Annotated in this window: 50 protein-coding genes and 1 tRNA gene (1 of these 51 running past the window's edge); 33 read left to right on the top strand and 18 right to left on the bottom strand. The window is 43.0% G+C overall.

Features of this window, described 5'->3' with window-relative positions; translation table 11 throughout:
• Positions 1–8 precede the first annotated feature (8 nt).
• A complete protein-coding gene (rluF, locus tag VEZ01S_RS10430) occupies positions 9–1,031 on the bottom strand; it encodes a 23S rRNA pseudouridine(2604) synthase RluF (protein WP_021714007.1) in 1,023 nt (340 codons plus the stop codon).
• Between the two features lie 17 nt (positions 1,032–1,048).
• Entirely contained in the window at positions 1,049–1,639 is a 591-nt protein-coding gene (gene smrA / locus VEZ01S_RS10435; protein ID WP_021714008.1) for a DNA endonuclease SmrA, read from the bottom strand.
• Positions 1,640–2,047: 408 nt separating this feature from the next.
• On the opposite strand from smrA, the gene VEZ01S_RS10440 reads away from it, so the two are divergent.
• Both VEZ01S_RS10440 and VEZ01S_RS10445 read left to right on the top strand, forming a co-directional pair.
• A tRNA-Pro gene (locus tag VEZ01S_RS10440) sits at positions 2,048–2,124 on the top strand.
• Positions 2,125–2,376: 252 nt separating this feature from the next.
• Entirely contained in the window at positions 2,377–3,372 is a 996-nt protein-coding gene (locus VEZ01S_RS10445) for a transporter (RefSeq protein ID WP_021714009.1), read from the top strand.
• A 165-nt stretch (positions 3,373–3,537) separates the two neighbouring features.
• On the opposite strand, the gene VEZ01S_RS10450 is transcribed toward VEZ01S_RS10445, so the two are convergent.
• Genes VEZ01S_RS10450 through VEZ01S_RS10465 form a run of 4 tightly spaced genes read right to left on the bottom strand, consistent with a single transcriptional unit; the run spans position 3,538 to position 5,599 of the window.
• Positions 3,538–4,080, bottom strand: coding sequence for a hypothetical protein (locus tag VEZ01S_RS10450; RefSeq protein WP_021714010.1), 543 nt, complete (start codon positions 4,078–4,080; stop codon positions 3,538–3,540).
• 8 nt (positions 4,081–4,088) lie between these two features.
• Positions 4,089–4,760 carry a C39 family peptidase gene (locus VEZ01S_RS10455; RefSeq protein ID WP_040890733.1) on the bottom strand — a complete coding sequence of 224 codons (672 nt, stop codon included), beginning with the start codon at positions 4,758–4,760 and terminating at the stop codon, positions 4,089–4,091.
• 21 nt (positions 4,761–4,781) lie between these two features.
• The gene (locus VEZ01S_RS10460; protein WP_021714012.1) at positions 4,782–5,105 is read right to left on the bottom strand and encodes a hypothetical protein; all 324 of its coding nucleotides are present in this window, start codon (positions 5,103–5,105) and stop codon (positions 4,782–4,784) included.
• A gap of 23 nt (positions 5,106–5,128) precedes the next feature.
• A complete protein-coding gene (locus VEZ01S_RS10465; RefSeq protein ID WP_021714013.1) occupies positions 5,129–5,599 on the bottom strand; it encodes a hypothetical protein in 471 nt (156 codons plus the stop codon).
• Positions 5,600–6,136: 537 nt separating this feature from the next.
• Here VEZ01S_RS10465 and VEZ01S_RS10470 point away from each other — a divergent pair.
• The 5 genes from VEZ01S_RS10470 to VEZ01S_RS10490 all read left to right on the top strand — a co-directional run bounded on the left by VEZ01S_RS10470 (position 6,137) and on the right by VEZ01S_RS10490 (position 12,347).
• Complete coding sequence (locus VEZ01S_RS10470) at positions 6,137–6,778, top strand: helix-turn-helix transcriptional regulator (protein ID WP_021714014.1); 642 nt, start codon at positions 6,137–6,139, stop codon at positions 6,776–6,778.
• Between the two features lie 196 nt (positions 6,779–6,974).
• Positions 6,975–7,535, top strand: a complete 561-nt coding sequence (locus VEZ01S_RS10475) for an outer membrane beta-barrel protein (protein WP_021714015.1) — start codon at positions 6,975–6,977, stop codon at positions 7,533–7,535.
• 649 nt (positions 7,536–8,184) lie between these two features.
• Complete coding sequence (locus VEZ01S_RS10480) at positions 8,185–10,836, top strand: beta-N-acetylhexosaminidase (RefSeq protein WP_021714016.1); 2,652 nt, start codon at positions 8,185–8,187, stop codon at positions 10,834–10,836.
• 162 nt (positions 10,837–10,998) lie between these two features.
• The gene (locus VEZ01S_RS10485; RefSeq protein ID WP_021714017.1) at positions 10,999–11,508 is read left to right on the top strand and encodes a helix-turn-helix domain-containing protein; all 510 of its coding nucleotides are present in this window, start codon (positions 10,999–11,001) and stop codon (positions 11,506–11,508) included.
• Positions 11,415–12,347 (top strand): IS3 family transposase, encoded by a 933-nt coding sequence (locus VEZ01S_RS10490; RefSeq protein ID WP_156896019.1) that lies wholly within the window; start codon positions 11,415–11,417, stop codon positions 12,345–12,347. Before VEZ01S_RS10485 ends, VEZ01S_RS10490 begins: the two co-directional genes overlap by 94 nt.
• Before the next feature lie 598 nt (positions 12,348–12,945).
• On the opposite strand, the gene VEZ01S_RS10495 is transcribed toward VEZ01S_RS10490, so the two are convergent.
• On the bottom strand, positions 12,946–13,755 hold the full coding sequence (locus tag VEZ01S_RS10495; protein ID WP_021714019.1) for a DUF2057 domain-containing protein: 810 nt from the start codon (positions 13,753–13,755) through the stop codon (positions 12,946–12,948).
• A gap of 280 nt (positions 13,756–14,035) precedes the next feature.
• Complete coding sequence (locus VEZ01S_RS10500; RefSeq protein ID WP_021714020.1) at positions 14,036–15,091, bottom strand: porin; 1,056 nt, start codon at positions 15,089–15,091, stop codon at positions 14,036–14,038.
• Between the two features lie 1,134 nt (positions 15,092–16,225).
• Here VEZ01S_RS10500 and VEZ01S_RS10505 point away from each other — a divergent pair.
• Positions 16,226–16,918: an oligogalacturonate-specific porin KdgM family protein gene (locus VEZ01S_RS10505; protein WP_021714021.1), complete on the top strand. Its 693-nt coding sequence runs from the start codon at positions 16,226–16,228 to the stop codon at positions 16,916–16,918.
• Between the two features lie 122 nt (positions 16,919–17,040).
• On the opposite strand, the gene VEZ01S_RS10510 is transcribed toward VEZ01S_RS10505, so the two are convergent.
• Entirely contained in the window at positions 17,041–17,865 is an 825-nt protein-coding gene (locus tag VEZ01S_RS10510) for a DUF2797 domain-containing protein (RefSeq protein ID WP_021714022.1), read from the bottom strand.
• Positions 17,866–18,509: 644 nt separating this feature from the next.
• Here VEZ01S_RS10510 and gltX point away from each other — a divergent pair.
• The 8 genes from gltX (at position 18,510) to VEZ01S_RS10550 (ending at position 29,329) form a co-directional block, all read left to right on the top strand.
• Positions 18,510–19,937, top strand: a complete 1,428-nt coding sequence (gene gltX / locus VEZ01S_RS10515) for a glutamate--tRNA ligase (RefSeq protein WP_021714023.1) — start codon at positions 18,510–18,512, stop codon at positions 19,935–19,937.
• A gap of 460 nt (positions 19,938–20,397) precedes the next feature.
• The gene (tig, locus tag VEZ01S_RS10520) at positions 20,398–21,699 is read left to right on the top strand and encodes a trigger factor (RefSeq protein ID WP_021714024.1); all 1,302 of its coding nucleotides are present in this window, start codon (positions 20,398–20,400) and stop codon (positions 21,697–21,699) included.
• Positions 21,700–21,810: 111 nt separating this feature from the next.
• The gene (gene clpP, locus VEZ01S_RS10525) at positions 21,811–22,434 is read left to right on the top strand and encodes an ATP-dependent Clp endopeptidase proteolytic subunit ClpP (protein ID WP_021714025.1); all 624 of its coding nucleotides are present in this window, start codon (positions 21,811–21,813) and stop codon (positions 22,432–22,434) included.
• A gap of 71 nt (positions 22,435–22,505) precedes the next feature.
• The gene (gene clpX / locus VEZ01S_RS10530; protein WP_021714026.1) at positions 22,506–23,783 is read left to right on the top strand and encodes an ATP-dependent protease ATP-binding subunit ClpX; all 1,278 of its coding nucleotides are present in this window, start codon (positions 22,506–22,508) and stop codon (positions 23,781–23,783) included.
• A 257-nt stretch (positions 23,784–24,040) separates the two neighbouring features.
• Positions 24,041–26,392, top strand: coding sequence for an endopeptidase La (lon, locus tag VEZ01S_RS10535; RefSeq protein WP_021714027.1), 2,352 nt, complete (start codon positions 24,041–24,043; stop codon positions 26,390–26,392).
• A gap of 184 nt (positions 26,393–26,576) precedes the next feature.
• On the top strand, positions 26,577–26,852 hold the full coding sequence (gene hbs, locus VEZ01S_RS10540; RefSeq protein WP_021714028.1) for a non-specific DNA-binding protein Hbs: 276 nt from the start codon (positions 26,577–26,579) through the stop codon (positions 26,850–26,852).
• Positions 26,853–27,009: 157 nt separating this feature from the next.
• Positions 27,010–28,866: a peptidylprolyl isomerase gene (ppiD, locus tag VEZ01S_RS10545; RefSeq protein WP_021714029.1), complete on the top strand. Its 1,857-nt coding sequence runs from the start codon at positions 27,010–27,012 to the stop codon at positions 28,864–28,866.
• A gap of 157 nt (positions 28,867–29,023) precedes the next feature.
• Positions 29,024–29,329: a ComEA family DNA-binding protein gene (locus VEZ01S_RS10550; RefSeq protein ID WP_021714030.1), complete on the top strand. Its 306-nt coding sequence runs from the start codon at positions 29,024–29,026 to the stop codon at positions 29,327–29,329.
• 2 nt (positions 29,330–29,331) lie between these two features.
• Here VEZ01S_RS10550 and rrtA read toward each other — a convergent pair whose 3' ends face one another.
• Complete coding sequence (rrtA, locus tag VEZ01S_RS10555; protein WP_021714031.1) at positions 29,332–29,868, bottom strand: rhombosortase; 537 nt, start codon at positions 29,866–29,868, stop codon at positions 29,332–29,334.
• Positions 29,869–29,873: 5 nt separating this feature from the next.
• Between rrtA and VEZ01S_RS10560 the strand changes: the two genes are divergently transcribed.
• Complete coding sequence (locus VEZ01S_RS10560; protein ID WP_021714032.1) at positions 29,874–30,536, top strand: tRNA-uridine aminocarboxypropyltransferase; 663 nt, start codon at positions 29,874–29,876, stop codon at positions 30,534–30,536.
• Here the strand turns inward: VEZ01S_RS10560 and VEZ01S_RS10565 are convergent.
• The 3 genes from VEZ01S_RS10565 to VEZ01S_RS10575 all read right to left on the bottom strand — a co-directional run bounded on the left by VEZ01S_RS10565 (position 30,533) and on the right by VEZ01S_RS10575 (position 33,774).
• Complete coding sequence (locus VEZ01S_RS10565) at positions 30,533–31,846, bottom strand: anti-phage deoxyguanosine triphosphatase (protein WP_021714033.1); 1,314 nt, start codon at positions 31,844–31,846, stop codon at positions 30,533–30,535. The two genes, VEZ01S_RS10560 and VEZ01S_RS10565, sit on opposite strands and share 4 nt — an antisense overlap.
• 72 nt (positions 31,847–31,918) lie before the next feature.
• A complete protein-coding gene (gene yfbR, locus VEZ01S_RS10570) occupies positions 31,919–32,506 on the bottom strand; it encodes a 5'-deoxynucleotidase (RefSeq protein WP_021714034.1) in 588 nt (195 codons plus the stop codon).
• Positions 32,507–32,559: 53 nt separating this feature from the next.
• Positions 32,560–33,774 (bottom strand): pyridoxal phosphate-dependent aminotransferase, encoded by a 1,215-nt coding sequence (locus VEZ01S_RS10575; RefSeq protein ID WP_021714035.1) that lies wholly within the window; start codon positions 33,772–33,774, stop codon positions 32,560–32,562.
• A gap of 225 nt (positions 33,775–33,999) precedes the next feature.
• Between VEZ01S_RS10575 and VEZ01S_RS10580 the strand changes: the two genes are divergently transcribed.
• From VEZ01S_RS10580 to VEZ01S_RS10605, 6 genes are all read left to right on the top strand, one after another.
• A complete protein-coding gene (locus VEZ01S_RS10580; protein ID WP_021714036.1) occupies positions 34,000–35,304 on the top strand; it encodes an isochorismate synthase in 1,305 nt (434 codons plus the stop codon).
• Entirely contained in the window at positions 35,301–37,028 is a 1,728-nt protein-coding gene (gene menD, locus VEZ01S_RS10585) for a 2-succinyl-5-enolpyruvyl-6-hydroxy-3-cyclohexene-1-carboxylic-acid synthase (RefSeq protein WP_021714037.1), read from the top strand. Before VEZ01S_RS10580 ends, menD begins: the two co-directional genes overlap by 4 nt.
• Positions 37,029–37,862, top strand: a complete 834-nt coding sequence (locus VEZ01S_RS10590) for an alpha/beta fold hydrolase (RefSeq protein WP_021714038.1) — start codon at positions 37,029–37,031, stop codon at positions 37,860–37,862.
• Between the two features lie 77 nt (positions 37,863–37,939).
• Entirely contained in the window at positions 37,940–38,935 is a 996-nt protein-coding gene (gene menC / locus VEZ01S_RS10595; protein WP_021714039.1) for an o-succinylbenzoate synthase, read from the top strand.
• A 3-nt stretch (positions 38,936–38,938) separates the two neighbouring features.
• Entirely contained in the window at positions 38,939–40,375 is a 1,437-nt protein-coding gene (gene menE / locus VEZ01S_RS10600; RefSeq protein ID WP_021714040.1) for an o-succinylbenzoate--CoA ligase, read from the top strand.
• 223 nt (positions 40,376–40,598) lie between these two features.
• Positions 40,599–40,853: a hypothetical protein gene (locus VEZ01S_RS10605; RefSeq protein ID WP_021714041.1), complete on the top strand. Its 255-nt coding sequence runs from the start codon at positions 40,599–40,601 to the stop codon at positions 40,851–40,853.
• 78 nt (positions 40,854–40,931) lie between these two features.
• On the opposite strand, the gene VEZ01S_RS10610 is transcribed toward VEZ01S_RS10605, so the two are convergent.
• On the bottom strand, positions 40,932–41,855 hold the full coding sequence (locus tag VEZ01S_RS10610) for a YeiH family protein (RefSeq protein WP_040890756.1): 924 nt from the start codon (positions 41,853–41,855) through the stop codon (positions 40,932–40,934).
• Between the two features lie 242 nt (positions 41,856–42,097).
• Between VEZ01S_RS10610 and VEZ01S_RS10615 the strand changes: the two genes are divergently transcribed.
• From VEZ01S_RS10615 to VEZ01S_RS10625, 3 genes are all read left to right on the top strand, one after another.
• On the top strand, positions 42,098–42,994 hold the full coding sequence (locus VEZ01S_RS10615) for a Tim44 domain-containing protein (RefSeq protein WP_021714043.1): 897 nt from the start codon (positions 42,098–42,100) through the stop codon (positions 42,992–42,994).
• 190 nt (positions 42,995–43,184) lie between these two features.
• Positions 43,185–43,427: a GlsB/YeaQ/YmgE family stress response membrane protein gene (locus VEZ01S_RS10620; RefSeq protein WP_021714044.1), complete on the top strand. Its 243-nt coding sequence runs from the start codon at positions 43,185–43,187 to the stop codon at positions 43,425–43,427.
• 208 nt (positions 43,428–43,635) lie between these two features.
• Entirely contained in the window at positions 43,636–43,944 is a 309-nt protein-coding gene (locus VEZ01S_RS10625; protein WP_021714045.1) for a YkgJ family cysteine cluster protein, read from the top strand.
• A 201-nt stretch (positions 43,945–44,145) separates the two neighbouring features.
• Here VEZ01S_RS10625 and pta read toward each other — a convergent pair whose 3' ends face one another.
• Both pta and VEZ01S_RS10635 read right to left on the bottom strand, forming a co-directional pair.
• Positions 44,146–46,278 carry a phosphate acetyltransferase gene (pta, locus tag VEZ01S_RS10630; protein ID WP_021714046.1) on the bottom strand — a complete coding sequence of 711 codons (2,133 nt, stop codon included), beginning with the start codon at positions 46,276–46,278 and terminating at the stop codon, positions 44,146–44,148.
• Positions 46,279–46,374: 96 nt separating this feature from the next.
• Entirely contained in the window at positions 46,375–47,571 is a 1,197-nt protein-coding gene (locus VEZ01S_RS10635; RefSeq protein WP_021714047.1) for an acetate kinase, read from the bottom strand.
• Positions 47,572–47,896: 325 nt separating this feature from the next.
• Here VEZ01S_RS10635 and yfbV point away from each other — a divergent pair, with 325 nt between their 5' ends.
• The 4 genes from yfbV to VEZ01S_RS10655 all read left to right on the top strand — a co-directional run bounded on the left by yfbV (position 47,897) and on the right by VEZ01S_RS10655 (position 51,413).
• Positions 47,897–48,349, top strand: coding sequence for a terminus macrodomain insulation protein YfbV (gene yfbV, locus VEZ01S_RS10640; RefSeq protein ID WP_040890741.1), 453 nt, complete (start codon positions 47,897–47,899; stop codon positions 48,347–48,349).
• 306 nt (positions 48,350–48,655) lie between these two features.
• Positions 48,656–49,621, top strand: a complete 966-nt coding sequence (locus VEZ01S_RS10645; protein ID WP_021714050.1) for an ABC transporter substrate-binding protein — start codon at positions 48,656–48,658, stop codon at positions 49,619–49,621.
• A gap of 80 nt (positions 49,622–49,701) precedes the next feature.
• On the top strand, positions 49,702–50,619 hold the full coding sequence (locus VEZ01S_RS10650) for an ABC transporter permease (RefSeq protein ID WP_021714051.1): 918 nt from the start codon (positions 49,702–49,704) through the stop codon (positions 50,617–50,619).
• Positions 50,616–51,413: an ABC transporter ATP-binding protein gene (locus VEZ01S_RS10655; protein WP_021714052.1), complete on the top strand. Its 798-nt coding sequence runs from the start codon at positions 50,616–50,618 to the stop codon at positions 51,411–51,413. The genes VEZ01S_RS10650 and VEZ01S_RS10655 overlap by 4 nt, the downstream gene beginning before the upstream one ends.
• A 132-nt stretch (positions 51,414–51,545) precedes the next feature.
• Here the strand turns inward: VEZ01S_RS10655 and dusC are convergent, their stop codons facing one another.
• Positions 51,546–52,499: a tRNA dihydrouridine(16) synthase DusC gene (gene dusC / locus VEZ01S_RS10660; RefSeq protein ID WP_021714053.1), complete on the bottom strand. Its 954-nt coding sequence runs from the start codon at positions 52,497–52,499 to the stop codon at positions 51,546–51,548.
• 144 nt (positions 52,500–52,643) lie between these two features.
• Here dusC and VEZ01S_RS10665 point away from each other — a divergent pair, with 144 nt between their 5' ends.
• The 3 genes from VEZ01S_RS10665 (at position 52,644) to VEZ01S_RS10675 (ending at position 56,843) form a co-directional block, all read left to right on the top strand.
• Positions 52,644–53,246, top strand: coding sequence for a YecA family protein (locus VEZ01S_RS10665; protein ID WP_021714054.1), 603 nt, complete (start codon positions 52,644–52,646; stop codon positions 53,244–53,246).
• 564 nt (positions 53,247–53,810) lie between these two features.
• Complete coding sequence (gene manD / locus VEZ01S_RS10670; RefSeq protein WP_021714055.1) at positions 53,811–55,028, top strand: D-mannonate dehydratase ManD; 1,218 nt, start codon at positions 53,811–53,813, stop codon at positions 55,026–55,028.
• A gap of 33 nt (positions 55,029–55,061) precedes the next feature.
• Positions 55,062–56,843, top strand: a complete 1,782-nt coding sequence (locus tag VEZ01S_RS10675) for a sodium:solute symporter family transporter (RefSeq protein ID WP_021714056.1) — start codon at positions 55,062–55,064, stop codon at positions 56,841–56,843.
• A gap of 708 nt (positions 56,844–57,551) precedes the next feature.
• Here the strand turns inward: VEZ01S_RS10675 and VEZ01S_RS10680 are convergent.
• Positions 57,552–57,671, bottom strand: partial view of a heparinase II/III domain-containing protein gene (locus VEZ01S_RS10680; protein ID WP_021714057.1) — the final stretch only. It continues 2,052 nt past the right edge of the window; only the last 120 of its 2,172 coding nucleotides appear in the window; the start codon falls outside the window, past its right edge; its stop codon occupies positions 57,552–57,554.

Here is a 57,671-nt window from a genome sequence, read left to right on the forward strand (position 1 = left end):
GGTCTTAGTTACTTCTTTAAACTCAACTTACCTTTAATGCGAGTCTTGCTTGGTTGTTCAGAAGCAGCGGGCTTTGTTTTTGGCACGACATAGTGCTTGTTGCCTGACGGTTTGCTGCCTGAGGACTTTTGGTTTGCCGGCTTGCCATTTGGACGGTGCCTGCTTGGGGTGAACTTGCCATCAAACACTTGTTTTTGCTCATCACGGTTGCGGCGCGCTCTAGAAGCTTGGTTTTCTTCTCGGCTATCGTAGAGTTTTGCATCGGTGGCTTTTCTGATGCGTCGGCCTTTTACATCTTTAGAGGACGCTTCTTCGGTGCCTACAGAGTCGCCGCTCAGCTCAAGCAGTACTTTCACTTCATCATCGGTTAAGTAACGCCATTTGCCGTTAGGGATACCGTCAATGGTGATGTTCATGATGCGAACGCGGCGCAGTTTGAATACGCGGTAATCCAGTGCTTCACACATGCGTCTAATTTGGCGGTTTAAGCCTTGAGTCAATACGATACGGAAGCTGTATTCTGATTCTTTAGTGATTTTACACGGCAGAGTGACGGTATCTAAAATGGATACGCCATTGGCCATTTTTTTCAAAAAGTCAGGGGTGATCGCTCTATCGACACGTACCACATATTCTTTTTCGTGGTTGTTGCCGGCACGTAAGATCTTATTAACGATATCACCATCGTTGGTCAAGAAAATCAGTCCATCAGAGGGCTTATCCAAGCGACCAATTGGGAAGATGCGCTCTTTGTGTCCAATAAAATCAACAATGTTACCCGGTATGTCTCGTTCAGTCGTACAGGTGATACCCGTTGGTTTGTTGAGCGCTATATAGATTGGTTTTTGTTTGGCTCGAAGTGATTTACCATCCACTAGAACTTCATCCCCAGAGGTGACTTTGGTACCCATTTCTGGGATTTGACCATTAATAGTCACTCGGCCTTGTTCAATCAGTCGGTCTGCTTCTCTGCGAGAGCAAAAACCCGTTTCACTGATGAATTTATTTAATCGCTTTGCGTTGTCGGACATAGTTCTCTCTGTTTGAGTTAACCAAGACGCTTTTGATGTCGTTCTCGATTCTCTAGTTTCTTTTCTGTGTTCTTTTTCAACATTACGTACACGGCGCCACTTCCGCCATGAAAGGTTTGAGCTGAATGCACACAGAGCACTTCATTAATTTGTTGTAGCCAAAAAGCCACGTAACTTTTCATCAATGCTGGTGGCGTTGAGTTGTGACCTTTGCCGTGCACAATGATGATGGTTCTGGCGTCGAGTTTTAAGCACTGTTTAAGGAAATGTACTACTTCATCTCGGGCTTGAGTTAGAGTTCTGCGGTGCAAATCTAACTTAGCTTGAATGGGGTATTTACCGAGCCTTAATTTTCGGTAGACACCGTCTTGTACGCCACTACGTTTAAACTCAATAATATCGTCAGGCTTTAGCATTGGTGCATTATCAAGTGTTAGGTATTCTGGTAATTCTTCTTCAATACTCACTGCTGCTTTTTGTCTCAATAAGTGATTTTCATCCACCGTGTGAGATTTTTTGTGTACCGCAGTGTCTTGAGAGAGAGGTTTAACATCTCCCATCATTTCCTGGAAGGAAAAATCATTTTCAAATTCTTCAGACATAGACATCAAGAAATTGTTTGAGATAGGGAGATTATAATTGGAAAAAACGGAACGTCACTTAAAAAAGAAAAACCGAGGCAATTCAAATTGACTCGGTGCAACAAAATAGCCGCAATGATCTAGTGAGGAGATACATCGTTCATTGCTGAACGACCTCTCTATATTAGATTGATATGAAAATGCTATTATGATCTAAATCAAATGTTAATCTTATGTAATTAACTTATGTGTGCTTTTGATGTATATAGTTGGTTTTTGGTATGTTAGAGCGAATAATCACCACTTGATAGCCTCAAATAAGAAATTATAAAATTAGGTGTTGCACAGGGCCAAAATATCCGTATTATACGCCTTCTCAGCAGAACACAGTTCTTGTTGAATCATCATGAAGTGAATACTTTATTGATGAAATCTCGGTGAATAGCGCAGCTTGGTAGCGCATCTGGTTTGGGACCAGAGGGTCGGGGGTTCGAATCCCTCTTCACCGACCACCTTTAGAAACCCCGCAACTTTGTTGCGGGGTTTTGTCGTTTTAGACTATCTGAAAGTACTCGAAATAGGTACTGTCGCAAACTGATCAACCCTCCTTCATACTCTCTTTTTTCATTGCAAGATAAGCGTGTTTTTTCTACTCATGTATTCATTACAATGAGTCTGATGCGTGGTTATTTTTCGTACAATAGTTGCTATAAAGCGAAAACTTGTCTAAAAATTATACACCGTACGTCAGTAAGGATTGTGTAATGTTAGGCAAACTAAACCTTTGGTGTGGTGCTGCGTTATTGTGTGTGGGACCCAATATCTATGCGCAAGAGAGTGCAGAAGAGAAGCGTGACGTCACACTGACAGTTGGTGATGTGATTGATAAACCAGGGGTATTATCTCCCAAGGGGACTTGGTCATTAGAAGGGTCTTTAAGCTTTACACAAAATTCATCCAATCGGGTGTCAGTGGTGGGGTATACCGTATTGCCTACTTTGATCGTTGGCCGTATTGAGGTGAGTGATGCTGATTTTGTAACGACGACGTTTGGTTTAACGGCAAGGCTTGGTTTAACCAATGCTACCGAGTTTGAACTTCGCTTACCTTATGTATACCGAAACGATCAGGTTGTAGTTCGGCCCATACAAGACGGATCACCAGATGTGATTAATCGCTCGAACAGCGGTGGTGCAATTGGGGATCTGGAAGTGGCATTACGTCATCAGTTTAATTTTAATAGCACCCCGTATTGGATTGGTGGTTTGCGAGTTAAAACTCGAACCGGTCGTTCTCCCTATGATATAGAGATTGATGAAAGTACCAATACTCTAAAAGATGTGTCTACGGGTTCAGGGTTTTGGAGTGTCGAGCCCAGTTTAACCATGCTTTACCCATCTGATCCGGCCGTGTTGTATGCCAATATTGGGTATATTTTTAATATAGAAGATACCGTTGAAGTGGGTTCTGATGAGCAGAAAATTGCCCTTGGGGATACCATTTCTATTGGTGGTGGAATGGGGTTTGCGGTAAATCCTGATTTATCATTCTCGTTAGGTGTGAGTCATAAAACGATTTTGAAAAGTAAGGTCAACGGTCAGGAAGCGGATGACGCAAAGTTACTTCATTTAGATTCTTTGACTATGGGTGTGAACCTTAAGATGAATGACCGCTCGTCATTAAATATCAGTGCTCAAGCCGGATTGACGGAAGATACTCCAGATTTCCAACTCTCCTTAAGAGTACCGTATTACTTTTAATCTGAGCCGATGCTCATGACATTTAGAGTCAGTTAAAAAGGTCCAGAGATAACCAGCTCGGCAATATCCTTTACCGAGATTTATTTTTAAGTCATCAATGCGAACAAATGCTATAGGCAAGCCTTTTAAAGCAAGGGGCAAACTAAGAGTGCCCATTTCAAATCATCAATAGTGGTGATTCAGTAGTGCACCTTTGAGACGAATGTCATCTCTTATTTGTTTGTTTATCCCTTTAACTCTAGCATCGATGTCTACGACGGTATCAAGACCAAGTACATTGTTATCAAGTGTATTTTGAATAATATTAATAAGGCTTGAAGTAGAGATAGTTTGGCTTATATAGGATTGATCTGGCTGACTTGGTACATCTTCGACAATATTACCCTCACCAACTTTAACGATGTTTACTAGGCCCGATTGACCAGCCGAAGTAGGAATATTGGGTTTGGATTTTGCAGTAAGCGTACCGTTTTTAAACACTAAATTAGCGATGGTACTACGATAGAATCTTTTACCATTAACTGCGGCGCTGATGCTGATACCAATGTCAACAATATAGTCGTTGGCAAGCTGAAAACCACCGCGAAGTTCAGAAAGAGTTGCGTTATCTAAGACCTGTACATGTGGCAAGTTAATTTCATCGCTAAGTGCTGGAGCGCTATGCAGTAAACATAACGCACAGGTAATGGCGAATTTATGACTTATCATAGGAGCTCCTAGTAATCTCCAGAAACGGGCAATGTAATGCTAAATATCCCTAGAGAGTCTCTTGATATACCTGTATCTAAAGGCGAAGACTGATATAAGGAAAAGTTTTCATCTTGAATAAAACTTTCTCTTCCAATATCGGCTTCACTGCGAACCAATAAAACTAACCCTGAATAATAAGACTGAAAGTCAGAGATAGACATAATCAGCGTGCCTCGTGAGGGATCGCCTAAAATCACTTTGTTTTGGGTCATCCCTTTAATTACGACAAAATGCATATAGCCATCAAAATTAACCAGTGTAATGCCTGGAACCCCGATCTTCCGCAATTGTTCTAAACCTAACTTAAAGCCATCGGATTTTAAGCCGATAGATTGTAAGTAGTACTTCATATCAAGTAAGGAAAACCCACGTTTATTGATGATCTCTTTGTTGCCTTTGTCGTACATAACATTAAAGATCTGTTGTTCTTTTACGGATCGTTGATAGTGGAAGTGTAAAAGTGATGCCAATGCCGCAGAGCCACAGCTAAAGTCATATTGCTGAAGATAAACATCCCCAAACAGGGTCTCTTTGTAACTTTTTACCGGCACTGAGTAATTGGCTCGGTGGGGTAAAAAGTCGATAGCAAGAGTTGATGCTGAATAGATCAGCACCAACCCAACTAGACATTGCTTCATTCTCTTTAGCATGACATCGTTCTACTTGATACTTAGGTTAATTACAGTTGAGTTCTGTATGAGCACGTTATTGCCAGTGTTTTGTATAACACTTGATATACCAGAACTGTCTGCAAATGCACCTGAAGCCATTATATTGCTCCCACTTACTGTATTGTCGGCTACGTTACCATCTAACGCACCATTGATATCTGAAGTTAAATTAGTGACATCAAGCTCAACATGCTTTTGCCCCCTGGATTGCTCCATGACATCAATGGTGACTGCGGAGCTAGGTAGCGCGATTTCTTCAGCCTGTATAGAGAAGGTTAACATCAAACTTATTGTACACAGTGCCGAGCGCATCTTTACCTCCTAGCTAGTAAGGCTTAATTGCCGTGTAGACTAGCGTTGGTATTTACAGATTGTTGGACAAGAGAGTTTGCCCCCGCATTTTGCGCAACAGTTGTAATACCGGCAATATGATGCATACCATCTATTCCGTTCGTTGTTCTTATATTTAGTGCACCAGCTGTGCCGTTAGATGGGCCTTTTCCTTTTGAACGACTAGGTGAAGGAGAAGCATCACTCAGTTCAACTTCATTATCTTTTACATCACCATTGAGGTCTGAGTTCGCCACTACAAAAGTCGCATTGACTTTTAATTCGTTTCTATTATAGCTTTTGAAGCTATCATCAATTTTCAGTGTTTTACTAGAGTCATAGGTAAAGCTGTCTTTTACCGTAGCTGTAGTCGTATCTCCTGCAGGATCATTGTGTTTGTTATCTTTAGCCAATGCATTACCACTAAGTAAAACTGCCGCAAGAGCTATTGCGATATTGGTTTTGTATAGATTCATAATAAGTTCCCCGTTTCCTTTCTTTTCCGCTGAGGGTTATTGCAAAATACTGACGTACTCCCACTGCTCCTCGAGAGTTCTGAGATTATAGGTAGAGAAAAAAGCTCTGGGTTAGGCTGTTGGCTGCCAAAGACGTTGCTAGGGGGGGGGATTAAAGAAAAACATATAAATATCAGTTATTTATTTAGTGTTTTTGTGGCGGTTGCTTTGAGTATGAATAAGAGTGTTAAAAAAGGCTGAATAAAGTTGATCGCTAGTTATGTTTTTAAGAACAAGGGGAAAGTAAGCGCTACCAGTGACTAGAAAGTTACTTCAATAAAAACAGAATCTTAAAATTTTAATGATGGAAAAATGCATAATAATTAAAGAGTCTAAGTGCTAGTTTTAGGGGAGAAAGCATGACGTGAACTAAGCCTTAACTAAGGTTTGAGCTTTCTAAATTAGTTCTCGTGAGCTATATTTTTGTATGAATATTCATCAACAAAGGATAGTGACTTTCCTTGCTATTTATAGAAGTCACTATAAATAGCACGACAGATGAGCACTCGAAATGTACTGATTCTTGCGGAGAATAGTCTCCAAACAAGTCTTTTAGAAAAACAACTGACCGCCAGTCTTCACCTCAATGTTTTTACCTACCTACCAGAAGAGGCCATCTCTAAAAGTCACAGTTTAGTGGCGGATTTAGTGTTGATCGAATATGGCTATTTACACCAGATTAAAAGTAAAAATTTGCTGCCCGATTTTGACATGCTGAACTGGCCGTTAATGGTTCACGATGTTCCACCGGATAAGGTTGATGAAGATATCTTACGTTGGAAATTCTTAAAAGGTGTTCTATTAAAGAATGCACTGCTTAAGCACATCCATGAAAGCATCGAATATATATTCAGTGGTGGGTTGTGGTTGCCTCGTCTTTACATGGAACGATTGGTAAGCAGTTATCGCACAACAGACTTAACGATTGAATCACAAGAGTCTGGGCTCACGTCAAGAGAAAAACAGATACTTGAACTGCTTGCTTATGGCATTTCAAATCAACAGATTGCCTCTCGTTTATTTTTGTCGGAAAGTACGGTGAAAAGCCACATCTACAAACTGTATAAAAAGTTGAACGTTCACTCTAGGCATGATGCGGTAAGATATGCACGAATGAACGATTATTCTTTGACTAAATAATAGAAAACCAACAGCTCTGTTGTGATAGATATCAGCGATGATTTATAGTGAGCAATCTGTGTTGTCGATCACAGTTTTTACTCAAAGATCATTTTAGGACTACAATTAAATCAATGTTTTACAGTGTGATGGATAGCAAGGTCTAATATTAAAGCTAATCAGGTTTTTATTGAGCTTAAATAAGGATATGAAGCTAATGAATAAACGTTTTTTCATCGCCCCATTGATTTTAGCATTCACTTCGACGGCATTTGCTGCTGAGTCAGATAAGATCACTTTTTCTCATTTTTACGGCGGTATTAAGCTAGGTACAGCAAACTACGGAGATTTAGGCTCGGCGGTTACTGATGTGGCAGGTGTGGATGATTCGCCATTTTCTTGGGGCGCTTATTTCGGTATACAGGCATTGCCTTGGTTAGCCTTTGAGCTAGGCTATCATGATTTAGGTGAAGCTGACTTGAAAGATGTTTCCGGTAGTTATGAAGCTAAAACCTTAGACCTCACAGCAAAAGCTTCCTATGAATTTGCTAAGCAATTCTCTGTATTTGGTAAAGTGGGTTTCCAAGCTTATGAGTGGAATGCAAACGGCGAAAATGTGTATGAAGATGATCAAGGCTGGACTCCACATCTTGGTGCTGGGGTTGAGTATCAATTCCATAAAAACTGGTCGGGCGCATTAGAATATACGTGGTACAACGATATTGGTGGCCCTGATATCAACTACTTTGGTATTTCCGCCACATACCATTGGTTCTAATTGTTTGAGTTATTCCAATTTTTAGCATAGAAATTCAGACTCTTAATACATGTATAATGTCGAATGAAACGCATTGATTAGCTGTAATCAATGCGTTTTTATTTGCTGCGAATCGGCTAATATCTCGAGGTATAGAGCTTCATAGATAAGTTGTTATTTTTTGATGTGAATTTAGTTTGCTGATACTTCATTTCGCTTAACATTATCGCTGCCATCTAAGATATGTACTTTTTTTTCACTCTTATTCATGGTTTGTTCGAACATTATCTTATGATGTAACCCTAAGTGTTATTGCTATAAATTATAATGACTTACGCTAATTATTGACTGAATACGAGTCGATCTATGGTGTTGAATTTAATTGGATAATTATCTGCACAGACTAAGATGAAAACAATCCGCCAATTTATTTAACATGCTTGTGCCCCCAATCACATTTTTGACATAAAAAAACCGCATGTACTTCACATAAAAAATAACCGCAATAGATGCAATGTTATTTATCTCTTTGAAAAACAATTACTTATGGTGTTTTTATTGTTTTTTATCTTTGTTTTTGTCCTTAAAACTAAATTTGCAATGCAAATTAACTACCTTTAAATTGTAAAGAGTCCAACTTAAAAAATTAAAATATAACAAGGGATTTACAATGCTTAAAAAGAGTCTTATTGCTACCTCTGTAATAACCGTGCTCGCTGGGTGTGTATCTATGAAGGATTCTCCTCAGGATACAGTGGATAAACTCGCGAATAATCTTGATATTAAATATGAAGTGCTGACAAACCATGGGGCAAACGATGGTCTGAAATGTCAAGACCTAGGTGCTGAATGGGCATCATGTAACCAAGTTAAGATGACACTAACTAATGACGGTGATGCTGTAGAGTCCAACGATTGGGCCATTTATTTCCATAGCATCCGTTTGATTCTAGATGTCGATAGCGATCAATTTAAGATCACTCGAATTACTGGTGACCTACATAAACTAGAACCAACCGATAAATTTGCTGGCTTTAAAGCGGGCGAAAGTGTTGATGTAGTCTTTACTGGTGAATACTGGCAGTTATTTGAAACTGACTTCTTCCCTGGCGCATTTGTTGCAGCTGACGATGCAACGCCAAAACAGTTAGTGTCTCTAAGCAATGTAGACATGACTGATTTTGTTAGTGGCCTTGAAGGCGACAACCTAAAACGTACTCCTGGCGATAATAATGTCTTTGCTACCGCAGCAACACGTTTTGATAAAAACAGTGACGTGAAAAAAGAAGATGTTTCAGCAGCTATCATTCCTGCGCCTGCATACACTAAAGTAAAAGAAGGCACTTTAGACATCGCTGGTGGTTTGAAGCTGGATACTGCGGCATTCTCTGCTGATCAGGTACAAGCGTTACAAACTCGCGCTGACCTATTAGGTGTGAACCTACAAGGTAAAACGCCACTTAAAGTGGCTATCGCGCCAGCTGAATTTAAAGACGAATTTGCTAAAACAGGTGCATACACTTTAGATATCGCTAAAGATCATGTTGAAATTAAGGCATTCGATGAAGCCGGTGCTTTCTATGCAATGCAATCTATCTTTGCTTTAGTGAACCTTGATGCACCAACGCAGCTTCCTCTACTTGATATTAAAGATGCGCCACGCTTTGACTACCGTGGTGTGATGGTTGATGTTGCCCGTAATTTCCACTCTAAAGACGCTATTTTGGCAACGCTTGATCAACTTGCGGCGTACAAGATGAATAAACTTCACCTTCACTTGTCTGATGATGAAGGTTGGCGTTTAGAAATTCCTGGTCTACCTGAACTAACAGATATTGGTTCTAAGCGCTGTTTCGATCTAGAAGAGAAAACGTGTTTGTTGCCACAGCTAGCATCTGGTTCTACAACGGATAACTTTGGCTCAGGACACTTTAGTCGTGCAGACTACCTAGATATCTTGAAGTATGCGAAAGCGCGTAACATCGAAGTTATTCCAGAAATTGACATGCCAGCACACGCACGAGCAGCTGTTGTTTCTATGGAAGCACGTTACGACCGTCTAATGGCGGAAGGTAAAGAAGAAGCGGCTAACGAATATCGTCTAATGGACCCGCAAGATACGTCTAACGTTACTACGGTTCAGTTCTACGATAAGAGAAGTTTCATTAACCCATGTTTAGATTCTTCATCTCGCTTTGTCGATAAAGTGATTACTGAAGTTGCGGCTATGCACAAAGAAGCTGGCATGCCACTAACAACTTGGCACTTCGGTGGTGATGAAGCTAAAAACATCAAGCTAGGCGCTGGATTCCAAGACATTACGGCTGAAGAAAAAGTGGGTTGGAAAGGCAATATTGACCTAACTGCGCAAGATCAGCCATTTGCGAAGTCTCCACAGTGTCAGGCATTGATTAACAGTGGTGAAGTGGCAAACTTTGAACATATCCCAAGTCACTTTGCAGAAGAAGTCTCAAAACTGGTAGCGAAGCACGGTATTCCAAACTTCCAAGCTTGGGAAGATGGCTTGAAATACAGTGAAGGTCCAGAGTCATTCGCGACTGAAAATACGCGCGTAAACTTCTGGGAAACACTGTACTGGGGCGGCGCAACGAATGTGTATCAGTGGGCAGAGAAAGGCTATCAAGTCATTGCGTCTAACCCTGATTACGTTTACATGGACTTCCCGTACGAAGTTGACCCGAAAGAGCGTGGTTACTACTGGGCAACACGTGCAACCGACACTCGTAAGATGTTTGCATTTGCACCAGAAAACATGCCACAAAATGCGGAAACATCTGTAGACCGTGATGGTAATGGTTTTGCGGCGAAGGGTGAAGTTGAAGCGAAGCCTTTCCTTGGTTTATCAGCGCAACTTTGGTCTGAAACAGTTCGTACTGATGAGCAGTACGAATACATGGTATTCCCTCGCGTACTTGCAGCAGCAGAGCGTGCATGGCATGCCGCTAGCTGGGAAAATGAGTACAAAGCGGGTGTTGAATATTCACAAGAGACAAACCTTGTAAATAAAGACGCATTGCTATCTGATTGGACTCGTTTTGCCAACGTTATGGGGCAGCGTGAATTAGCTAAGCTTGAGAAAGCGGGCATTGATTACCGTTTACCTGTACCGGGTGCGGCAATTGTTGATGGCAAACTGGCTATGAACATTCAATTCCCTGGCGTTGCGCTACAGTACTCAACTGATGGTGAGAACTGGGTAATGTACCAAGATGCTCAGCGTCCTGCTGTTTCTGGAGACGTGTGGGTTCGCAGTGTATCGGCAAGCGGGGAAAAACAAAGTCGAGCTACACTAGTGAAGTAATAATGATGTAGGGTGTTTACTTCCTTTTGGCCAGCACAATGTGCTGGCCTTTTTTGTGTCTGTTATGTCAATCGTGCTCAATAACAGACCGTTCTAGCTTGTTAAAATACTCGATATGAACTGACCCCCAATAGTTGGACACCGATTATTGAGGGTCTTTTTATGTCCAAATATAGCCGAGCATTCAAGTGTGCGGTCGCTAAACAATTTTTACTGGGTGAGTGTTCATCTTACGATCTTTCTCACACCTACTCCATTGCACCACCCATAATACGTTACTGGGGAAAAGTGTTTGAGATTCATGGTTCTGATTCATTTAAGCCTCATGATTTCGCTAAAAATGCTCAAACCAAGTTGCATGCGTTAAAAAAAATGTGGACGAATGGCTGGTCTATTAACCACACTAGTGCGGTATTAAATTTTTCCTCCCCTGGAACACTCTCCGTTTGGCTTAAACAGTACAAACAATATGGTATTCAGGGGCTTGAACGTAGCAGAGGACAACCACCAATGAGTAAGCACCCTTTTATCAAACAAAAAAGTGATGATGAAAAGACGCTAGAGGAGCTAAAAGAGGAATTAGCCTACTTACGAGCCGAGAATGCTGTTCTAAAAAAGTTAGAGGAGCTGGAGCAGGAAAAGCATCGCCGAACAAAGAAAAAGCGAACGTAGCTCTAGCTCTTAAAAGCCGTTATCCACTAAAACACCTCTTGCATGCCTTAAAATTAGCGAGAAGTATTTTCTATTATCATGCTAAGGCAGATAACGACACCGAACAGTATCAAGATGAAAAGGATCTAATAGGGCAAATTTACCATGAGCATAAAGGCAGGTATGGGTATCGTCGTATTCACTTAGAGCTGCGAAGACAGGGTGTTATGCTTAACCACAAAACGGTTCAACGGCTCATGGGTCAACTAGGCTTGAAGTCTACCGTCAGACCAAAACGGTACAGCTCTTACAAAGGAGAAGTGGGAACTGTGGCCCCTAATGTTCTTGAACGAGACTTTGAAGCGACGAAACCAGATGAGAAGTGGGTAACGGATGTCACTGAGTTTAAAGTTAAACAGCAGAAAGTCTATCTATCACCCATTGTTGATCTGTTCACACAGGAAGTTGTGGCTTATAAGGTCGCAAAAAATGTACGTCTACCTCTGGTAACTGACATGTTGACAGATGCGGTTGCGACTTTAGATGAAGACGCTAAGCCAATCGTTCATAGCGATCAAGGGTGGCAATATAGGCATAAGAAATATCAGAAAAAACTATCTGAAAGTGGCTTAACGCAGAGCATGTCACGGAAAGGAAACTGTCTAGATAATGCAGTTGCAGAGAACTTCTTTGCCTTACTGAAAACAGAAATGTACCACAACCAGTACTTTGAAGATGCCGATGATCTGATAGCTCATATTGACGAATACATCGAGTACTACAATACCAAACGAATTAAAGTGAAATTAAAAGGCCTGACTCCGATAGAGTATCGAAATCAGGCCTTGAAAGCAGCTTAACAGAAATGTCCAACTTTAAGGGGTCACTTCAATAACAGCGTTAGCATTTTGATTGTAGAATAACGACTTATCGAAAAATTCTGCCTTGTTCTCGAACACTTTTCCTTCGTTACTTCTGAACGCCTACTTAGTGGGATTGGCGTTCTTTTTAGGATAAGAAAACCACCTTTGAACAGCCGTAAACTTAACCTCTATATTCCTCTTGTTACGCAGTTATAGCGCTCTATATACCTAATGACTTTAGTTAGCCTTAGTGCCTCCTTTTCTTATCAGTAGAGGGCGTCTGAGAGTGAATTTTTGATGGAGATTTTCTTTAATAACATAGACTTGCTTGGTTTCTATTGTGTAGTCGCGAAGGGGGGCGTGAAAGCTGGGAATCGTGATAGAGCAGCAACAGCAAGAGCAAGAGGGGGAGTTCGATAGGTAGCAGGAGGTTGTAGAGAGTCGGTGCTGATGGAGTTTAGAAATAAAAGGGGAGACAGTGCCAACTTTCACAAAGAAGTGGCACTGTCATGATGCACGTATATTGGGGGCGTGCATGTATGGTTAGCTTACCGCAAAGCCATATTGAGCGGTTGCTGTGAATTGTGTCTATATATTAACGTTCTAGTAGCCACTTTAAGATTTCGATTCTTTCTGGTTGTGTTGATTTTTCGTACCAGTAAGCCATCATTTCCGCAGGCTTTGAGTTGCTAGAGAAGGCGCTTGTTATGCTGTCTCTGTTTTCAAATGCCCAGTTGGTAAAGGACTTCTGTTGTTCTACTGTCGCCTCGGAGTACCAATATTGCACCATTTCTTCGGCTTTTGACGTCGCGACAACAGGTTCGGCTTGAGCGACAGGAGCTTGTATTTGTTGCGGCACTTTTCCTGCATTGAGTTTAGCCGTCTGGTGAATTGCGTTGATGTAACCGGCAGGAATTGAAAATTCGGTTTTCATTGTGTTGTTGCTGGACGCCAATACAAAATCTAAACCTTCGGTCGATGCGCTGGCAATGTCTTTGTCACTAATAGGGAAGGTGAAGTATTGAGTGGCAGTACAGTGCTCATTACAGCTGGAAGATGATTGTTGGGTGCGGCTTAGCTTGACTTGTTGTCCGTTGTAACTTGCTGACTTATATTCATCATAGCTTTGGAAGTAGCTCACATCCATCTGTACGTAAGAGGACAAAGTTGCTTGTTTATTTAAAGGGTATATATCCACAACTTGGAGTGATGATTTAAGGATAGCTGGACCATTAATAGCTTTTGTTTCCGGTTTATATTCTTTACCTATCACTTTTATATGGTTTAGTTGGGTGTCAACACTGGCAATAGAGTTGCTAAAATCGCTCGATGAATCTAGTGCTGTACATGCACCTAGAGCTAAAGGTATTAATGCGACAATCCAAGTTTTATTTTTATACAGCATGATAAATTCTCTTGTTTAACGGAAATGAAAGTAACCCAATACTGGTCTTTGCGAGTCTTCTTTATACAACGTGAGCCACATGCTTAAAGAAGGTGCTCTTTTACTCAATGTATTTCAACACCCCAAAAGAGGGGTCGATAAAATTAGCGATAATACTTTCGCCTATTCCATACCTTTGCCTCTTCCTTGGCATAAATAAAAAACGCTGACTTTAAGCCAGCGTTTTGATTTTATGTCAGTTACTGAGCCTTAATATAGGGCTAGCGTTCAGAAATGAGACTTAGAAGCCGTATTCAAGACCGAAGCGAGTAACGATATCTGTGTCTTTTTCAGCAGTGAAGTCAGAGCGAGCTGCAACACGTACGTAAGGTACGAAACCGTTAATTACACCCATAACCTGAACAGATGCGATGCTGTTTGCATCATCTTGTTTAGTGCCATCTGTTTCAGAATCAAAGTTAGCTGCGTAACCTGCTTTGATGCCTAGTGGGCCATTCCACCATTGACCGATTACAGAAATCGAGTCTTGAGTTTGCTTACCTTTAGTCGTGTCTGCTTTGTTGTCTACTTCTTCATGCTTAAATGCCGCTGCGATGCCAAAGCCTGCTGGAAGACCAGCTTCAAAACCAACGATGTATGCTGAAGTTTCATCTAGGTTAGCGCGAGTTGCTGCTTCTGCTGCACCCATTAGAGTCACTGTGCTGAAGCTGTATTTAGCGTTACCACTGTAGAAGTAAGCATCGCGAGTTGCGCTACCGCCACCATTGTCGTTGTCATCACGACCAACAGACGCTGCAAAAGTGAAACCGCCGTAGTTTGCAGAATCAAAACGAACTTGGTTCGATTGACGATCGTAGTGACCGCTGATGCCACCCCAATCAAATGTTGCACCTAGACCTGGGTTAGAGAAAGGCCAGTCAACGATTTCATATAAAGGAGTAAGAACTCGACCCACACGAAGGTTACCCCAGTCGCCTGAAGCACCAAGGAAAGTATCACGGAAACCTAGAACACCACCTGAAACGCCGCCGTGTCCCCAGTCTGTGTTATCTACATAACCAGATTCGATTTGCATTGTGATTAGGAAATTATCGAACATGTCTTTAGAAGCACGGAAGCCGATACGTGATTCGTTTTCTACCGCAAAGCCTGTGCTTGCGTCTCTGTTGTCACCCACGTTGTAGTTAACTAACGAGATTGCAGCAACACCATAAGCTTGAACGTTAAAGTCAGAGATGACACCGACTTGGCTTGATTCAGTGTTTGCTAACGCTGAACCAGATGCCAAAAGACCTGTTAATGCAATAGCAATCGCTGTTTTATTGCATACTTTCATTTGAAACTCCTTGTATGGATACAGTTTTAATTGTTTCCTAACCACTTTTTATTGGGGGTAGAGGTTTTGGAAACGTCTAATATTGAACAGTTTGTAAACCCACGTTTTTCTTTTGTTGTCTGTTGTTTATCAGTTTGTTCTGATGGGGTTATATTCGGTTCTGGAGTATAAAACTTCAATATAAACTTAATTTACATCTCGAAAAATGAGATGGAGTGCACTCTTTGTACGAAAAGTGAGCTTTAGATCACTTTTTAAAATTGAACTTTTATATTGTTTTGTTTTTTTTATAAAATATTAACATAAGTCATTGTTATTTAAGGGGTTTATTTTAAGTGTAATTGTGTATAATTCGCATTTATAAAAAGTCCTCTAATAGCTCAAGTTGCTAAATTTATCGATAATAGTCTCAATTAATTTGAGATCTTGTTTAAATAATGTGACTTAATTCTCATTGGAAAATAAAGAAAATTGAATATTTGATGAGTGGGATGCTCTGCCTACAACTGAGGTACTGAGTTAACGTGTAACGGCGAGCTCGCTTCTGGGGGGGCGTTTACTTATTGAGCTAAATAGGCTCAGTATGGCGGGATTTTTTTCTTAATCGCTCACCCTTGTTACCTATCTTCGGCAAGGTTGAAGTGATGCAATATGAAGGTGGTGTGAGCTTGATCGCTATTTTGTTTTGTTTTTTATAACAGAACCCCAAGCAAACTAAAATCGACCTGATATGACTCTCATTTCATGTTGGTTATGACGCTTATTTTGTGATTTTCGTCAATTTTGAATTTATTATCTTATTCTTTTCTTTAATTATATTGCGGCTAACCTTTTGTTATTTATGGGTTAAATAACTTATTAACTTTTTACTGTTTCTTTGAGGTGACAGCAGTCTCAATGCAATTGCTGGCATTGTTTTTTTTCGATGAACTCCCTCACTATTTTAATACGTTGTGACACAGAAGGGGCTCTGTGTAGTGGGCGCTTATGCTCGACACAAGCTGTGGGTCTTGTGCGGCACTTAAAGAGATGCTCAACAATGAATAGTGATACCTAAGCCAAATGTTGGAGTGAGCTCCTTTTCGTTGTGGGTTTGGGAAATCGGAAAAATAATGAGAAAAAATAGGTAACATTATGAAAAAAATTATCGGGTTAAGTGCATTGGCAATCTTGGTTTCGTCGCCGGTATTAGCATCGTCATATGTAACGGGTAACATTCAATTCCACGATGATGGCCGTATTCACGGTTCAAAATCTACATCCACCCTCGAAGCGGGTCATACTTTCGACAATAGCTTAGGTGGATTGACGCTTTACACTGAGTTTGACGGTATACAGTTAGGCGAGATTGTTACAGAAAAAGGGGGAGCGGGTACTACAACACCGGCAATAACCTTAGGTGGTGAACAATCCTTCAATCTAACCGATAACTTATGGGTTGCCGCGGGCTATCAACATTTGATGTCGGCAGGCGACTCTATTCAATACCGCCCTTTGATTAAAATCGGCTATAACTTTGACAATGGTCTATCAATTAGCAATCGAACTCGCGCGCATATTGATGCGACAGATTCTGATGCTGATACCGATTACCGAATGGATAACCGTATCGCTTATAACTTTGCAGATATGGATCTAGCGCTAAGTTACAACAATGTGTATATGATTGAAGCGGAAACCATGGATCACGAGGTTCGTGCTACGTGGACGAGAAAAGGTGTTCAACCTTATTTTGAGTTCCGTAGCCAAGCGAATGGATTGGACAACGCGGCGGGTAGTAGTTTAGTCAACAATGCGTTTGTCTTTGGTGCGTCATACGGCTTTTAAATAATCAATATCGCTGAACGTTATTGTTCATATTGACAGTCAACGTAGCCTTTATCGCCGGACTCGATCAGACGTCCGGCTTTTTGTCCTCATCATAGTTATAGACTGGATGGATAAGGCGATTAAAACTCAGCGCAGATTTCATATGAGGTGAATTTACGCATATTGATAACACCAGTATCAAAGTATAAATATTGCCCTTTGATCCCTAGCAATACCCCACCGAGTTCGGGGGTTTTATCAAAGTTAAGTGATGTGATTTTGGTTGGGTATTGAGTGACGGGGTAGTCGATATCAATAACGTCTGCGTCGAGCTTTTCTATCGCATCTTCACCAAATTGTAGCTGAAGCTCTGCTAATTTAGCTTCAATTTGTGGGATCAACTCTTTGGCTTTTTGTTGTAAGTCGATAGGTTGTGCTTTGCCTTTTAGCATGTTTCGCCAGTTGGTTTTATCAGAGATAAATTCGGCGAGTGCAATTTCAACCAACCCGGATTGTAAACGTGAGCTGACTTTAAATAGCGGCAGTGCTTGGTTGGCACCTTGATCGATCCAACGAGTAGGAATTTGAGTATGGCGAGTAATCCCGACTTTTATCGCTGTCGTGTTGGCAAGATATACGTAGTGAGGAACAAAGCAGTTTTCCTCTCCCCATTGTGGCTCTCGGCAAGTCCCTTTCTCAAAGTGGCAAGTCTCTGGCTTCATAATGCACATATCGCATTTGGCCAGCTTAGTCATGCATGGATAGCAGAAGCCTTGTGAGTAACTTTTTTTGGTTTTTTTACCGCACTCTTGGCAATGGATGTGGCCAGTATGTTTAAGGATAAGCTTTTGCCCAATGAGAGGCATAAGGTCTAATTGTTGATCATCCAGTGGTAACTGATAAGACACTTGCCCATTTTCTAGGGAAGACGTCATTTTTCGGATGTGACCTGAAAGTTGAGCCATTCTGTGTGAGTTCCTATTTATTGAATACTGTTCAGTGTGCCCAGTAGTATACCAATCGTCACCATAAAGTGGTTGCGATAATGAGTTAAGTTTCTTTAAAGCTAAAAAATACCTAGAAGCTAAGCCGTTGTGAGTTATTGAAATTACTGAAAAATAATAAAATCGCTGTAATTTCACAGTTTATTAATGTGATCTAGGTCACATAATTACACCAATAAGTGTTGAGTGTCATAATAATGAAATATTCAGATTGTAATTGCGAGTGGTGTGAACGATATTAGTGGTGGTTGTTAAATAATTATTAAAAAGGAAAGCCTATGCACCACAATACTACAATGATTGAACACTCTGAACTGGGTCTAATTAGCCGTATCGCTCTATTTTCATTAGCGGCTTTGGTTGTTATCGTTGGTCTGGTTTTTTAATGATAATCAATGAGAAATAATCTCTCATTGTACTGACTGACACTCATTGCTCGTCTAGTGACGAGTTCAATTAAGCGGTTTGCTTTTTGCTAAAACGTCATTTATCTATCGCTCTTTATCTAGAAGCTGTCCCTTTCCGTTGTACATTTGCACTTCGGTGCTAAAATAGCGGCAAATTATACGCTTATTCAAGCGACTGGACTGTGAAAGGTAAATTCAATGACGGTAAAAACTCGTTTTGCCCCAAGCCCGACTGGCTATCTGCACGTAGGTGGTGCGCGTACAGCACTGTATTCTTGGCTTTATGCTAAAAACCAAGGCGGTCAATTTGTACTGCGTATCGAAGATACTGACCTAGAGCGCAACTCACAAGAAGCGGTAGACGCTATTCTTGAGGGGATGAAATGGATGGGCTTGGATTGGGATGAAGGTCCTTACTACCAATCTAAACGTTTTGACCGTTATAACGAATGTATCGACTTGCTGCTTTCTGAAGACAAAGCGTACAAATGCTACGCGTCTAAAGAATTACTAGAAGAAATTCGCGAAGAGCAAGAAGCAAACAAAGAAATGCCTCGCTATGATGCTAATCACCCTAAAGTTGTTGCAGCAAATGCTGCCGCAAAAGAAGGCGATGATTACGTGGTACGTTTCCGCAATCCTAAAGAAGGCAGTGTTGTTTTTGAAGACCAAATCCGTGGTCGTATCGAAATTAGCAATAGCCAGTTAGATGATCTGATCATTCGTCGCACTGACGGCGCTCCTACATACAATTTTGTTGTTGTAGTGGATGATTGGGATATGGGAATCACCCAAGTGGTTCGTGGTGAAGATCATATCAATAACACCCCTCGTCAAATCAACATTTATGAAGCATTAGGTGCGCCTGTTCCGACGTTTGCTCACTGTGCAATGATCTTAGGTGATGATGGTGCCAAGCTGTCTAAGCGTCATGGCGCTGTTTCAGTGATGCAATATCGCGATGAAGGTTACTTGCCAAATGCTCTAAATAACTACTTAGTACGTCTAGGTTGGTCTCATGGCGACCAAGAAATCTTCTCAGAAGAAGAAATGATCCAGCTATTTAGCTTAGATGCGGTATCTAAATCAGCATCGGCATTTAATACCGATAAGCTATTGTGGTTAAACAACCATTACATTAAGACATCTGCGCCTGAATATGTGGCTAAATATCTGCAATGGCACATCGAACAACAGAACCTAAACATTGATAATGGCCCTGCTATCACTGATGTGATTGAGCTAGTGGGTGAGCGTTGTAATACCTTGGTTGAATTGGCTGAGCAAATCCGCTACTTCTACGAAGACTTTAGTGAATTTGAAGCCGGCGCAGCTAAGAAACACCTTCGCGGCGTAGCAAGAGGCCCACTTGAGCTAGCACTAGCAAAAGTAGAAGCACTGGCTGATTGGTCGACTGAGTCAATTAAAGAGGGTGTGATTGCAGCCGTTTGTGAAGAGCTTGAAATTGGCATGGGTAAAATTGGTATGCCACTTCGCGTTGCGGTAACTGGCGGCGGTCAATCGCCATCTGTTGATGCTGTAATGGCATTGATTGGCAAAGAGCGCGTTATCGCTCGCATTAAGCTGGCTCTAGAGTTTATTACAGCTCGTGAAGCAAACGCTTAACGCTCAGTTCATCACTTTGCAATTTAAATGATTTATAAACCGTTAACTTTGCCGTTAGCGGTTTTTTTATTTGAACAAGATCTCGTTTTTCAAACTTGAAAATCAATTTTGATGATTACCGTTGATTTTGTCGAACATGCCCCCATTGTATTGCTACGAGATATTCCTATTACAGGACTCTATCTACAATAATTGAAGAGGGTTTAGGCTCATCTCTCGACAGGGCAAGCCTATGTCGGTAGAATGTCGCGTCAATTTATTACTCTGAGGTCAATTGGAGATGTCTTAAATAAGGTATCGCTAATTGATTCGTTGTTACCTGATTACCTTAATTATGTAACAGCGGCACTCTTTTTGTATTTAGGTGTCTCTTTGGGGCACACACTAGGATGTTGTCACCTGTATTAAAACGGTGACGCTATGCTCAGGAAACTGAGCTTTTGTTGAGGTTTATAAAATAATGCAAGCTACTGTTGAAACTCTAGAAGGTCTTGAGCGCCGTCTAACTATCACTGTTCCTGCTGCTAACATTGAAGATGCAGTGACAGCTGAACTACGTAACATCGCTAAAAATCGTCGTTTCGACGGTTTCCGTAAAGGCAAAGTGCCTTTGAAAATGGTAGCGAAAATGTACGGTAACGCGGTACGTAACGACGTTATGGGTGAAGTGATGCAGCGTCACTACATCGAAACTATCGTTAAAGAAAAGATCAACCCAGCAGGTGCACCTACTTTCGCACCAGTAGACACTACTGAAGGTCAAGATCTTGTATTTACTGCAACTCTAGAAGTTTTCCCTGAGATCGAACTGAAAGGTCTTGAGAACATCGCTGTTGAGAAGCCTGTAGTAGAAGTTAAAGATGCAGACGTAGACAACATGATCGAAACTCTACGTAAGCAACAAGCAACTTGGACTGAAGTTGATTCTGAAGTTAAAGAAGACTCTCGCGCAACTATCGACTTCGTTGGTTCTATCGACGGTGAAGAATTTGAAGGCGGAAAAGCTGAAAACTTCCCTCTAGAAATGGGCCAAGGTCGCATGATCCCTGGTTTTGAAGACGGTATCGCTGGTAAAACAGCAGGTATGGAATTTGAAATCGACGTAGCATTCCCTGAAGACTACCACGCTGAAAACCTAAAAGGTAAAGAAGCGAAGTTCTCTATCAAAGTGAACAAAGTTGAAACTCGTGAACTTCCAGAGCTAACTGACGAGTTCGTTGCTAAATTCGGCGTAGTTGAGGGCGGCATTGACGCACTTAAAGCTGAAGTTCGTAAGAACATGGATCGTGAACTTAAGCAAGCGCTTAAGAGCCGTATCAAAGAGCAAGCGATTGACGGTCTAGCGAAAGAGAACGACATCACTGTTCCTGCAGCACTTATCGAGCAAGAAATTGGCGTACTTCGTCAACAAGCGGCTCAACGTTTCGGTGGCAACACTGACGCAGCTGATCAACTACCTCGTGAGTTGTTCGAAGAGCAAGCTCGCAAACGCGTAGTTGTTGGTCTTCTACTTGGTGAAGTTATCAAAGCAGAAGAACTAAAAGCTGACGACGAGAAAGTGAAAGCACTGATCACTGAAATGGCGACAGCGTACGAAGATCCTTCTGAAGTTATCGCTTACTACGAAAGCAACGAAGAAATGATGAACAACATGCGTAACGTTGCTCTAGAAGAGCAAGCGATCGACGCTATCATCGCTAAAGCACAAGTGACAGAGAAAGAAGAGTCATTTGATGCAATTATGAACCAACAACCTGCTTAATGCTGTTTGGTTTGCGTAGAGGGTTGACTTTTCAGTCACTCTTCTACTAATAATGGTCCGTATGAGATAATCATTCGGGCCATTTGTTTTTAGGGATAGGGATATAACACTATGAGCTACCAAGAAAAAAATGTAATGTCGCCAATTGTGGATGCACTAGTACCAATGGTAGTAGAGCAGTCATCACGAGGTGAGCGTTCTTACGATATCTATTCTCGCTTGCTAAAGGAGCGAATCATCTTCTTGACTGGACAAGTTGAAGATCACATGGCCAATCTTGTAGTGGCCCAGCTGTTGTTCCTAGAATCAGAGAATCCAGAAAAAGATATTTTCCTATACATCAACTCTCCTGGTGGCAGCGTGACTGCGGGTATGTCAATTTATGACACTATGCAGTACATCAAGCCAAATGTGAGCACTGTATGTATGGGACAAGCGTGTTCTATGGGCGCATTCCTATTAGCCGGTGGCGCTAAAGGTAAACGTTTTGCACTGCCAAGTGCGCGTGTAATGATTCACCAACCATTAGGTGGATTCCAAGGGCAAGCTTCTGATATTCAAATTCATGCTCAAGAGATTTTGACTATCAAGAAGAAGCTTAATTCACTGCTTGCTGAACATACAGGTCAGCCAATGGAAGTGATTGAGCGTGATACCGACCGTGACAACTTTATGTCTGCTGAAGAGTCAGTTGCTTATGGCTTGGTAGATTCGGTATTGTCTCGCGGCAATTAAGTCGTCGGTTCAAGATTTTTTGATGTAAACTTTAATCATTGAATTGAAGTTTAAAGCTAAGAGGTTAGCGAATGACAGATAAAAGCAAAGAGGGTGGCAAGCTTTTGTACTGCTCTTTCTGCGGTAAAAGTCAGCATGAAGTTCGCAAATTGATCGCGGGCCCGTCCGTCTACATCTGTGACGAGTGTGTTGATCTTTGTAACGATATTATTCGTGAAGAGATCAAAGAGGCGCTTCCGAAGAAAGAGTCTGAGGATTTGCCTACCCCACGAGATATTCGCGAGCACCTTGACGAATATGTAATTGGTCAAGAATTTGCGAAAAAAGTGCTTTCCGTAGCAGTATATAACCACTATAAGCGTCTTCGTAACGGCGATAAAACCGCAGACGGCGTTGAACTTGGTAAGAGTAATATTTTACTTATTGGTCCTACAGGCAGTGGTAAAACATTACTAGCTGAAACGCTGGCTCGTCTTCTAGACGTACCGTTTACCATGGCAGATGCGACCACATTAACTGAAGCGGGTTATGTGGGTGAAGATGTAGAAAACATCATCCAAAAACTTCTGCAAAAATGTGATTACGACGTAGCGAAAGCTGAACGTGGTATTGTTTACATCGATGAGATTGACAAGATCTCTCGCAAAGCCGAAAACCCATCGATTACTCGTGATGTTTCTGGTGAAGGTGTACAACAAGCACTACTTAAACTGGTTGAAGGTACTATTGCTTCTGTTCCACCACAAGGCGGACGTAAGCACCCTCAACAAGAGTTTTTACAAGTTGATACTTCTAAGATTCTATTCATCTGTGGCGGTGCATTTGCCGGCCTAGATAAAGTCATAGAACAACGCGTAGAAACTGGCTCTGGTATTGGTTTTGGCGCTGAAATTCACGCTAAAGACGAACAGAAGAGTGTCAGTGAAATGTTCAAACAGGTTGAGCCTGAGGATTTGGTCAAATACGGCTTAATTCCTGAGTTTATCGGTCGTCTACCTGTAACCACAACATTGACGGAACTTGATGAAGCTGCACTGATTCAAATTCTTAGCCAACCTAAGAACGCACTAACGAAGCAATACGCTGCTTTGTTTGACCTTGAAGATGTGGAGTTAGAGTTCCGCGAAGATGCACTAAAAGCGATCGCTAAACGTGCAATGGAGCGCAAAACAGGGGCTCGTGGTTTACGTTCTATTCTTGAGAATGTACTCCTTGAAACCATGTATGAATTGCCTTCTAAAACAGACGTTAGCAAAGTAGTCATTGATGAATCAGTGATTAATGGCGAGTCTGAACCACTGATGATTTATGACGGTGGTGATAATCAGGCAGCAATTGCTGAGTCTTAATCGTTCATTCGATAGATAAAAAGCGAGCTTCTGCTCGCTTTTTTTATTTTTGATGATCTATGATCATCTATCTACTGTAGCAACAATCGTAACCACAACGATGGGCATTGCCCTTATTAAGTCGTGTTTTTGCAGTCATTTAAAGCAAAAAGAACGCTATTTTAATAAGTTAACTGATTCTTATTGTTACAGGTATTGATTCTATTTAAAGTGACCTTATATAAAGACCATAAGCCGAAAACGGAAGAGAGATAATTATGAACTTGGAGCGTTCCGAGCGTATTGAAATACCCGTGCTGCCATTACGAGATGTGGTCGTTTACCCACATATGGTCATTCCTCTGTTCGTTGGTCGTGAAAAGTCGATCAACTGCCTTCAATCTGCAATGGATAATGACAAGCAAGTCCTGTTAGTTGCTCAAAAAGAAGCGGACACAGAAGAACCCACCAAAGAAGATTTATTCCAAGTAGGTACTGTTGCAACCATTTTGCAATTGTTGAAGCTGCCTGATGGTACAGTAAAGGTACTTGTCGAAGGCCAACAGCGCGCCAAAGTTCACTCTATTCGAGAAGATGAGTTCTTTGTTGCAGACGCTGAATTTCTGACTACTCCGAAAATTGATGATAAAGAAGAAGAGGTGGTGGTACGCAGTGCAATCAACCAATTTGAAGGCTTTATCAAGCTTAATAAAAAGATCCCGCCAGAGGTATTAACCTCGTTAAACGGTATCGATGATGCACCGCGCCTAGCCGATTCAATCGCCGCTCATATGCCATTGAAATTGGCAGAAAAACAGCGTGTGCTAGAAATTATCGATGTAAACGAACGCTTAGAATTCCTGATGGGAAGCATGGAGTCAGAAATTGACATCCTGCAAGTTGAAAAGCGCATTCGTGGCCGTGTTAAAAAGCAAATGGAGAAATCCCAACGCGAGTACTATCTGAATGAGCAAATGAAAGCGATTCAGAAAGAACTGGGCGATATGGACGATGCTCCAGATGAGTTTGAAGCACTGAAGATCAAGATTGAAGAATCTAAAATGCCAAAAGATGCTCGTGAAAAAACCGAGCAAGAACTGCAAAAGCTGAAAATGATGTCTCCGATGTCAGCCGAAGCGACCGTGGTTCGTAGCTACATCGATTGGATGGTAGGCGTGCCTTGGACGAAGCGTTCAAAGGTGAAAAAGAACTTAGCGAAAGCTGAAGAAGTTCTGAATGCCGATCACTACGGTCTTGAGCGCGTTAAAGAACGTATTTTAGAGTATTTGGCGGTGCAAACTCGCATTAATAAACTGAAAGGCCCTATTCTGTGTTTGGTCGGTCCTCCTGGTGTGGGTAAAACCTCGCTAGGTCAGTCTATTGCTGCGGCAACAGGCCGTCAGTACACACGTATGGCGCTAGGTGGCGTACGTGATGAGGCTGAGATTCGTGGTCACCGTCGTACCTACATTGGTTCTATGCCGGGTAAACTGATTCAGAAGATGTCTAAGGTTGGGGTTAAAAACCCACTGTTCTTGCTCGATGAAATCGACAAAATGTCATCAGACATGCGTGGTGACCCATCGTCAGCATTACTTGAAGTACTTGATCCTGAGCAGAACAATGCCTTTAACGATCATTACCTAGAGGTGGACTACGATCTGTCTGATGTTATGTTCGTAGCAACCTCTAACTCAATGAACATTCCGGGTCCATTACTTGATCGTATGGAAGTGATTCGTCTATCGGGTTATACCGAAGATGAAAAACTGAACATTGCCAAGAACCACTTGCTTGAAAAACAGATTAAGCGTAATGGTTTGAAAGCTAATGAAATTGAGGTTGATGATTCTGCAATTATTGGAATTATCCGCTACTACACTCGTGAAGCGGGTGTGCGTAGTCTCGAGCGTGAAATCTCTAAAATTTGCCGAAAAGCGGTGAAGAATATCCTACTGGATAGCGCACTGAAGAAAGTGGTAGTGAACCAAGATAATCTGAAAGAATACTTGGGCGTACAGCGCTTTGATTACGGTAAAGCGGACGATCATAACCGTATCGGTCAAGTGACTGGACTGGCGTGGACGGAAGTCGGTGGCGATCTACTCACGATTGAAACTGAATCTATGCTCGGCAAAGGCAAGTTGACTCAAACCGGTTCATTGGGCGATGTCATGCAAGAGTCGATTCAAGCTGCGATGACGGTAGTAAGAAGCCGCGCTGAAAAACTGGGTATTGCGCCAAACTTCTACGAGAAACGTGATATTCACGTTCACGTACCAGAAGGTGCTACACCGAAAGATGGCCCAAGTGCGGGTATCGCAATGTGTACAGCACTTGTGTCTAGCTTGACCGGAAACCCAGTTAAAGCAGAAGTTGCTATGACCGGTGAAATTACACTGCGCGGCGAAGTGCTGCCTATTGGCGGGCTTAAAGAGAAGCTATTAGCGGCGCACCGTGGCGGTATTAAAACCGTACTGATTCCTAAAGATAACGAGCGTGATTTGGAAGAAATCCCAGAAAACGTCAAAAAAGATATCACAGTGAAACCAGTGCAGTGGATTGATGAAGTGCTAGCAATTGCATTACAAAATGACCCTACAGGGGTCACTTTCCAAGCGGAACAGTGATAAATAGCAAAAAATAGCATGTAAATTAAGCTGATAGGTATAAATTACTTGTCAGCTTTTTTATTGAACGCTACCTTAACTGATGAGGCTATATCCCTTTCATACCAAGGGCGTGGCTAGATTCATACAACAATGGAATTGACCTACTCTAAATTTCACTCGAGTAGTAATAGGGGAATACATAGTGAACAAAACTCAGCTTATCGAAAAAATTGCAGACAACGCCGATCTATCTAAAGCATCTGCTGGCCGTGCATTAGATGCAGTAGTTGAAACAATCAGTGAAACTTTGCAAAGTGGCGACCAAGTTGCTCTAGTAGGCTTTGGTACCTTTAGTGTCCGTACTCGCGCTGCTCGTACTGGTCGTAATCCAAAGACGGGTGATGAGATTCAAATTGCAGAAGCAAAAGTACCTGCATTTAAGCCAGGTAAAGCTTTAAAAGACGCAGTTAACGAATAATCTGCCTTCAGAACCGATCAGATAGCAAATTATCGCTATCAAACCCTGTATTTATGCGCATCCTACTGGTGCGCATTTCTTTTTCTGATATTATCGAGGCAAAGATTTTTAGAGCCTGAATAGTATACAGGCCACATTTTCGGAGTTTCGCACTATTATGATGGAAAGATTACGCGAAGGCGTAAATAGCATAGCCGTTAAGATCATTCTAGGTTTGATCATTCTCTCTTTCGTTTTCACTGGCGTAAGTGGCTATTTGGGTGGCGGACACAGTTCTGCTGCAAAAGTGGGAAATACTGAAATTTCTCGTCCTGAGTTTGAACAAGCGTATCAAAATGAACGTAACCGAGCTCAACAACAAATGGGTGACTACTTTACCAGCCAACTTGGCGACCCTGCATTCGTGCAGTCGTTCCGTCAGCGCGTGCTGGATCAAATGGTTAACCAAATCCTGCTAGAACAATACGCAGACTCTTTGGGTCTACGCGTAAGCGATGAAAAAGTTCGTGAAGTGCTATTGAGCATGCCTCAGTTCCAAACTGACGGTAAGTTTGACCAGCAAGTTTACCTCGCGGCACTTCGTCGTGGTGGTTACAATGCTGAGAGCTTTGCCGAATACTTACGTAGCGACCTTGTTCGTCAAAAGATTTTGGGCGCTGTTGAGCAAAGTGAATTTATCCTTCCACAAGAAGTAGCTCACGCTTCAGGTCTTTTAACTCAGACTCGTGACATTCGCACTATCACGATTCAACCGAGTGAAATGGCGAAAACAGTTACACCAACCGCTGAGCAGCTACAAGAATTCTATAAGAACAACCCAGCTAACTTTACTCGTCCTGAGCAGTTCAAGATTTCTTATATCGAACTTTCTGCAGAACAGATGAAGAAAAGCGACTCTGTGACAGATAAAGACGCAAAAGACTTCTATGAAAAGAACATCGATCGTTACTCGACTCATGAGCAACGTAGCCTGAGCCACATCTTGATTCAAGATGAAGCGAAAGCAAAAGATATTCTGAGCCAACTAAAAGCGGGTGCTGACTTCGCAACGTTAGCTAAAGAAAACTCTGAAGACATTGGTTCTGCTGAGAACGGTGGTTCTTTAGGTCTGGTTGAGAAGGGTGTTATGGACCCTAAATTTGAAGCAGCAGCATTTGCTCTACAAAATGTAGGCGATTACAGTGACGTTGTTAAATCAGATTTTGGTTACCACATCATCAAGCTAGACGGACTGAAGAGCGCGCAAGCTAAACCATTTGCTGAAGTTGCAGCTGAAATTAAAACAGAAGTGGCTGAGCAAGATGCGGTGAACCGTTTCTACGAGCTGCAAAACAAACTAGAAACAGTGGCATTTGAATACCCTGATTCTCTAGATGATGCGGCTGAAGCTGTAGGTCAAAAAGTGGTAACCACTGACTTCATCTCAAATGCAGACGCTCCAGCGATTCTTAAGTCTCCTGCGGTAATGCAAGAGCTGAAAACCCCTGAAGTAAGCGAAGACGGCCTAAACTCTGCGGTAGTTGAAGTAGACCCTGAGCATATCATTGTGGTTCGTATTGATGACTCTCGTCCGCAAACCGTACTTCCTTACGAAGAAGTTGCTGCGAAAGTAAAAGCTCAGTACCAACAAGTTGAAGGTCAAAAGCTAGCAACAGAGTTAGCGGATAAAGTGGTTAGTGCACTTGAAGCTGGCGATGATTCTATTTTGGCTAGCAATAAGTTGAGCTTTGGCGCGGTGGAAACTGTCAATCGCAGCTCTGAATTGTCACACACTGTGTTTGCTATTCCTCATCCAACTAAAGATGCATTGCACTACGCTAAATCAATTGATACTGCGGGTAATATTGTGGTTATTGAATTGGCTAAGGTGAATACTTCTATTGATGCTCAATACAATGAGCAAATTGGTCAGCAACTGCAAAGTGCTAATGTTCAGCAAGATCTTATGGGCGTGCTGCAAACGCTACGTCATAAGACTGATATCGAGTACTACATCTCTGAAGATGCGCAGTAATTGATCACTCGCTGATACATAAATTCACGGGCCGCACTTAGCGGCCCGTTCTAGTTTTTACCCCATCCTATTCTCAATAAGAACTATCTCTTCTAGGTTAGTCGATGAGGCTATGAGCTTGGCTTGTAGCATTTTGAATCAAACGAAGGAGATAGGGATGACTTTTCCAAATTTAAAACGATATGTAGCGATAGTACTATTAGCCTTGCTGCCTTTTGCTGCATACTCCGCTGATGAAAGTAAAGCCGACCACTATGAAGGGATTGAAATAGAGGTGAATATCAACACCGCTTCTAGTCATGAGCTCGCTACTTTATTGTTGGGTGTCGGAGAGAAGAAAGCACAGCAGATAGTGTCTTACCGTGAAGTGCATGGCGAGTTTAAACACGCCGATGACTTACAACAAGTGAAAGGGATAGGGCAGGCGACCGTGGATAAGAATCGATCGCGTATTCGGTTGTAGTATTATCGTTTAAGCACTTTATGGGCTAGTACTGCGATGGCTAGCCCTGTAATCGACCCTATTAGGTGGGATTCTGTCGAGACTCTAGCATTGATTAACGTTGCTGTAGAAAGTGATATTAGCCCACTGTTTTCTGCCACGATCTTTATGCCTAACCCCGCTAACAAAAACCAACTGCTGCGCTTGCCAGCGGCGATTTCCTGATACGCATACAACGCAAACAGTCCATGCAGTACACCGGAAAGACCATAATAAATATGGGTATCGGTAAAGAGTAGTCCAATCCCAATACTCGTTGATAGAATGGCTATGGCAATAGCCAGTGGTTTCACTTTGGTTTGAAATAAGTGACAGATAACCCATAACCCTGCTAGATTCATGCCTAAGTGGTAGGTATTGGTATGGGTAAAGTTACCTGTGAATATACGCCACCACTGCTGAGACGCTATGACATCGTGCTGCCAGCGTAATGCTTCGGAGAACGAAGGAATCAAAAATACAGCTAACATCAAGCTGAACGCAATGAGGAATTTATACACGTTTTATGTCCCGATACTGTGAGCGCTGTGGTCGCGCTAAAAAAGCTTGCCTGTGCCAATGGATTGAAACGGTTGAAAGCACTGTAGAGGTGGTCATTTTGCAGCACCCTAGTGAGGTGAATCAAGCGAAAGGTACTGCCAAAATCATAGAGTTGTCTGTTTCGCCCTGTCAGTTACTGGTGGGTGAGGACTTCTCGGAGCACCCGCTGGTTAATCAGTGGATTTCTGAGCCAAATACGTTAAATCTACTCATGTACCCATCGGCAGAGTCCGCGGAGCTCAACGCGCATTATTTGTCACAGCGCTCTATATTCGATTCAGCGGCGCAAGAGAGTACAAGCTTGAGTATAAGTACAGAGTGTAAAACACGTTTGTTTCTTATCGATGGCACTTGGAAAAAAGCTTTTAAGATTTTCCAACTTTCGCATAATTTGCATGGACTGAATCAGGTGCATCTACCGACACACTTGCAAGGTCGATACACGATACGCAAAGCGCCGAAAGCCAACGCCTTATCGACACTTGAAGCGGCTTATCATGCGCTGAGTATACTTGACGCGTGCGATGCAACCCCTTTAATTACCGCTTTTGATAAAATGGTAGAGTTTCAAATTGCTCAACTGCCAGCAGGGACATACGATAAATACCTTGGTGGCCGGCATCGTTAACTGGCAAACATTTTTGAATGCAACTTTTTTGCATAGCCGTCAGTCATTGCTGAAATATAGTCACAGATAACTCTAAAGCCCTGATCTTGCTGATCTCTTGCCAGTTGCCATTTCTTTTTGGTTGCTTCAGGCAGTAAGCGTTCAGGATCGCCACTAAACGCTTCAAATAGATCAATGATCACTTGTTGGCCTTTATATTCGATTAACTGAACCTCTGTGGCTTGGATGACGTAACAGCTAACAAAATCTTTGAATACTTTAAGTACCTCTAGCATAGGCGCTCGCAAGGTCGCGTTGTATCGCAATAAAGGATGAACAAAATCTGCGTTTCTGATTTCGGTCACTTCAGCACTGGTGAGTAGCGCATTGACGATACTGCCTATCGCATCTTTACGCAGATAGTGCTCCCCAGAAAAGAGCTGCTCTGTAAGCGGTTGTATTTCGTTTTCCATCCAAGTATGACCGCAATGCGCTAGCCTGCTGGCTGCTGATTCAAGCCATTGCTGCTTAGAGACTAAACCCAGTACGATAGCATCCTCTAGATCATGGACGCCGTAGGCAATATCATCGGCAAGTTCCATGATGGAGCAGTCTAATGATTTAAACTGTGTTTTTTTGGTCACAGAGCGCTGTCCTGAATGGGGCTGCAATTGGCTGAATGCCGTTTTGTCTTGTTCGGATAGAGGGTGCAATACCCAATCAAAATAGACTTGGTCAACATCAAATACCCCTTTTGCTGGCATCCAACGACTGGCTTTGAGCTGTCTCGGGTTATCCACGCCATCAGGGATGCTGTCTCGCTCTACTTTGCTGAGTAAAGCGGGGTATTTTAACAAGCCAAGTAAGGTTCGACGACATAGATTCATCCCATGATGTTGGGTGTATGGCTCAAGCTGGCTGACGATTCTAAAGGTTTGGGCATTCCCTTCAAAGCCGCCATGTTCACGCATCATATAATTGAGTGCGACTTCACCGCCATGTCCATACGGTGGGTGTCCAATATCATGCGCAAGGCACAGGGTTTCAATGAGGCTGGTGGTGGGGAGTATTGAGCTCAATTCTAAATGTTTTGATTGCAGCTGCGCCAGTATCCCAGATCCGATTTGTGCCGCCTCTAATGAGTGGGTGAGGCGAGTGCGATGAAAGTCATTGCTGCCCGTTCCATGCACTTGAGTTTTGGCTTGTAAACGACGAAATGCGGCAGAGTGGAGTACGCGCGCACGATCTCTTTGGTAGGGATCACGGTGATCATTTAGCCGCACTTTCTGCTCGCTATTGATGCGTTGTTGCCAGAGTTTATCTACTTCCATGCAGTGTCATTGCCCATGTCATTTAAATGTCTGTGTCCGCTAACGGTGTCCTTTGTTGTTGAATTAGATCAGTTAGCTAATTTCATCCAACGTTAATTCAAAACTAGCAGAGAAGGTTTTGAGGAAGTAACACATTTCAGGGGAGTCTCTGTCTTGTAGTGTTTGTTCCAGACGTCGCTTCGCCGCTGCAAACTCATGGTTACCTGCTGACAGTTCTTCTAAGCACTTAAGATAGGCGCAAATGCAATCGGCTTGTTTTACCAATGAATGCTCTTCTTCGGTTGCTTCACCACTGATAAGAAAAGGTTTAAAGTCTTCGACCAATTCTTCTGGCACCATTGACAATAACTTTTGTTCGGCAGCGGCTTCTATCTTTTTGTATTCTTTCGCGATGTAAGGGTTGTAGTATTTGACTGGTGTCGGAAGATCGCCCGTTAACACTTCGCTACTGTCATGATACATGCCTAATACCGCAATGCGTTCTGGGTTGAGTTTTCCGTTAAATTTTTTATTTTTAATGATGGCTAAAGCATGCGCCACGAAAGCGACCTGTAAGCTGTGTTCCGAAATGTTTTCTTTTGAAACGGAACGCATCAATGGCCAGCGTTGAATCAGTTTCATTCGAGCTAAGTGAGCGAAAAAGTGGCTTTCGTTGTGCATGCTAATCATCCTTAATGTGTAAAAAAAGAGGCGCTAGGCCTCTTTAGTATCAATTATTGTGTGTATTGAGTAATGAAACGCTCAAAGCGACTGATCGCGATTTCGAGGTCCTCGGCATAAGGCAATGTCACTATTCTAAAGTGATCGGGTTTTGGCCAATTGAACCCTGACCCTTGAACTAACAGCACTTTCTCTTGTTGTAAAAAGTCGAGTACCATTTTCTGGTCATCATGAATTTTGTAAATTTTAGGGTCGAGTTTAGGGAAAAGATACAATGCTCCCTTTGGTTTCACACACGAGACGCCGGGTATTGAAGTGATCATGTCGTGGGCTTTGTCACGCTGTTCGAGCAGGCGCCCACCCGGTAAAATCAGTTCATTGATACTTTGATAGCCACCCAGCGCAGTTTGCACCGCATGCTGCATTGGCACGTTGGCACACAATCGCATAGAGGCGAGCATATCCAAACCATCCACATAGCCTTTTGCAATGTGTTTTGGCCCGCTAATAAACATCCATCCGCTACGGAAACCACAGATGCGGTAGGCTTTTGATAACCCATTAAATGTGACCATCACTACGTCGTCGGCCAGTGTGGCAATTGAAGTGTGAGTTGCACCATCGTAAAGAATTTTGTCGTAGATTTCGTCAGCGAAGATGATCAGTTTATGCTGGCGTGCAATCTCAACGATTTGCAATAGAAAATCTCGACTGTACACCGCGCCAGTTGGGTTATTCGGGTTGATGAGTACAATGCCGCGAGTTTTTGGGGTGATTTTAGCTTTGATATCAGCAAGGTCTGGATACCAATCGGACTCTTCATCACAAATATAGTGGACTGGGGTGCCACCCGAGAGTGATACCGCGGCGCTCCATAATGGGTAATCAGGTGCAGGTACCAGCATTTCGTCGCCGTTATCGAGCAAGGCTTGCATTGCCATGACGATCAGCTCAGAAACCCCATTCCCCATATAGACATCTTCAACATCTAACGATAATAAGCCCTTTTTTTGGTAGTGCTGTACTACGGCTTTACGAGCAGAGTAAATCCCTTTTGAGTCGCAATAACCTTGAGAAGTCGGTAAGTGTCGTAATACATCGACTAAGATTTCTTCTGGAGTATCGAAGCCGAATGGGGCGGGGTTACCAATGTTTAGCTTAATTATTTTCTGCCCTTCTTCTTCCATGCGCTTAGCATGTTTTAGTACAGGACCACGAATGTCATAGCATACATTATCGAGTTTTGAAGACATCTCGATATTTTTCATTGTCAACCCTTAAATTTAATCGATGAGAATAGTATCAAATTACACTAAATTGGTGTTTTTGAGTAGAAAAATCTATGCCCAAACAATTGAGTTATCACGAATTGAGAGCTTAAATTTATGTTTACTCTACAATTGTAGTTGTCCTGCTTGATTTGGCTAATCACTCGCTCTAGAGTAAGCCAATTATTGGGTAATCATAAGAAAAATAGAGGGTTAGGGGTCACATTGTCTCATTTTGCAAATGCTATACAGCAACTCGCCCAACACATTGAATCTGCGCCTATTGATGCTTGTCGTATTGAGGTGCCAGTAGAAGAAGTTTGCACTGATTCCGTTCTTCCTTGGATGGAAAATCAACCTCTTTTCCCTAAGTTCTACTGGCAATCTAGAGACACAACGGAAGAAGTTGTCGCATTAGGTCAAGCAAGAACCTTTAATGAAATTAACCCTGCTTACTCTATGCTAAATCATAAGCAACGCATTTGGGGTGGGTACGCTTTTCCGTATAAAGATAACAAAGGGCGCTGTTTAAGCTCATTCTTCTTTTTACCGCACATAGAGTTGGTTCGACGCAATCAAGATTGGTTCCTTGCGGCCAACTTAATGGAAGACAGAGACGCGGTGCGTCGTGCAGTGTATTTACTGTGCGCAGATACTTTGCCCTTGCCAAATTCGCTGCCAGCGGTAAAAAACGTGACTCATACTCCACGTAAAGCATTGTGGAATAATACGGTTGAATTGGCTTTACAGGCAATTACGACGACTGAGCTAAAGAAAGTGGTGTTGGCTCGTCAAACGACGATTAAACTTGATTCAGCACTAAAAGGTGTTGAACTTCTGGCATTAAGCCGCAAGCAAAACCGCCACAGCTTTCACTTTTTGTTACAACTTGAGCAGGGACACTCCTTTATAGGCTCTACACCAGAGAGATTGTATAGTCGCCGAGGCCAACTGATTGAAACAGAAGCGTTGGCAGGGACGATAGGTCGACATAGTCACCCCGCTCAAGATTTAGAACTTGCAAACTGGTTGATTAATGACAAAAAAAACCTACAAGAGAATCAATACGTTGTAGATGATATTGTCGAACGTTTAACGCCATTTTGTAATAACGTAGAAGTTGATGATGAAGCTCGTTTGGTGAAATTGCGTCGCGTGCAGCATTTAAAAAGGCATATTCAAGCCGAGTTATCAAAGCACGCAGACAAAAGTAAACTTTTAGAAGCCTTGCAACCCACCGCAGCGGTGGCTGGATTGCCACGACATTTAGCGCTTGAGTTTATTGAGCAGAATGAACCGTTTTCTAGAGCTTGGTATAGCGGCTCTGTTGGGTATATTAGCGACCAAAATGCGGAGTTTTGTGTGGCGATTCGTAGTGCGCTAGTGCAGGACGATAACTTACATTTGTTTGCGGGCGCAGGCATTGTACCGGGCTCAGAGGCTGAACATGAGTGGCAAGAACTGGATAAGAAAATGTCGACGTTACTGAGTTTAATCACTGAGCAAAGTGTGTTGGAACAAGCTTCATGAGCAAGCCGGTGCAGCCCCATGTTTCTTTAACGCAGCTTAATCAAGCACAACTGAATCGAGTGTGGTCGGCGGTACTGATTGAAGAGGCTACCCGATTTGGTGCTCAGCATGTGTGTATTGCGCCGGGATCGCGCTCAACACCATTGGCACTTGAAGCCATTAGGCATAATGCACTGACGTTGCATACCCATTTTGATGAGCGAGGACTAGGCTTTTTTGCTCTTGGCATAGCTAAAGCCACCGAGCAGCCAGTGATTGTCATTGTGACCTCCGGGACTGCGGTAGCCAATTTACTTCCTGCGGTTGTCGAGGCCAATCTGACTGGCGAAAGGTTGATATTACTGACCGCAGACCGACCTAAAGAGTTAGTGGGTGTTGGAGCAAATCAGGCCATTGTTCAGCAAGGCATCTTTTCAAGTCATGTAACTCAAGCGCTGGTTCTGCCTAGCCCCAACAGTGAAATTGCGCTTGATTGGTTGTTGTCTGAATCGGCAAACATAATGGCAATTCAAGCCCAATTAAACGGGCCTATCCACATTAATTGCCCTTTTCCTGAACCACTGTATGTGGCTCAAAGCCCCCAATTAAATCAACTTATAGAGCTACCTTCTGGGTGGTTTGACTCAAATCGACCTTATCTCGATGCCGCCCCTGCATGTTCAAGTAGTGAAGATTTACACTGTTGTATTCAGCGTTACAAAGACCGTAAAGGACTGATTGTCGTGGGTAGGCTCACACACGAGAAAGCAAAGCAAGTTAACGCACTGGCGATACAATTGGGCTGGCCTATTTTGTGTGATCCTCAGTCGGGCATCAGTTCTGACTGGAGTGGCTATGATATTTGGTTACAAAGTCCATCTGCAAATAGAGAGCTTGCTCAGTGTCAGGTTATCTTGCAGTTTGGCGCAAGATTAGTGTCAAAAAGGTTGCTCAGTTTTATTAAGCACAGCGTTGCTCGGCCAGATTTTGCGCGATACATACTCGTGTGTGATGAGCCAGGAGTGCTAAATCCCGATCACTTGCCGATGTTACGCTTAGAAGGTGAATGGCAGTTAGATTCAACCCTCCATCTTCAATCATCTAGCCGTGAGTGGGGTGATGGACTCAAAGCGCACAGCATCAATGTACTCACTCAAGCAAAGGGACTGGCTTCAACCACGATTACAGAGATTGAAGTTGCGATGAAACTGCATGAGCTCACTGATGGTTTTGAGCTGTTCTTAGGCAATAGTCTCGGAGTGCGCTTAGTGGATATGTTATCGACAAAGCTCAATAGCCGCGTATTTTCTAATCGAGGTGCTTCGGGAATTGATGGCCTTATTGCTACCAGTGCCGGTGTGGGAGTTGCCTCAAAGCAGCCAACGTTAACGCTACTTGGTGATACCTCATTGCTGCATGATTTAAATTCTCTTTCATTGCTGGCGCAAAGCGGCGGGATTGTATTAGTACTCAATAATGATGGTGGCGCTATTTTTGATATGCTGCCCGTGGATGACAATCATAAACAACGTCTTTATCAAATGCCTCATGGGTATCAATTTAAGCAAGCGGCTCAGCAATTTAACATGGGCTATGCGCGTCCAAGTACTTGGGCGCAATTGCAGCAGTTGGTCGCAGATTTTGATGGGCAGTCACCGCGCTCATTATTGATTGAAGTGGTGACTCCCGCAGGACAGGCTTCTGCACATATAAAATCCCTCAGCTTAAATATCCAGAGCCAATAGATGCCTCAAGATAGCCGTATTCATCCGCCACTTCGTGCGTTTCGTTCTGCACAGGGTAAGCCAACACTTAGGGTGGTATTTGTGCATGGCTTCTTGGGGAGTGCAGAGGATTGGCATTCACAAAAAGATCATCTGCCTATTTGTTGGGATCTCTATGCGATAGATCTTCCCGGGCATGGTCATGCCAGTCAATTTCCCATACCTGATAGTATTGATGGGTTTGTTGAATTTATTGATCAACAGTTGCAACAACTTCCCGATGATAAAGTGCCACTGGTGCTGGTGGGATACTCTTTAGGTGCACGTTTATTGATGCATTTTGCGTTAACCGCTCATCATCGCCCAATGCCTATTGCTGGATTTGTATTCGAGGGAGGAAACTTTGGCCTACAAAAAGGGTCAGAGAAGCAGGAACGTTGGGAAAATGATCGTCGTTGGATAACTCGTTTTTCTGAGCAGACACTTCCTAATGTCTTACAGGATTGGTATCAGCAAAAGGTGTTTGCATCTCTATCAAGGGAGCAAATAAAAGCATTGGTCGAGGAGCGTTCACACAATGCGGGTGCGGCATTAGCACAGGTCATGTCGGTGACTTCACTGGCTCATCAGGATTATCTACGGGATAAACTATGCGCTGCTGAGCAAAACACACACTTAAAAACGTATTATATTGTGGGTGAACACGACGTGAAATTTATGGGCTTGTATACACAAAACAAAGTGCCATTTTCAGTAATACTAGGGGCTGGACACAACACACATAAAGAACAGCCTTACAAATATGCACAAAAGTTGACACAGCTCTTATCCATCGAAGAGGTAAACTCGATATGATGCGCCTCGCACTGAGTTAGTTGGCTTCAGTGTTAGCTTCAATGTCGGCTTAAATATTGGCTTAGGAAATTATAATTATGAGAAAGGCTAATTTATATCGCTATCAGCTTGAGATGGATAGCGGTGTTATTTTACGTGAACAAAAACTGACGAATCGAGAAGGCTGGATTGTCGAATTATCGGAGAATAATCGAGTCGGATATGGTGAGGTCGCCCCCCTGAGCGGATTTAGCCACGAAACCATGGACCAAGCATTTGTTGAAGTGGTGGCTCGATTAAAAAAATGGACAGCAGGAGAGGCGCTCGATAGTAACTCCTCTTATCCTTCCGTTGCCTTTGGTTTATCCATGGCGGAATTTGAATTAAACGGTTTATTGGGCGCAGAAGGGAACTATCAAGCCGCCCCTTTTTGCCATGGCGATCCCGATGAACTCCTTCCTGCATTAAAGGCGATGCAGGGTGATAAAGTTGCGAAAATTAAAGTCGGACTCTATGAGCCTATTCGTGACGGAATTTTAGTGAATTTATTTTTAGAAGCGACTCCTGATATACAGCTTCGACTGGATGCGAATCGTGTTTGGGATTTAGACAAAGCCAAACAGTTTGCGAGCAAAATAAACCCGTCTTTACGCTCTCGTATTCAATATATCGAAGAGCCGTGCAGTGCACCGGGTGACAGTTTGACGTTTGCCATCGAAACGGGCATTGCTATTGGTTGGGACGAAACCTTGCAAAACGGGGTGATGAACCCAGATTTTAACTTGGAGTTTTTAACCGGTGCGAAAGCGATTGTGATTAAGCCTATGTTAATTGGCAATATTCAGCGTTGCATCCAATTGATAGAAAAAGCACAAGCACTTGGGCTTGTCGCTGTGATCAGCTCTAGCATTGAATCCAGCCTAGGGCTATCTCAACTTGCTCGCTTAGCTCATCAATTTACACCAATGACTACACCGGGTTTAGATACGCTACAGTTGTTTAAAGAGCAGTTACATACTCCGTGGCCAGGCAGTGAATTACCGATCAGAAGCTTGAGCTCTCAAACATTAGTTTGGCATCAGAGCTCGGAATAAACCTTGTCCCTCAATACGCTATTTTCCCATCAATCTCCTCTTTGTTATTGGAGCAAATGTTCTGATAACAAAGCGTCGCTAGCGCCCCAAGCGAATGACATCGCTTTACTGTGCCGTGTCGGGCGTTACTCATGGTCAGAGCTTGCCAGTCGTGTTGCAGCGGTGCGACAGCAACTCTTAGAGCAGGGGTTAGCTTCTTCAGATGTATTAATGTTAGTAACGGCGCACAGTTCACTGCAAAGTTTGCTGGTGTACCTTGCTGCACTAGAGGAAGGGATAGTGGTGTCAATCGTCCCTTTATTACCTGAACCTGAACTGATTAAGCGTCAGCAGATATTAGGGGGTTCATATTGTTACCTGTGCCCCACTATAGACTCCCGATTGCTGCCGTTAATGAACAGCGTGCAAGTGGATTTTTCAGTAGGCGGAGACGTGACGTCTTCTGATTCAAATTTCTCTTTATCTCATATTGCCAGCCTGATTTTCACCTCAGGCTCTACAGGGGACCCTAAAGCGGTGGCGCATACTGTCAACAACCACTTAGCGTCAGCGATGGGTTTACAGGATTCATTTCATTTTGATGCTACGAGCACTTGGCTGTTATCTCTGCCACTGTTTCATGTTTCTGGTTTAGCGATTGTTTGGCGCTGGCTGCTTAGTGGTTGTTGCCTGCGTTTAAAAGAAGGACAGGGGCTGGATTTACACGGGGTGAGTCATACTTCAATGGTGCCGACACAATTGCAACGAGCACTGCAACAGCAAACGCCTCTGACACTGCAACGAGTGTTGTTAGGGGGCGCTATCATTCCTCATCAATTAGCCCATGCGGCGCGCGAACGTGGTATAGATACTTGGGCTGGGTATGGACTGACAGAAATGGCATCTACCGTCACGGCCAAAAGAGTCGATGAAACAGACAGCGCAGGGCGAGTGCTGACTAAGCGAGCCATTAAGCTTGAAGAGCAAAGGATTTTTGTCGCAGGTGATACTTTAGCCGTAGGGTATTGGAAAAATGGGAGTCTTTCCCCCTTACCTCTACAAAATGGTTGGTTTGATACACAAGATCTTGGTGATTGGCAAAATGATGAACTTGTGATTGTGGGACGGGCTGATAACTTATTTATTTCTGGTGGTGAGAATATTCACTGTGAAGAAATCGAACGAGTATTGATGAAACATCAGTCGGTAGCACAAGCGTTTATCATGCCCATAGCCGATCATGAATTTGGTCATAGACCTATAGCGTTATTGTCACTTTCACAGGAAACGCTTACCTCTGAATTAAAGCAGCAACTTAATGAACTTTGCTTAGCTCATCTGCAAAAATTCAAATGCCCCATCAACTACTTACCTATTCCTAGCCATTTATTAAATCAAGGTATTAAGGTCTCTAGAGCCAAACTGAAAGCTTGGTTATCTGATACCAACCTTACTCAATAACGAGCCATTCTAGCGTGTTAACATACTCGGTCACTGCGTTATTCCTGAACACTGACTTAGCATAGTTGGTATAAACAACACATCGAACGTTTATAGCGCACTTTTTATAACAAAACCGTAGAGTTTTGGTTTTTATAGAATCATTTAGTTATGACATAGTTCAAAAGAGTTTTTTTCAAACCGCAAAGATAGCGTCATAATCCTAACCAATGAACAGGGTAACGTGTCGCTCACCGTATTGTTGGTCAGCATCCGTTACCAAGCAATGGAATGGATTATGTATTTTATTTGGACACTGGTTGCGGTTTGTCTCGGCGTGGCGTTTGCCGATCACGGTTTAGCAGGCTCGATTGCACAAGCGCTAGGGTTTGCATTGGTAGTCGGTATTGCCTTTGCTAACGGTGGTAAAGCATCAAAGAAAAGCAGTGACTGGTTTCTATCACGAGTGAAGCCAAGTCATTATGACAAGGTGCTCTAAGTAAAGTGCTATAAGTAAGGCGTGATTGGTGTCACCCATACATTATGGGGTAGATAATGTATGGGCGTTAACGCAAGCTTAATGCAGTAGCCAGAGTAATGTGCCAACCGAAATGGTTAGCCATAACCCAACCCCAAACAATAAGGGTTTTAATCCTGCTTCTTTAACTTGTTCTAAAGAAATTGCCGAACCAATCAAGAATAGACAGGCTACGAGCATTTGTTTGGCGACTGAGAACGTTAGGTGATAAAACGCATCAAACTGTGGCAGTAGATCACTGATAACCACCGCACCAATATACAAGAAGATAAAGGTAGGGATTTGCAGTTTGTGTTTTCCTTTACCGAAATACCAAGCACTGCCTAGTGTCACTGGAATAATCCACAACGCGCGTGCCAGTTTCAATGTGGTTGCAGTACGCAACGCTTCCTCACCATAGGCACTTGCAGCCCCCACCACCGACGATGTATCGTGAATCGCGATCGCCGCCCAAACACCAAAGGTGTGTTGGTCTAAATTCAAAGCATGGCCAATAACGGGAAAGACAAACAGCGCGATAGAATTGAGTATGAAGACTGTCGCCAGCGCTAAGCCGGTTTGGTTGGCATTCGCATTGATGGCTGGAGACACCGCGGCAATTGCGCTTCCTCCACAAATGGCGGTACCGCTGGAAATAAGATATCCCGTTTTTTTATCAATGCCCAGTTTGATCGCAACCCAAGTTCCCACTAGTAAGGTAATGAAAATCGTGGTCATGATCAGACCTATACCACTAGAGGTCGCTTTGAGTGCTTCTGATAAAGAGATACCAAAGCCCAAGCCGATAATGGAATAGCTCAGTAGCTTTTTAGTCCATTTCGCAATCGGTAAATGAGTTGGGACCAACCCTAATTGAGATAATATTAAGCCGAGAATTAATGCAGAGGGAGACTGCAAAAAAGGAGTAAAACAAAAGGCTAATACAATAAAAAAAGGAATGTGCTTTTTAGTAAATAACGACATAGGCTTAGGCATGTTTAAATTTTCACTCATGATAACGGCCTCAAACGAAATACACCCAGTTATTGTAGGGTTTAGTACCCATTGTTCTATGGAAAACACTGTATATGCTATCTAGTGATTAAAAAGAGTGTGATGCAGTACTAGATTGCAATAAACTTTAACAACTCTATGCTGAAACAGAGTTCATTTATTCAGTGCTAATAGGTAGTATTGAATGGAATCATAGAAACCAAAGAGAGATTATGAAACGCATTTTTTCGATTATGGCTGTATTGCTAGTATCCGTCTCCATGGTGTACTCACCGGTGACTGAGGCAAAGCGATTTGGCGGCGGTAAGTCTTTTGGCAAGAGCTTTAAAACGGCTCCTGCACCTAAAGCCACTCCAACGAATACTAATTCTTTAAACAATAAAGGGACTCCGAACTCAACTTCACGAAAAGGTGGGTTAATGGGAGGTCTTATGGGCGGCCTGTTAGCAGGCGGTCTATTAGCGGCGTTCTTTGGTGGTGCGTTTGAAGGAATCCAGTTTATGGATATCCTAATTATGGGTTTGATTGCGTTTTTCGCCTTTAAATTCTTGCGCGGTATGTTGGGAGCAAAAGCGGGCAGTATGAGCCAGCAGCGCCCTGCGTATTCAAATGGTCCACAAGGTAACAGTCAGTTTAAACAACAAGCTGAACCGCAATCGTTTACCGAGCAAAAACCGTTTACTGAACCAGCATCTGCGGCCGGATTTGGAAGTTCAGCGCACTCTGATGTGCCTCACAACTATCCTCCTGGTTTCGATCATGCTGCGTTCGTTACGGGCTCTCGCGAGCACTATCGTACCCTACAAGGCGCATGGAATTACAATGAGTTGGAAACCATTCGTGAGTACGTTTCTGCCAGTTTGTTTGAAGACTTAAAAGCAGAGCGAGCATCACTACAAGGTGAGCAGCATACTGATGTGATGTATGTGGATGCTGAAATTGTACGTGCAGACTACGATGCGAGCAAAGCTCAGCTTAGCTTGCAATTCACCGGCCGCTACCGCGATACCGTTGAAGATGTAGAAGAAGATATTAACGATATCTGGCACCTTGAGCGTGACCTGACTCAACCTAATGCACCTTGGTTGATTGTCGGTATTCAAGCTTAGCGCTTTATTCAGAGTCAATATCCAATGGAAGGCCGGAACGAAAGTTCCGGCCTTTTTTGATCTTGCAAGTTGGATAATTAGAATTCAATAAACAGAATTTATTATGAGCACGTATACTTTATGACACTAAGCGTACGAAGAAACAGGCTTTTCTTAGTGCATTTTTCAAAAAGTAAGAGGAATACAACACATGAACATTATCCTATTTTTGTTGATCGGTGCTTTAGCAGGTTGGCTAGCAGGTAACTTCATGAAAGGCGGCGGCTTTGGTGTGGTGGGCAACATTGTGGTGGGTGTTTTAGGTGCGGTTGTTGGTGGAACTGTCTTTAGTGCCGTTGGTGTTGCAGCTGGTGGTATCGTTGGTTCTTTAGTTGTGTCGACTATTGGCGCAATCTTGTTGCTTTATATTGTCGGCTTTATTAAGCGACTTTAATTGCAATACTAGGCATTTTTTAGCCTAGCTGTAGATTATAATGCTTGAGAGCTGCGCGAGTGTTTTGATGGTAGAGTTACGGCTCATCGAAAACGCCTGATAACAACGCGCTTTGTTCTCAGGCATTTTTTCTTTGTGCTTCTTGAGCGCATATCTTGTTTTAGATAAATCACGTACTATATGCCCACTCACTTCAATATAGATTGCTATGACCACTATCCCAATTAAACAAATCTCTGAACATTCCTCTAGCGAACCTGAAGTCGCATGCAGTACTTGCCGTGCCAGTTGTTGCCGCTTAGAAGTGATGATCATCACCGATACAGGGGTGCCAGAGGAGCATATCGCAACGGATAAATGGGGCGGTGAAACTATGTTGCGTTTAGAGGATGGTTGGTGCTCTGCGGTGGATAGGGATACGATGCTGTGTACGATTTATGAGAATCGCCCGTGGATCTGTCGAGAGTTTGAAATGGCGTCTTATGAATGCCGTAATGAATGGGAAAATCGTAATTAGGCGTCATAGCGACCCAGACCACCCCCTCCGGTATCTACCGACTCTCCTGTCTTTAAGCGCTGAATATCAATCACATTAATCACTAGCATGACTCACTATGATGGGCGTCATTGCTGTGATTTGTTTGCGCCGTTGGCTAAACAAAAAAAAGGCCGGTATTTAAAAATACCGGCCTTTTCAATTTTAGTCAGAGAGCAACAATTATTGAGTTGCTTGAATTGCTGTTAGAGCAACTGTGTAAACGATGTCGTCTACTAGTGCGCCACGAGACAAGTCATTAACAGGTTTACGCATGCCTTGCAGCATTGGACCGATAGACACTAGGTCTGCTGAACGCTGTACTGCTTTGTAAGTTGTGTTACCAGTGTTTAGGTCTGGGAATACAAAGACAGTTGCTTTACCTGCAACAGGAGAGTTAGGTGCTTTAGAAGCCGCTACGTTCTCCATGATCGCTGCATCGTACTGTAGAGGACCGTCGATCACTAGATCAGGACGTTTTTCTTGAGCAAGTTTAGTTGCTTCACGTACTTTATCTACGTCTGCACCTTTACCTGACTCACCAGTAGAGTAAGAGATCATTGCAACGCGAGGGTCGATACCGAATGCCGCTGCAGAATCTGCAGATTGGATTGCGATTTCAGCCAGTTGCTCAGCTGTTGGATCTGGGTTGATTGCACAGTCACCGTATACCAATACTTGATCAGGCAGAAGCATGAAGAAGATTGAAGAAACGATAGACGCATCAGGTGCAGTCTTGATGATTTGGAACGGAGGAACGATAGTGTTTGCTGTAGTGTGAACTGCACCAGAAACAAGACCGTCTACTTCGCCATTCTCAAGCATCATTGTGCCTAGGAATACTGAATCTTGTAGCTTCTCACGAGCAACAACTTCAGTCATGCCTTTCTTAGAACGAAGTTCTACAAGACGTGCAACGTAGTTTTCACGTACTGCATCAGAATCGATGATTTCAACGCCAGCGCCTAGCTCAACACCTTGTTGTGCTGCAACGCGACGGATTTCTTCAGGGTTACCAAGAAGTACACAGTTAGCGATACCGCGCTCAGCACAGATAGCCGCAGCTTTAACTGTACGTGGCTCATCACCTTCTGGAAGAACGATACGTTTGTTCGCACGACGAGCAAATTCAGTTAGCTGGTAACGGAACGCTGGTGGGCTTAGACGACGAGATGCAACAACACCTTCAGTTAGAGTATCAATCCAAGGACCATCGATGTGGCTTGCAACGTGTTCGTTAACGAACTCGATACGCTCTTTATCATCTGCTGGTACTTCAACGCTGAAGCTTTGAAGGTTTAGAGACGTCTGCCAAGTGTTACCTTGCGCTTTGAAGATCGGTAGACCAGAGTCTAGTGCTGGTTGACATAGACCGCGAATTTCTTCAGGGATGTCGTAACCGCCAGTCAGTAGGATTGCACCGATTTCAACACCGTTCATTGATGCAAGAGCGGCTGCTACGATTACATCTGGACGATCTGCTGAAGTAACAAGCAGTGAACCTGGTTTGAAATGCTCAATCATGTTTGGTAGAGAGCGTGCACAGAAAGTGATGCTCTTAATACGACGAGTAGAGATTTCACCTTCGTTGATGATATCTGCTTTAAGGTGTTTAGCCATGTCGATAGCGCGTGTAGCGATTAGCTCAACACTCCAAGGCACACAACCTAGTACACGTACTGGGCTAGTGTTGAAGATTTCCATAGACTGGATGTTTGCTTGCTGAGCTGCATCTGATTCATCAAAGATTTCAGATAGGTCAGGGCGAGTACGGCCAGCTTCATCTACAGGAGCGTTCAGTTTGTTAATGATAACGCCTGAGATGTTTTTGTTTTTCTTGCCACCAAAGTTTGAAACAGCAACTTCGATACGCTCTTTAAGTTGAGATGGGTTGTATGTGCCTGGAGTAGCAACGAACACGATCTCAGCGCCAAGAGTTTTAGCAATTTCTTCGTTCACTTGGTTAGCAAACGGGTGCTTACGAGTTGGAACAAGACCTTCAATCAGGGTCACATCTGCGTCGTTAATTTGGTTGAAACGCTCAACGATTGTTTCTAGCAAAACGTCAGTTTGCTCGTTACGGATAAGCGCTTGCGCTTCGTCCATTGGCGTTGGAGTACCAATCTTAATATCGTTGTTTGATTTAAGAATAGTAGATGTTAGATCCGGTTGGTTGCCACCTGTACGTGGCTGAGCGATAGGTTTGTAAAACGAAACGTTTACACCTTTGCGCTCCATAGCGCGAATAACGCCCATGCTAACACTAGTAAGACCAACACCGGCGCTAATTGGGACAAGCATAATGGTACGAGACATAGTCTGAAGACCTCGAAATGTATGAAAAAGTCTCAGCTGGGGGAGCAGCTGAACCAAAAGTAAACAGGTGAGGAAATCCTCACCTGTTTAAATTAATTAAAGACCAGCTAAACGTGCTGTGTCTTCTGCAATAACTAGCTCTTCGTTAGTAGAGATAACCATTGCTGGGATACGGCTGCTAGCAGCAGTGATAGTACCTTCGCCGCCGAAACGCGCTTTAAGGTTTGCTTCACCGTCTACTTCGATACCGAAGATACCAAGACGGTTTAGAACCATCTCGCGAATAGGAGCAGAGTTTTCACCGATACCACCAGTGAATACGATAGCGTCTAGACGACCTTCTAGTGTTGCTGTGTAACCTGCAACGTATTTCGCTAGACGGTGACAGAATACGTCCATCGCACGAGTCGCTTCTTCTTTCTTACCGTAGTTGTCTTCAACAAAACGACAGTCAGAAGTCACTTCAGTTAGACCTTGTAGGCCAGACTCTTTAGTTAGCATAGTGTTGATTTGATCCACTGTGTAACCTAGAGAATCGTGTAGGTGGAAGATAACAGCAGGGTCGATGTCGCCACAGCGAGTACCCATTACTAGACCTTCTAAAGGAGTAAGACCCATAGAAGTATCTACACATTTGCCGTTTTTAATCGCACAAACTGAAGCACCGTTACCTAAGTGACAGTTGATGATGTTTAGTTCGCTTTCTGGCTTACCTAGTTGCTCAGCTGTTTCACGAGCAATGAATAGGTGAGAAGTACCGTGCATGCCGTAACGACGGATGCTGTGCTCTTTGTATAGGCTGTAAGGAAGCGCGTATAGGTACGCTTCTTCAGGCATTGTTTGGTGGAAAGCAGTATCAAACACAACAGACATTGGTAGAGCTGGGAACGCTTTTTGTGCTGCTTTAATACCAACGATAGCGGCTGGGTTGTGAAGAGGTGCAAGTGCTGCACAGTCTTCGATACCTTTAACCACTTCTTCAGTAACAAGCATTGATTCAGTAAATTTCTCACCGCCGTGAACAACACGGTGGCCAACAGCACCAAGCTGCTGAGATAGTTCAGGTTTAGAAGCTAGGATAGTGTCTACGATAAAAGTTAAAGCTTCATCGTGTGCTGCACCATTACCTAGTGCTGCTTCGTGTTTGCCATCCAGTTTCCACTTAATACGTGCTTCAGGAAGGTGCAGACACTCTGCAAGACCAGTAAGATGCTCGTCACCATTGTCCGCGTCAACGATAGCGAACTTAAGAGAAGAACTACCGCAGTTTAAAACTAAAACTAGCTTTGACATGTTTGTTTCCTGTATTTCATCTGATTTTTCAGAAAGAATGAATTTAGTCATTATGAGTAGTCACATATTCGATGTAGGATGCTACTCAGTATCAATTGCAACAATATTCCCTTTGTTGACCGTATACCTGTTTGGTTACGTTTCAATCCTTGCTAACGGGCCTCTCTGTCGCCTAATATGTAGTTAAGGACGAAGCTTTAGATGAGACGCTGACAAGGATAGCGATAATAGGCAAATATAACAAAAAAAATTGAAATTACTTTATCATTTATCAATTTTTTATGTTTATTTTTTAATTTTTAAAATAATTTTTAGCGATTTAGTCATGATTGGAAAAGTTGGAATGTTTCACAGACTGAGGGACGGGCAGGTGTACATGAACCTCTGGCCAATGAGAAAAGAACTCTCACCTATGTTCCCTGAACATCGTGTTATTACGGCGACTCGATTTGGCGTTCGCGTCATGCCTGCGGTGGCAGCAATCAGCGTATTAACTCAATTTACTTTTCATAATGGTGCTGGCTTACCTCAAGCCATCGTGGTCGCATTGTTTGCGATTAGTTTGCCTATTCAAGGTTTTTGGTGGTTAGGTACGCGCTCGAATACACTATTACCTCCTGCACTCGCCACCTGGTATCGTGAAATCCATCAAAAAATTCTAGACTCTGGGGTTCTACTAGAACCGGCTAAAGCGAAACCTCGTTATAAAGAGTTAGCGCAACTGCTCAATCGAGCGTTTCGACAGCTTGATAAAACCGTACTAGAACGCTGGTTCTAATCTTTCCTATTTTTCTCATCAGGAACGTAATAACGCGATATTGCGTTCCTGAAGCTCTTCATCTCATTTCTTTATTTGGTTCGCATTCTTTTTTGTGACATTTTCTTAACATCTCTGCAAATGCGAGAGATAAATCACATACCGCGCTTTTATTTTGCATCTCATACTGGTAATAATGGAACTCTAGAGTTTTAAGTGAAACTGATTTCATTTAAATGCGGGTCGTGGATGGACAACGATAAGCTTTGCTCATGTTTTAAAAATGGATACCCAATACAGCTTTGTTTGCTGAATCAAGGAGTGAATATGAAAACAAATAAGATGATTGCGACTGCCTGCCTAGTCGGTGCAGCGCTACTGTCAAGCACCAGTGTCATGGCGAAAACAGCCAAAGTGGCCGTTTCTCAAATCGTCGAACATCCCGCTTTGGACGCGACACGCCAAGGTTTACTTGATGGTCTAAAAGCGAAAGGTTATGAAGAAGGAAAAAACCTAGAGTTTGATTACAAAACCGCGCAAGGTAACCCTGCAATCGCAGTACAAATCGCCCGTCAATTCGTGGGTGAAAGACCGGATGTATTAGTCGGCATTGCTACTCCAACAGCGCAAGCCCTAGTCTCTGCCACACGCGATATCCCTGTCGTCTTTACTGCTGTTACCGATCCTGTAGGGGCAAAGCTAGTCTCTCAATTGGAGCAGCCAGGTAAAAACGTCACTGGTTTATCCGATTTATCACCGGTTGCTCAGCACGTAGATCTGATTAAAGAAATCCTACCAAACGCAAAAACCATTGGCGTGGTGTACAACCCCGGTGAAGCGAATGCCGTAAGTCTTGTTGAATTATTAAAAGTGGCAGCGAAAGAAAAAGGGTTAACGGTCATCGAATCTACCGCGTTAAAAAGTGCAGATGTTCTTTCAGCCACTCAAGCTATCGTTGCTAAAGCTGATGTGATTTACGCACCGACAGACAATACGGTCGCCAGTGCGATCGAAGGTATGATTGTGGCAGCAAACCAAGCGAAGAAACCTGTATTTGGCGGTGCGACCTCCTACGTTAAAAAAGGCGCTATCGCCAGTCTAGGATTTGACTACTATCAAGTGGGCGTGCAAACAGCGGAGTATGTTGCTGCAATTTTAGATGGCAAGCAACCAGGGACACTGGACGTGAAAATCGCACAAGGCTCTGATATCGCGATTAGTGAAACTGCGGCGAAAAAGCTTGGCATTACCATTCCTCAATCAGTCGTCACGCGAGCGACTGAAGTTAACTAAATCAATGAGCCAGTCTGTTTAGGCTGGCTTGTCGTTCTGCAAAGTCGATTTGTGGAACTTTGATTAGCAGAGGAGTATGTATGTCTGCTTTTGCATTTTTTGGGGCGCTAGAATTAGGCTTGGTGTATGGCCTTGTCGCATTGGGCGTTTACCTGACTTTTCGAGTGTTGGATTTTCCTGATCTGAGTGTTGATGGCTCCTTCCCTATGGGGGCCGCTGTTGCCGCTACGGCGATTGTTGCTGGGATTAATCCTTGGCTTGCTACGGGCATGGCCATTATTGCTGGCGGTGTTACTGGCTGGGTGACGGCTTTTCTTGCGGTGCGTTGTGGCATTTTACATTTACTGGCGTCTATCTTAACCATGATCGCCGCGTTCTCTATCAACATCCGCATCATGGGTAGACCCAATATCGCGTTGTTGGGAGAAGATACCATATTGACGCCATTTGAAAGCCTTGGCGATCCTATGCTTGTTCGTCCTGTCGTGGTGGGGATCTTAGTATTGCTGGCGGCATTTTTTATTGTTCGCCTACTTAATAGTGATTTTGGACTGGGACTAAGAGCGACGGGCGTAAATGCGCGTATGGTTCGAGCGCAAGGTGGCAGCACGTCATTTTACACCTACTTTGGTCTTGCACTATCTAATGGTTTAGTTGGTTTTGCGGGTGCGTTATTTGCTCAAACCAACAGCTTTGCCGATGTTACGTCCGGCGTGGGTACCATTGTGGTGGGTTTAGCTGCGGTTATTCTAGGACAAACTCTCATTCCGGGCCGTAAGATTTGGGTGGCTGTCGCGGCTGTTATTATTGGTTCGGTGTTGTATCGATTGGCCGTTGCTTTTGCTCTTAGCTCTGGAATGTTTGGCTTACAAGCGTCCGATCTTAACTTGGTGACCGCAATTCTAGTCGCTGTGGCATTGATTGCGCCTAAGATGAAAGCGAAATACAAGGCCAAACAACAGTTTCAACAAGCGCGTAATGATAAGGAAGGGGCATGATTGAACTAAAAGATATTCAGGTCACGTTCAATCCGGGCACTATTTTAGAAAATAGAGCATTGCGCGGCGTGGATCTGGTGGTTCCTGAGCATGAGTTCTTAACCGTGATTGGCTCCAATGGTGCAGGGAAGTCGACCTTATTAGGTGCGGTTACGGGTGAAACCCCTATGGTAGGGGGCAATGTGATTATCGATAATATTGATGTTACACGTCGCAGCGTTGATCAAAGAGCAAGTCTCTGTGCTCGCGTTTTTCAAGATCCGCTCGCGGGCACGTGTGGCGATTTGACCATCGAGGAAAATATGGCGCTTGCGTATCGTCGAGGTCATCGCAGAGGTTGGAATTTAGCATTGTCGAGTAAACGCCGAAAGCTTTTTCAAGACCGTATCGCCATTTTAGGCTTAGGGTTAGAAGATAGACTTGGAGACAGCATTGGGTTGTTGTCGGGCGGGCAAAGACAAGCCGTCAGCTTGGTTATGGCGACCTTGTCTGACAGTAAACTATTGCTTCTTGATGAACACACCGCCGCGCTTGATCCTCGAATGGCAGCCTTTGTTATCGATCTTACCAAGACCGTCATAAAAGAGTTTAACCTCACCGCAATGATGGTGACGCACTCGATGAAAGACGCATTAGCCTGTGGAGATCGAACCGTGATGTTGCATCAAGGGGAAATCGTATTGGATGTTGCAGGTGAACAGCGTGCACATATGGGAGTGCCAGATCTGTTGGAAATGTTCAGCAAAGTTCGCGGTGAAGAGCTGAGTGATGATGGGTTGTTATTAAGCTCGTAAGTGTTCACATTCAATGAATGTGCTCATCAGTAGATAAAGCGCGCTGTGTTTTCATCGAGGAAGCACAGCGCTTTTTAGTCAAATACGTTCAGGCAAATGCGTTTGCAGTCATGAGCGCGTTTATCTAGCGTGTTAAATAGATAGCAACTGTTGTTGATAGCGCTGGATATATTCCACGATAGGTTCGGCAGTATTGTAGGTACGAATGTGGTGGAACAGTTCTTTCGCTTCTGGATATTGCTGACGTAGATAAGAGAACCACTGTTTAACGCGATTTGGGTAATAAAGTCCTTTATCTCCCTTCATTTCATACTCTGAATATCGAAGTAATAGCGCGACAACTTCAATCCACGGCATGACCGCATGGTTGTGTTTGACGACATTACCTAGATTTGGCACGTTAAATGAGCCTCGACAAACCATTAAGGAATCAATTCCGGTTTCTTCTTGGCAGCGTTGACCATCGGCATAGTTCCAAATCTCACCATTGGCGATAAGAGGCATCTGGGTATGCTGACGAATCTTCTGCAAGTAGTCCCAACGGATCTGATCGGCTTTATAGCCACCGACTTTAGTTCGAGCATGAATCGTTAATTCACTGGCACCTGCGCTTTCTACCGCATCGACAATCTCAAAGCAGTCATCTGGGTTTTCCCAGCCAAGGCGAATTTTGGCAGTAACGGGGATCTCGCTTGGCACAGCCGCTCGACAGGCGTTGATGATTTGATACATCAACTCCGGCTCTTTTAATAATACCGCGCCGCCTTTGCTTTTATTCACCAGACGAGCAGGGCAACCAAAATTTAGGTCAATCCCTGCCGCGCCGAGGTTGTAGGCTTTAAAGGCATTCTCAGCCATCCATTGTGGGTGTTGACCTAGAAGCTGCAAGTGTACCGGTGTGCCTGCTTTCGTTTTTGAACCTTGCAATAGTTCAGGACAAAGCTTGTAGAAGGAGCGATCGGGTAATACTTGGTCGCTGACACGAACGAATTCGGTGACACATAAGTCAAAGTCGTTGATATCAGTAAGGATTTCTCGCATTAGATGATCGAGAACACCCTCCATAGGGCCAAGTACAAGACGCATTATTCATTCTACCTTTGTGTGCAGGAGGGCGGATTTTAGAGGGTTTTGAGTAAAATGTCACCGACAAATATAACTCGCAGCACGTAGTGTAGAAGCGTAAGCCATTTTCACTCATACTAGAGAAAAATTAGCAGAGTGCATTTTATGAGTGATTTAATTAACCTCCCACCACAGATACAAGAAAGTCGCTATTTTTGGGAAGGGGCAATACTTGCCGCAAACCTAACAGTGAAACCTTTAGAACCTGAAGCATGGGCACAACCTTTGTGCGGTGAAGGCTTTATAGAGGTAAGACCTTTGATTGTTGAACATATTAACGCTCAGTATGCTCGCCTAAAAGCCAATCAATATTCGGCACTTGAGTTGACACAAGATAATGCAGAACATTTAGCGGATTTGGCCGAGGGATTTCTTAGTGTTTGGCCAATTGTCGAGCAAGAGTGGCAATCTCAGGAACTCACTGATGGCACAGCAAGAATGCTCTCCGCATTATTAACCACATTGTCATTGCTGGTGGACGAAGAGCAAACGCATGCTCAGATGAAACAAGCGGGTTATGAAGATCTTCCACAACGAGCCGATTTACAACCGCAACTGGATTTAATGATTAACGAGGTTGCACAAGCGGCTGATGAGTTAATGGTGGGTAACAAAAGCCAAACTTTAAATCCTTACAAAGGTGTTGGACGGAATGATATTTGTCCTTGTGGAAGCGGTAAGAAGTTTAAAAAGTGTTGCGGTGCATAGCCTTCGCGTTTGTTACATGACTCTTATATCGCTTAGAAATAGCACTGAAAAGTGCTATTTCTAGTTTATGGACTCATTCTATTTCTTTGATTATGTAACCTTACTCCTTCCTTCTATAGGGTTACATCACCAATCTGAATACGCATTCCTTTTATTTTTCATGGATATTTATCCTTATATATCAATTGGTTGAATACCATCTGTGTTAGGCGATCGGCGGTATCCCTGTCTATTATTTTACGATGCATATTGTTACCCGTATCATCGCATGGCATCAAAAGTAACAAATAACTTTCCAAATATGAGGTCTGTAACCCCTTAAATTTGGTAATAGTTAAATTTAGTTACAATTTAAACTGTGATCATACTCACTATATTTCATTGAATTGAGCCTGTTTTTAGCGATCTAAGTCCCGTTTCTAATTTACCGCATAAGATGGAGCTCACATTTTACACTTACTACACTGAATGTTACCCGTAATATCTGTATTGTAATATCTAGAAACAGTTACTAATGAATAGAAATAATTAGTAGTGGATAGCAATGGCATCAAGAGGCTAATAATGAAAATTTCAGATATATCCGTTTATGTTTGCTGCCCAGATAGAAACTTTGTCACGGTAAAAATTACCACTGATGAAGGTCTATATGGTCTAGGTGACGGGACACTGAATGGGCGAGAGCTAGCGGTCGCATCATACCTTGAGAATCACGTTGCACCTTGCCTGATTGGTAAAGATGCGCGAAATATTGAGGATATCTGGCAATACCTTTACAAGGGTGCTTACTGGAGAAAAGGTCCAGTAACCATGACGGCCATTGGCGCAATTGATATGGCGCTTTGGGATTTGTTTGGTAAATACACAGGGCAACCTGTTTATCAGTTACTGGGCGGTAAGAGCCGAAAAGGCGTCAAAGTTTACGCTCATGCAAATGGTGCTTCTATTGATGAAGTGATTGAGCAAGCGGCTGGTTTTATTAAAGAGGGTTATAAAGCGGTTCGTTTGCAATGTTCTATCCCTGAAATGGATGGCACTTACGGCATTCTTGGTGACAAAAAAGATTACTACAAAATGCAAGGTGACCGACACTTGCCACCAGAGCAACCTTGGTCAACTAGAAAATATTTAAACTTTATCCCAAGCTTATTCAAAAAAGCTCGTGAAGTTCTTGGTTGGGATGTTGAGCTTGTACATGACGTACATAGCCGATTAACACCAATTGAAGCGGCTAAATTATGTAAAGCGCTAGAACCTTATGACCTTTTGTTCCTAGAAGATGTTATGCCTTCTGAAAACCAAGCTGAATTTGCAGGACTGCGTCCGCATTCAACAACTCCGCTTGCAATCGGCGAAACGTATAATTCTATTTGGGATGCAAAAACACTGATTGAAACGAACAGTATTGATTATATCCGTTGTGCAGTCTCTCACTTTGGGGGTATTACACCGCTAAGACGTCTCGCTGATTTCGCTTCTCTATATCACGTTAAGACATCACCTCACGGTGCTCCAGATCTATCACCAATAGCATTAATGGCGCATTTGCACTTTAACTATTGGGTTCCAAATTTTGGAATACAAGAATTTGTGGGCTTCGGTACCGATAAATTAAACAGTGTGTTTGATTATGACATCTACGTTGAAGATGGATTAATGAAAACAAGTGATAAACCTGGTCTTGGTGTTGATTTCGATTTTAGTTCTGTTGAGCAATATCCATATAAACGCTCTTACCTACCGGTAAGCAGACTTGAAGACGGAACGCTATCTGATTGGTGATAGGCGTTAAACGGTAAATAACGGAGCGACAAAATGAACGTTGATTTAGTCATTATCTTAATATATTTCGTATTTTTAACTGCAATAGGATTTGCATTCCGCAGTGCTTCTACCTCAACAAGTGATTACTTTAAGGGTGGCGGTAAAATGCAATGGTGGATGGTAGGTGCAACTGCATTTATGATGCAGATCAGTGCAATGTCATTCACAGGTCTAATGGGTAAAGCCCTTACCGGTGGTGTAGCGGTTGCAGTGGTATTTTTTGCCAACGCAATGGGTTACTTTGCTAACTACTTGTTCTTTGCAGCTAAAGCACGTCAAATGCGCGTAGTGAGCCCAATTCAAGGTATTAGACTGAGATTTGGTCGTGTGAATGAGCAGGTATTTACTTGGGGTATCGTACCTGTAAACATCATTCAAGCGTCTATCTGGTTGAATGCACTTGCCGTATTCGTGAGTCCTGTACTTGGTGTAGATTTAAGCACAACCATTATTATCTCTGGTTCAGTGGTTGTATTTATGTCACTGGTCGGCGGTAGCTGGGCGGTAGTTGCATCAGATTTTCTACAAATGGTGCTATTAACTGTAATGACTTTCTTTGCAGCTGTAGTTGCAATCTGGAAATCAGGTGGTGTGTCAGCAGTGTACGCGAACGGTCTTCCAACTCACGCTTTTGTGGGTGAAGGTTACAGTTCAATGAGCCTATTCATTGGTTGGTTTATCCTGATCTTCTTTAGACAGTTCTTCCAAACTAACAACATGATTGATTCTTACCGTTATATTGCGGCTAAAAACACTAATCACGCACGAAAAGCAGCGATCCTTGCGGGTTCTCTTATCCTAATTGGTCCTTTCATTTGGTTTGTTCCAGCACTGTTTGTTGCGGGTCACTACCCAGATGCAACGACTTGGGGTATTGATGTTCTAGGTAACAAACTAACCGATGCAACGTACTATATCTTTGTTAAACGTGAAATGCCTCTAGGTATGATTGGTCTGCTTGTCGCGGCAATGTTTGCAGCAACAATGTCTTCAATGGACTCAGCACTTAACCGTAACTCTGGTATTTTTGTTAAGAACGTTTACGAACCTTACTTCGGTAAAGGTAAAGATGAGAAACACCTAATGCTTGTGAGTAAATTATTCACAGCAGGTCTGGGCTTCTTAATCATCGTGGCAGGTCTGTACATGACTGCATTGAAAAACTACGGTCTGTTTGATGCAATGATGTTGGTTGGTTCGTTGATTACGTTCCCAATCTTAATTCCTTCAATCTTATGTTTCTTTGTTAAGAAAACACCTGATTGGGCTGGCTGGGGTACAATTGTTGTAGGTCTATGCGTATCAAGTATCATCGCATTTGGCATTACACCTGAGTTTGTTCAGCATATGATGGGCATGGATCACCTACCAACTCCACGTGAGTTTGCAGAATTCAAGTCTGTAACAGCAGGTACTATGGGTCACATGTGTATTACACTGCCGTTCTTCTTCCTAACTCGTTTGTTCTACAAAGAACCAACACCAGAGCGTGCGAAGGAAATCAACCAGTTCTTTAGCAACGTTGAAACACCAGTAGTGACTGATGACGAAGATGAAATTACAGAAATTGATGATCTTCAATACCGTGTACTAGGTAAAATGCTTCTAGCCGCTTCAGCTTGTATTGCATTACTAGTCTTCGTGAACAACCCATTGTGGGGACGCTTCTTGTTCCTTCTAATGTCAGGCATGGTTGGTACGCTTGGTATGGTTCTTTACAGAAAACGACACTCAAGCCAACAGCGCAAATTGTCTAAAGTGACATCCAGTTAAGACACTGAGTAAAGTGAATTAACCAAAACCTCTAACTGATATCTCAGTTAGAGGTTTTTTTTGTATTGAGTTTATACGTGGCAAAAGATGAGTTTTAGCAGGGGAAGACAAACCACGGTTATGTATTATTGGTTCTACGGTTCTACGGTTCTACGGTTCTACGGTTCTACGATTTATAGTTCTAGTCTTCCTAGCGTTTTAAGAGGGGGAGCAGGGCACACCGTCAGTCGATGTGTTAAAAGAATCGCACTGACTAACCGCTGTAACAGAGGCATAGAATTTACCCTGTAATTGACCGCTCTAACCGTGCCAATGTTAGCGGTTGTTGCCTTTGATTGAGGCTGATGTTTATGGTTGCTGAGAGGGGGAGGTTTTGCCTAGCGTGGCCATGAGGTTGTGTTGTAAGAACGGTGACTCATCGTACTCAATGGTGGGTTATTCTAGCTTGATAAAATACTCGATAGCTGCGTTACAATTTTTGATTGTAGAATAATGACTTATCGAAAAATGCTGCTTTGTTCTGGAGCATTTTCCTGCACTATTTCTGAACGCTTACTTAGTGTGATTGGTATTAGTCATTGATGTTAAACTGCTTGCTAAAGCTATCGCGTTTTCATGTTTGACAAGTGATGAATCTGAGCGAATGCGGGCTACGAATAAAAAAAGGCTTCGTAAGAAGCCTTTTCTCTGTTTCAACGCTTGATGGAGTTATACGGCAACGGTGATTTGACCGTTCGGGTATGAAATAATCAAGGTGTTATTTTCTAGTTTACACTCAGTCAGCGTGTGCTTAGTACAGGTAAATAGAGCTTGATGTAAGCTATTTTG

Origin of the sequence: Vibrio ezurae NBRC 102218, assembly GCF_000467185.1 — a bacterium.
GTDB classification, from domain to species: Bacteria; Pseudomonadota; Gammaproteobacteria; order Enterobacterales; family Vibrionaceae; genus Vibrio; species Vibrio ezurae.

What these genes read in the sequence shown, in the direction of transcription:
- rluF (WP_021714007.1), bottom strand. Translation starts at nt 1,031, where the DNA reads ATGTCCGACAACGCAAAGCGATTAAATAAATTCATCAGTGAAACGGGT.
- smrA (WP_021714008.1), bottom strand. Translation starts at nt 1,639, where the DNA reads ATGTCTATGTCTGAAGAATTTGAAAATGATTTTTCCTTCCAGGAAATG.
- VEZ01S_RS10445 (WP_021714009.1), top strand. Translation starts at nt 2,377, where the DNA reads ATGTTAGGCAAACTAAACCTTTGGTGTGGTGCTGCGTTATTGTGTGTG.
- VEZ01S_RS10450 (WP_021714010.1), bottom strand. Translation starts at nt 4,080, where the DNA reads ATGATAAGTCATAAATTCGCCATTACCTGTGCGTTATGTTTACTGCAT.
- VEZ01S_RS10455 (WP_040890733.1), bottom strand. Translation starts at nt 4,760, where the DNA reads ATGAAGCAATGTCTAGTTGGGTTGGTGCTGATCTATTCAGCATCAACT.
- VEZ01S_RS10460 (WP_021714012.1), bottom strand. Translation starts at nt 5,105, where the DNA reads ATGCGCTCGGCACTGTGTACAATAAGTTTGATGTTAACCTTCTCTATA.
- VEZ01S_RS10465 (WP_021714013.1), bottom strand. Translation starts at nt 5,599, where the DNA reads ATGAATCTATACAAAACCAATATCGCAATAGCTCTTGCGGCAGTTTTA.
- VEZ01S_RS10470 (WP_021714014.1), top strand. Translation starts at nt 6,137, where the DNA reads ATGAGCACTCGAAATGTACTGATTCTTGCGGAGAATAGTCTCCAAACA.
- VEZ01S_RS10475 (WP_021714015.1), top strand. Translation starts at nt 6,975, where the DNA reads ATGAATAAACGTTTTTTCATCGCCCCATTGATTTTAGCATTCACTTCG.
- VEZ01S_RS10480 (WP_021714016.1), top strand. Translation starts at nt 8,185, where the DNA reads ATGCTTAAAAAGAGTCTTATTGCTACCTCTGTAATAACCGTGCTCGCT.
- VEZ01S_RS10485 (WP_021714017.1), top strand. Translation starts at nt 10,999, where the DNA reads ATGTCCAAATATAGCCGAGCATTCAAGTGTGCGGTCGCTAAACAATTT.
- VEZ01S_RS10495 (WP_021714019.1), bottom strand. Translation starts at nt 13,755, where the DNA reads ATGCTGTATAAAAATAAAACTTGGATTGTCGCATTAATACCTTTAGCT.
- VEZ01S_RS10500 (WP_021714020.1), bottom strand. Translation starts at nt 15,091, where the DNA reads ATGAAAGTATGCAATAAAACAGCGATTGCTATTGCATTAACAGGTCTT.
- VEZ01S_RS10505 (WP_021714021.1), top strand. Translation starts at nt 16,226, where the DNA reads ATGAAAAAAATTATCGGGTTAAGTGCATTGGCAATCTTGGTTTCGTCG.
- VEZ01S_RS10510 (WP_021714022.1), bottom strand. Translation starts at nt 17,865, where the DNA reads ATGGCTCAACTTTCAGGTCACATCCGAAAAATGACGTCTTCCCTAGAA.
- gltX (WP_021714023.1), top strand. Translation starts at nt 18,510, where the DNA reads ATGACGGTAAAAACTCGTTTTGCCCCAAGCCCGACTGGCTATCTGCAC.
- tig (WP_021714024.1), top strand. Translation starts at nt 20,398, where the DNA reads ATGCAAGCTACTGTTGAAACTCTAGAAGGTCTTGAGCGCCGTCTAACT.
- clpP (WP_021714025.1), top strand. Translation starts at nt 21,811, where the DNA reads ATGAGCTACCAAGAAAAAAATGTAATGTCGCCAATTGTGGATGCACTA.
- clpX (WP_021714026.1), top strand. Translation starts at nt 22,506, where the DNA reads ATGACAGATAAAAGCAAAGAGGGTGGCAAGCTTTTGTACTGCTCTTTC.
- lon (WP_021714027.1), top strand. Translation starts at nt 24,041, where the DNA reads ATGAACTTGGAGCGTTCCGAGCGTATTGAAATACCCGTGCTGCCATTA.
- ppiD (WP_021714029.1), top strand. Translation starts at nt 27,010, where the DNA reads ATGATGGAAAGATTACGCGAAGGCGTAAATAGCATAGCCGTTAAGATC.
- VEZ01S_RS10550 (WP_021714030.1), top strand. Translation starts at nt 29,024, where the DNA reads ATGACTTTTCCAAATTTAAAACGATATGTAGCGATAGTACTATTAGCC.
- VEZ01S_RS10560 (WP_021714032.1), top strand. Translation starts at nt 29,874, where the DNA reads ATGTCCCGATACTGTGAGCGCTGTGGTCGCGCTAAAAAAGCTTGCCTG.
- VEZ01S_RS10565 (WP_021714033.1), bottom strand. Translation starts at nt 31,846, where the DNA reads ATGGAAGTAGATAAACTCTGGCAACAACGCATCAATAGCGAGCAGAAA.
- yfbR (WP_021714034.1), bottom strand. Translation starts at nt 32,506, where the DNA reads ATGCACAACGAAAGCCACTTTTTCGCTCACTTAGCTCGAATGAAACTG.
- VEZ01S_RS10575 (WP_021714035.1), bottom strand. Translation starts at nt 33,774, where the DNA reads ATGAAAAATATCGAGATGTCTTCAAAACTCGATAATGTATGCTATGAC.
- menD (WP_021714037.1), top strand. Translation starts at nt 35,301, where the DNA reads ATGAGCAAGCCGGTGCAGCCCCATGTTTCTTTAACGCAGCTTAATCAA.
- VEZ01S_RS10590 (WP_021714038.1), top strand. Translation starts at nt 37,029, where the DNA reads ATGCCTCAAGATAGCCGTATTCATCCGCCACTTCGTGCGTTTCGTTCT.
- menC (WP_021714039.1), top strand. Translation starts at nt 37,940, where the DNA reads ATGAGAAAGGCTAATTTATATCGCTATCAGCTTGAGATGGATAGCGGT.
- VEZ01S_RS10610 (WP_040890756.1), bottom strand. Translation starts at nt 41,855, where the DNA reads ATGTCGTTATTTACTAAAAAGCACATTCCTTTTTTTATTGTATTAGCC.
- VEZ01S_RS10615 (WP_021714043.1), top strand. Translation starts at nt 42,098, where the DNA reads ATGAAACGCATTTTTTCGATTATGGCTGTATTGCTAGTATCCGTCTCC.
- VEZ01S_RS10620 (WP_021714044.1), top strand. Translation starts at nt 43,185, where the DNA reads ATGAACATTATCCTATTTTTGTTGATCGGTGCTTTAGCAGGTTGGCTA.
- VEZ01S_RS10625 (WP_021714045.1), top strand. Translation starts at nt 43,636, where the DNA reads ATGACCACTATCCCAATTAAACAAATCTCTGAACATTCCTCTAGCGAA.
- pta (WP_021714046.1), bottom strand. Translation starts at nt 46,278, where the DNA reads ATGTCTCGTACCATTATGCTTGTCCCAATTAGCGCCGGTGTTGGTCTT.
- VEZ01S_RS10635 (WP_021714047.1), bottom strand. Translation starts at nt 47,571, where the DNA reads ATGTCAAAGCTAGTTTTAGTTTTAAACTGCGGTAGTTCTTCTCTTAAG.
- yfbV (WP_040890741.1), top strand. Translation starts at nt 47,897, where the DNA reads ATGATTGGAAAAGTTGGAATGTTTCACAGACTGAGGGACGGGCAGGTG.
- VEZ01S_RS10645 (WP_021714050.1), top strand. Translation starts at nt 48,656, where the DNA reads ATGAAAACAAATAAGATGATTGCGACTGCCTGCCTAGTCGGTGCAGCG.
- VEZ01S_RS10650 (WP_021714051.1), top strand. Translation starts at nt 49,702, where the DNA reads ATGTCTGCTTTTGCATTTTTTGGGGCGCTAGAATTAGGCTTGGTGTAT.
- VEZ01S_RS10655 (WP_021714052.1), top strand. Translation starts at nt 50,616, where the DNA reads ATGATTGAACTAAAAGATATTCAGGTCACGTTCAATCCGGGCACTATT.
- dusC (WP_021714053.1), bottom strand. Translation starts at nt 52,499, where the DNA reads ATGCGTCTTGTACTTGGCCCTATGGAGGGTGTTCTCGATCATCTAATG.
- VEZ01S_RS10665 (WP_021714054.1), top strand. Translation starts at nt 52,644, where the DNA reads ATGAGTGATTTAATTAACCTCCCACCACAGATACAAGAAAGTCGCTAT.
- manD (WP_021714055.1), top strand. Translation starts at nt 53,811, where the DNA reads ATGAAAATTTCAGATATATCCGTTTATGTTTGCTGCCCAGATAGAAAC.
- VEZ01S_RS10675 (WP_021714056.1), top strand. Translation starts at nt 55,062, where the DNA reads ATGAACGTTGATTTAGTCATTATCTTAATATATTTCGTATTTTTAACT.